The 54430-nt window shown below is 66.4% G+C and carries 56 protein-coding genes, 1 tRNA gene and 1 riboswitch (1 of these 58 cut by a window edge); of the genes, 37 read left to right on the forward strand and 20 right to left on the reverse strand.

Translation table 11 applies throughout. The features are described from left to right. Nucleotides 1-46 precede the first annotated feature (46 nt). From NUU27_RS04580 to NUU27_RS04590, 3 genes are all read right to left on the reverse strand, one after another. A complete protein-coding gene (locus NUU27_RS04580; RefSeq protein ID WP_257760886.1) occupies nucleotides 47-1390 on the reverse strand; it encodes a TRAP transporter large permease subunit in 1344 nt (447 codons plus the stop codon). Next, nucleotides 1387-1956, reverse strand: a complete 570-nt coding sequence (locus tag NUU27_RS04585; protein WP_257760887.1) for a TRAP transporter small permease subunit — start codon at nucleotides 1954-1956, stop codon at nucleotides 1387-1389. Before NUU27_RS04585 ends, NUU27_RS04580 begins: the two co-directional genes overlap by 4 nt. 114 nt (nucleotides 1957-2070) lie before the next feature. Next, nucleotides 2071-3105 (reverse strand): TRAP transporter substrate-binding protein, encoded by a 1035-nt coding sequence (locus NUU27_RS04590; protein ID WP_257760888.1) that lies wholly within the window; start codon nucleotides 3103-3105, stop codon nucleotides 2071-2073. A gap of 165 nt (nucleotides 3106-3270) precedes the next feature. Between NUU27_RS04590 and NUU27_RS04595 the strand changes: the two genes are divergently transcribed. Continuing rightward, nucleotides 3271-4023, forward strand: a complete 753-nt coding sequence (locus NUU27_RS04595) for an SDR family NAD(P)-dependent oxidoreductase (RefSeq protein ID WP_257760889.1) — start codon at nucleotides 3271-3273, stop codon at nucleotides 4021-4023. Between the two features lie 32 nt (nucleotides 4024-4055). After that, complete coding sequence (locus tag NUU27_RS04600; protein WP_257760890.1) at nucleotides 4056-5756, forward strand: FAD-dependent oxidoreductase; 1701 nt, start codon at nucleotides 4056-4058, stop codon at nucleotides 5754-5756. Between the two features lie 23 nt (nucleotides 5757-5779). Here the strand turns inward: NUU27_RS04600 and NUU27_RS04605 are convergent, their stop codons facing one another. Both NUU27_RS04605 and NUU27_RS04610 read right to left on the reverse strand, forming a co-directional pair. Continuing rightward, entirely contained in the window at nucleotides 5780-6583 is an 804-nt protein-coding gene (locus NUU27_RS04605) for an IclR family transcriptional regulator (protein WP_257760891.1), read from the reverse strand. A 90-nt stretch (nucleotides 6584-6673) separates the two neighbouring features. Then, nucleotides 6674-7012: a ribbon-helix-helix domain-containing protein gene (locus NUU27_RS04610; protein WP_257760892.1), complete on the reverse strand. Its 339-nt coding sequence runs from the start codon at nucleotides 7010-7012 to the stop codon at nucleotides 6674-6676. 198 nt (nucleotides 7013-7210) lie between these two features. On the opposite strand from NUU27_RS04610, the gene NUU27_RS04615 reads away from it, so the two are divergent. From NUU27_RS04615 to NUU27_RS04625, 3 genes are all read left to right on the forward strand, one after another. Continuing rightward, a complete protein-coding gene (locus NUU27_RS04615) occupies nucleotides 7211-7606 on the forward strand; it encodes a VOC family protein (RefSeq protein WP_257760893.1) in 396 nt (131 codons plus the stop codon). 97 nt (nucleotides 7607-7703) lie between these two features. Then, the gene (locus NUU27_RS04620; RefSeq protein ID WP_257760894.1) at nucleotides 7704-8246 is read left to right on the forward strand and encodes a gluconate 2-dehydrogenase subunit 3 family protein; all 543 of its coding nucleotides are present in this window, start codon (nucleotides 7704-7706) and stop codon (nucleotides 8244-8246) included. Nucleotides 8247-8264: 18 nt separating this feature from the next. Then, the gene (locus NUU27_RS04625; RefSeq protein ID WP_257760895.1) at nucleotides 8265-9836 is read left to right on the forward strand and encodes a GMC family oxidoreductase; all 1572 of its coding nucleotides are present in this window, start codon (nucleotides 8265-8267) and stop codon (nucleotides 9834-9836) included. A 59-nt stretch (nucleotides 9837-9895) separates the two neighbouring features. Here NUU27_RS04625 and NUU27_RS04630 read toward each other — a convergent pair whose 3' ends face one another. Then, nucleotides 9896-10603 (reverse strand): GntR family transcriptional regulator, encoded by a 708-nt coding sequence (locus NUU27_RS04630; RefSeq protein WP_257760896.1) that lies wholly within the window; start codon nucleotides 10601-10603, stop codon nucleotides 9896-9898. Between the two features lie 216 nt (nucleotides 10604-10819). Between NUU27_RS04630 and NUU27_RS04635 the strand changes: the two genes are divergently transcribed. The 7 genes from NUU27_RS04635 to NUU27_RS04665 all read left to right on the forward strand — a co-directional run bounded on the left by NUU27_RS04635 (nucleotide 10820) and on the right by NUU27_RS04665 (nucleotide 17433). After that, nucleotides 10820-11107, forward strand: coding sequence for a UxaA family hydrolase (locus tag NUU27_RS04635; RefSeq protein WP_257760897.1), 288 nt, complete (start codon nucleotides 10820-10822; stop codon nucleotides 11105-11107). 16 nt (nucleotides 11108-11123) lie between these two features. Continuing rightward, complete coding sequence (locus NUU27_RS04640) at nucleotides 11124-12305, forward strand: UxaA family hydrolase (RefSeq protein ID WP_257760898.1); 1182 nt, start codon at nucleotides 11124-11126, stop codon at nucleotides 12303-12305. Between the two features lie 124 nt (nucleotides 12306-12429). Beyond that, nucleotides 12430-13377, forward strand: a complete 948-nt coding sequence (locus NUU27_RS04645; RefSeq protein WP_257760899.1) for a tripartite tricarboxylate transporter substrate binding protein — start codon at nucleotides 12430-12432, stop codon at nucleotides 13375-13377. 72 nt (nucleotides 13378-13449) lie between these two features. Further along, nucleotides 13450-14970, forward strand: a complete 1521-nt coding sequence (locus NUU27_RS04650) for a tripartite tricarboxylate transporter permease (RefSeq protein WP_257760900.1) — start codon at nucleotides 13450-13452, stop codon at nucleotides 14968-14970. Further along, nucleotides 14967-15485, forward strand: coding sequence for a tripartite tricarboxylate transporter TctB family protein (locus NUU27_RS04655; protein WP_257760901.1), 519 nt, complete (start codon nucleotides 14967-14969; stop codon nucleotides 15483-15485). The genes NUU27_RS04650 and NUU27_RS04655 overlap by 4 nt, the downstream gene beginning before the upstream one ends. Before the next feature lie 20 nt (nucleotides 15486-15505). Continuing rightward, complete coding sequence (locus tag NUU27_RS04660; protein ID WP_257760902.1) at nucleotides 15506-16438, forward strand: hydroxyacid dehydrogenase; 933 nt, start codon at nucleotides 15506-15508, stop codon at nucleotides 16436-16438. Further along, the gene (locus tag NUU27_RS04665) at nucleotides 16435-17433 is read left to right on the forward strand and encodes an Ldh family oxidoreductase (protein WP_257760903.1); all 999 of its coding nucleotides are present in this window, start codon (nucleotides 16435-16437) and stop codon (nucleotides 17431-17433) included. Before NUU27_RS04660 ends, NUU27_RS04665 begins: the two co-directional genes overlap by 4 nt. A gap of 131 nt (nucleotides 17434-17564) precedes the next feature. On the opposite strand, the gene NUU27_RS04670 is transcribed toward NUU27_RS04665, so the two are convergent. From NUU27_RS04670 to NUU27_RS04685, 4 genes are all read right to left on the reverse strand, one after another. Beyond that, nucleotides 17565-19550, reverse strand: coding sequence for a tyramine oxidase (locus NUU27_RS04670; protein WP_257760904.1), 1986 nt, complete (start codon nucleotides 19548-19550; stop codon nucleotides 17565-17567). A 78-nt stretch (nucleotides 19551-19628) separates the two neighbouring features. Further along, complete coding sequence (locus NUU27_RS04675; protein ID WP_257760905.1) at nucleotides 19629-20594, reverse strand: helix-turn-helix domain-containing protein; 966 nt, start codon at nucleotides 20592-20594, stop codon at nucleotides 19629-19631. A 156-nt stretch (nucleotides 20595-20750) separates the two neighbouring features. Beyond that, complete coding sequence (locus NUU27_RS04680) at nucleotides 20751-20963, reverse strand: 4-oxalocrotonate tautomerase family protein (protein WP_257760906.1); 213 nt, start codon at nucleotides 20961-20963, stop codon at nucleotides 20751-20753. 29 nt (nucleotides 20964-20992) lie between these two features. After that, on the reverse strand, nucleotides 20993-21730 hold the full coding sequence (locus NUU27_RS04685; protein WP_257760907.1) for a glucose 1-dehydrogenase: 738 nt from the start codon (nucleotides 21728-21730) through the stop codon (nucleotides 20993-20995). Between the two features lie 94 nt (nucleotides 21731-21824). On the opposite strand from NUU27_RS04685, the gene NUU27_RS04690 reads away from it, so the two are divergent. Beyond that, entirely contained in the window at nucleotides 21825-22718 is an 894-nt protein-coding gene (locus NUU27_RS04690; RefSeq protein ID WP_257760908.1) for a LysR family transcriptional regulator, read from the forward strand. 136 nt (nucleotides 22719-22854) lie between these two features. Here NUU27_RS04690 and NUU27_RS04695 read toward each other — a convergent pair. After that, a tRNA-Gly gene (locus NUU27_RS04695) sits at nucleotides 22855-22929 on the reverse strand. 222 nt (nucleotides 22930-23151) lie between these two features. Here NUU27_RS04695 and NUU27_RS04700 point away from each other — a divergent pair. From NUU27_RS04700 to NUU27_RS04720, 5 genes are all read left to right on the forward strand, one after another. Beyond that, nucleotides 23152-23649, forward strand: a complete 498-nt coding sequence (locus NUU27_RS04700) for a prolyl-tRNA synthetase associated domain-containing protein (protein WP_257760909.1) — start codon at nucleotides 23152-23154, stop codon at nucleotides 23647-23649. 86 nt (nucleotides 23650-23735) lie between these two features. Continuing rightward, nucleotides 23736-24752: a thioredoxin gene (gene trxA, locus NUU27_RS04705; protein WP_257760975.1), complete on the forward strand. Its 1017-nt coding sequence runs from the start codon at nucleotides 23736-23738 to the stop codon at nucleotides 24750-24752. Between the two features lie 86 nt (nucleotides 24753-24838). Beyond that, nucleotides 24839-25423 carry a putative glycolipid-binding domain-containing protein gene (locus tag NUU27_RS04710; RefSeq protein ID WP_257760910.1) on the forward strand — a complete coding sequence of 195 codons (585 nt, stop codon included), beginning with the start codon at nucleotides 24839-24841 and terminating at the stop codon, nucleotides 25421-25423. A 304-nt stretch (nucleotides 25424-25727) separates the two neighbouring features. After that, complete coding sequence (locus tag NUU27_RS04715) at nucleotides 25728-26399, forward strand: LON peptidase substrate-binding domain-containing protein (RefSeq protein ID WP_257760911.1); 672 nt, start codon at nucleotides 25728-25730, stop codon at nucleotides 26397-26399. A gap of 20 nt (nucleotides 26400-26419) precedes the next feature. Further along, nucleotides 26420-26620 (forward strand): Trm112 family protein, encoded by a 201-nt coding sequence (locus tag NUU27_RS04720; RefSeq protein WP_257760912.1) that lies wholly within the window; start codon nucleotides 26420-26422, stop codon nucleotides 26618-26620. 58 nt (nucleotides 26621-26678) lie between these two features. On the opposite strand, the gene NUU27_RS04725 is transcribed toward NUU27_RS04720, so the two are convergent. From NUU27_RS04725 to NUU27_RS04735, 3 genes are all read right to left on the reverse strand, one after another. Beyond that, nucleotides 26679-27602, reverse strand: coding sequence for an ABC transporter permease (locus NUU27_RS04725; protein ID WP_257760913.1), 924 nt, complete (start codon nucleotides 27600-27602; stop codon nucleotides 26679-26681). Between the two features lie 5 nt (nucleotides 27603-27607). Further along, complete coding sequence (locus NUU27_RS04730) at nucleotides 27608-28387, reverse strand: ABC transporter ATP-binding protein (RefSeq protein ID WP_257760914.1); 780 nt, start codon at nucleotides 28385-28387, stop codon at nucleotides 27608-27610. A 66-nt stretch (nucleotides 28388-28453) separates the two neighbouring features. Continuing rightward, complete coding sequence (locus tag NUU27_RS04735; RefSeq protein ID WP_257760915.1) at nucleotides 28454-29440, reverse strand: ABC transporter substrate-binding protein; 987 nt, start codon at nucleotides 29438-29440, stop codon at nucleotides 28454-28456. Between the two features lie 259 nt (nucleotides 29441-29699). Here NUU27_RS04735 and NUU27_RS04740 point away from each other — a divergent pair, with 259 nt between their 5' ends. From NUU27_RS04740 to NUU27_RS04770, 7 genes are all read left to right on the forward strand, one after another. Then, nucleotides 29700-30473: a GntR family transcriptional regulator gene (locus NUU27_RS04740; RefSeq protein WP_257760916.1), complete on the forward strand. Its 774-nt coding sequence runs from the start codon at nucleotides 29700-29702 to the stop codon at nucleotides 30471-30473. Between the two features lie 47 nt (nucleotides 30474-30520). Further along, a complete protein-coding gene (locus NUU27_RS04745) occupies nucleotides 30521-31897 on the forward strand; it encodes a hypothetical protein (protein WP_257760976.1) in 1377 nt (458 codons plus the stop codon). Nucleotides 31898-32047: 150 nt separating this feature from the next. Then, on the forward strand, nucleotides 32048-33352 hold the full coding sequence (locus NUU27_RS04750; RefSeq protein WP_257760917.1) for an ABC transporter substrate-binding protein: 1305 nt from the start codon (nucleotides 32048-32050) through the stop codon (nucleotides 33350-33352). 191 nt (nucleotides 33353-33543) lie between these two features. Continuing rightward, a complete protein-coding gene (locus tag NUU27_RS04755) occupies nucleotides 33544-34425 on the forward strand; it encodes a branched-chain amino acid ABC transporter permease (protein ID WP_257760918.1) in 882 nt (293 codons plus the stop codon). Then, a complete protein-coding gene (locus NUU27_RS04760; RefSeq protein ID WP_257760919.1) occupies nucleotides 34422-35387 on the forward strand; it encodes a branched-chain amino acid ABC transporter permease in 966 nt (321 codons plus the stop codon). The genes NUU27_RS04755 and NUU27_RS04760 overlap by 4 nt, the downstream gene beginning before the upstream one ends. Then, complete coding sequence (locus NUU27_RS04765) at nucleotides 35375-36115, forward strand: ABC transporter ATP-binding protein (RefSeq protein WP_257760920.1); 741 nt, start codon at nucleotides 35375-35377, stop codon at nucleotides 36113-36115. Before NUU27_RS04760 ends, NUU27_RS04765 begins: the two co-directional genes overlap by 13 nt. A 1-nt stretch (nucleotide 36116) precedes the next feature. Next, nucleotides 36117-36839 carry an ABC transporter ATP-binding protein gene (locus tag NUU27_RS04770; RefSeq protein ID WP_257760921.1) on the forward strand — a complete coding sequence of 241 codons (723 nt, stop codon included), beginning with the start codon at nucleotides 36117-36119 and terminating at the stop codon, nucleotides 36837-36839. A gap of 121 nt (nucleotides 36840-36960) precedes the next feature. Here the strand turns inward: NUU27_RS04770 and NUU27_RS04775 are convergent, their stop codons facing one another. Both NUU27_RS04775 and pncA read right to left on the reverse strand, forming a co-directional pair. Then, on the reverse strand, nucleotides 36961-37290 hold the full coding sequence (locus NUU27_RS04775) for a GIY-YIG nuclease family protein (RefSeq protein WP_257760922.1): 330 nt from the start codon (nucleotides 37288-37290) through the stop codon (nucleotides 36961-36963). A gap of 268 nt (nucleotides 37291-37558) precedes the next feature. Then, complete coding sequence (gene pncA / locus NUU27_RS04780) at nucleotides 37559-38158, reverse strand: bifunctional nicotinamidase/pyrazinamidase (protein ID WP_257760923.1); 600 nt, start codon at nucleotides 38156-38158, stop codon at nucleotides 37559-37561. Nucleotides 38159-38328: 170 nt separating this feature from the next. Between pncA and NUU27_RS04785 the strand changes: the two genes are divergently transcribed. From NUU27_RS04785 to NUU27_RS04810, 6 genes are read left to right on the forward strand one after another with little or no spacing between them, the layout of a single operon-like run. After that, a complete protein-coding gene (locus NUU27_RS04785) occupies nucleotides 38329-39183 on the forward strand; it encodes a xanthine dehydrogenase family protein subunit M (RefSeq protein ID WP_257760924.1) in 855 nt (284 codons plus the stop codon). Continuing rightward, nucleotides 39180-41930 carry a molybdopterin-dependent oxidoreductase gene (locus NUU27_RS04790; RefSeq protein WP_257760925.1) on the forward strand — a complete coding sequence of 917 codons (2751 nt, stop codon included), beginning with the start codon at nucleotides 39180-39182 and terminating at the stop codon, nucleotides 41928-41930. Before NUU27_RS04785 ends, NUU27_RS04790 begins: the two co-directional genes overlap by 4 nt. After that, nucleotides 41927-43468 carry a 6-hydroxynicotinate reductase gene (locus NUU27_RS04795; RefSeq protein WP_257760926.1) on the forward strand — a complete coding sequence of 514 codons (1542 nt, stop codon included), beginning with the start codon at nucleotides 41927-41929 and terminating at the stop codon, nucleotides 43466-43468. The genes NUU27_RS04790 and NUU27_RS04795 overlap by 4 nt, the downstream gene beginning before the upstream one ends. Then, nucleotides 43465-44400, forward strand: coding sequence for a UPF0280 family protein (locus NUU27_RS04800; protein WP_257760927.1), 936 nt, complete (start codon nucleotides 43465-43467; stop codon nucleotides 44398-44400). Before NUU27_RS04795 ends, NUU27_RS04800 begins: the two co-directional genes overlap by 4 nt. Continuing rightward, on the forward strand, nucleotides 44393-44977 hold the full coding sequence (locus NUU27_RS04805; RefSeq protein WP_257760928.1) for an amino acid synthesis family protein: 585 nt from the start codon (nucleotides 44393-44395) through the stop codon (nucleotides 44975-44977). Before NUU27_RS04800 ends, NUU27_RS04805 begins: the two co-directional genes overlap by 8 nt. Continuing rightward, the gene (locus tag NUU27_RS04810) at nucleotides 44974-45438 is read left to right on the forward strand and encodes a MarR family winged helix-turn-helix transcriptional regulator (RefSeq protein WP_257760929.1); all 465 of its coding nucleotides are present in this window, start codon (nucleotides 44974-44976) and stop codon (nucleotides 45436-45438) included. Before NUU27_RS04805 ends, NUU27_RS04810 begins: the two co-directional genes overlap by 4 nt. Here the strand turns inward: NUU27_RS04810 and NUU27_RS04815 are convergent. Both NUU27_RS04815 and rpmB read right to left on the reverse strand, forming a co-directional pair. Further along, nucleotides 45380-46039, reverse strand: coding sequence for a queuosine precursor transporter (locus NUU27_RS04815; RefSeq protein WP_257760930.1), 660 nt, complete (start codon nucleotides 46037-46039; stop codon nucleotides 45380-45382). The two genes, NUU27_RS04810 and NUU27_RS04815, sit on opposite strands and share 59 nt — an antisense overlap. Before the next feature lie 102 nt (nucleotides 46040-46141). Then, complete coding sequence (gene rpmB, locus NUU27_RS04820; protein WP_257760931.1) at nucleotides 46142-46438, reverse strand: 50S ribosomal protein L28; 297 nt, start codon at nucleotides 46436-46438, stop codon at nucleotides 46142-46144. Between the two features lie 244 nt (nucleotides 46439-46682). Between rpmB and NUU27_RS04825 the strand changes: the two genes are divergently transcribed. Together NUU27_RS04825 and NUU27_RS04830 are read left to right on the forward strand one after the other, a co-directional pair. Continuing rightward, nucleotides 46683-47441, forward strand: coding sequence for a DUF3108 domain-containing protein (locus tag NUU27_RS04825; protein ID WP_257760932.1), 759 nt, complete (start codon nucleotides 46683-46685; stop codon nucleotides 47439-47441). A gap of 138 nt (nucleotides 47442-47579) precedes the next feature. Continuing rightward, nucleotides 47580-48470 (forward strand): DMT family transporter, encoded by an 891-nt coding sequence (locus NUU27_RS04830; RefSeq protein ID WP_257760933.1) that lies wholly within the window; start codon nucleotides 47580-47582, stop codon nucleotides 48468-48470. 129 nt (nucleotides 48471-48599) lie between these two features. Here NUU27_RS04830 and gloB read toward each other — a convergent pair whose 3' ends face one another. Beyond that, on the reverse strand, nucleotides 48600-49367 hold the full coding sequence (gene gloB / locus NUU27_RS04835) for a hydroxyacylglutathione hydrolase (protein ID WP_257760934.1): 768 nt from the start codon (nucleotides 49365-49367) through the stop codon (nucleotides 48600-48602). Between the two features lie 111 nt (nucleotides 49368-49478). On the opposite strand from gloB, the gene NUU27_RS04840 reads away from it, so the two are divergent. Continuing rightward, a complete protein-coding gene (locus tag NUU27_RS04840; RefSeq protein ID WP_257760935.1) occupies nucleotides 49479-50246 on the forward strand; it encodes a class I SAM-dependent methyltransferase in 768 nt (255 codons plus the stop codon). Then, on the forward strand, nucleotides 50243-51310 hold the full coding sequence (locus NUU27_RS04845) for a nitronate monooxygenase family protein (RefSeq protein ID WP_257760936.1): 1068 nt from the start codon (nucleotides 50243-50245) through the stop codon (nucleotides 51308-51310). Before NUU27_RS04840 ends, NUU27_RS04845 begins: the two co-directional genes overlap by 4 nt. Before the next feature lie 57 nt (nucleotides 51311-51367). On the opposite strand, the gene metA is transcribed toward NUU27_RS04845, so the two are convergent. After that, the gene (gene metA, locus NUU27_RS04850) at nucleotides 51368-52339 is read right to left on the reverse strand and encodes a homoserine O-succinyltransferase (protein WP_257760937.1); all 972 of its coding nucleotides are present in this window, start codon (nucleotides 52337-52339) and stop codon (nucleotides 51368-51370) included. Nucleotides 52340-52396: 57 nt separating this feature from the next. Then, a riboswitch (SAM riboswitch) is annotated at nucleotides 52397-52474 on the reverse strand. A gap of 135 nt (nucleotides 52475-52609) precedes the next feature. Between metA and hisC the strand changes: the two genes are divergently transcribed. Both hisC and NUU27_RS04860 read left to right on the forward strand, forming a co-directional pair. After that, entirely contained in the window at nucleotides 52610-53710 is a 1101-nt protein-coding gene (hisC, locus tag NUU27_RS04855) for a histidinol-phosphate transaminase (RefSeq protein ID WP_257760938.1), read from the forward strand. 3 nt (nucleotides 53711-53713) lie between these two features. After that, on the forward strand, nucleotides 53714-54430 hold the 5' portion of the coding sequence (locus tag NUU27_RS04860; RefSeq protein WP_257760939.1) for a prephenate/arogenate dehydrogenase family protein. It continues 219 nt past the right edge of the window; 717 of the gene's 936 nt are visible here — the first part of the coding sequence; its start codon is at nucleotides 53714-53716; the stop codon falls past the right edge of the window.

A 54430-nucleotide genomic window follows, 5' to 3' on the forward strand; every position in this document is an offset into this window, starting at 1 on the left:
CGATCCCAACAGATGGGTACCATCTGTTGGGATCGCACCACTAGCGTCACTTTGCCAGATAGGCCGGCAGCCACAGCGTGATCTGCGGCCACAGGATGACCATGGTCAGCGCGGCAAGCTGCAGGACGACGAAGGGGATGATGCCGCGATAGATGGTCGAGATCGACACGCCTTCCGGTGCGATGCCGCGCAGATAGAACAGCGCGTAGCCGAAGGGCGGCGTCAGGAACGACGTCTGCAGGTTGACCGACAGCGCGATGGCGAACCAGATCAGGGTCTGCTCCGAGGACAGGCCGAAATCCAGGCCGGCGACGATGGGGGCGACGATCGGCACCACCACGAGCGTGATCTCGACCCATTCGAGGAAGAAGCCGAGCACGAACACCAGGAGCATGATGGTCAACAGCACGGCATGGGGATTGTCGCCATGCAGCGCGAAGGCGTCGACGATCATCTGGTCGCCGCCGAGCTTGCGGAAGATGACGCTGAAGATGGTCGCGCCGATCATCACGAAGATGATCATGGCGGTCGTCTTGGTGGCGTCGCGCAGCGCGTCGGCCAGGACCGGGAGGTTGAGATTGCCGGACATCAGCGCCAGCAGCGTGGCGCCGGCGGCGCCGATCGCCGCCGATTCCGTCGGCGTGGCGATGCCGGTGACGATGGTGCCGAGCACGGCCGCGATCAGCGCCACCGGCGCCAGGAGATCGCGGGTCAGCTCCAGAACGACGTGCCATGAGGGGGCGCTGCCGTTCTCGAGCCTGGCCGCCGGCATCCGGTGCGGCTGGACCACGGCGATGACGATCAGATAGGCAAGGTACAGCCCGCCGAGCAGCAGGCCGGGGCCGACCGCGCCCATGAACAGGTCGCCGACCGAAACGCGCATCTGGTCGCCGAGCACGATCAGCATCACGCTCGGCGGAATGAGGATGCCGAGCGTGCCGCTGGAGGCGATCAGGCCGGTGGAGATCTTTGCGTCGTAGCCGTTCTTCAGCATGGTGGGCAGCGCCATCATGCCCATCAGCACCACCGAGGCGCCGATGATGCCGGTCGAGGCGGCCATCACCACGCCGATGATGGCGACGGCGAAGGCATAGCCGCCCGGCAGCCCGCGGAAGACGGAGGCGAGCGAGCGCAGCAGGCGCTGGGCGACGCCCGAGCGCTCCAGCATCAGGCCCATGAAGACGAAGAGCGGGATGGCGATCAGGAGCCAGTTGGTGAGAATGCCCGAATAGATGCGCGAGACGCCGAGCGACAGGAACAGCATCGGCACATCGGCGAAAAAGGCGAAGATCAGGCCGATGCCGGCCAGCACGAAGGCCACGGGATAGCCGGTGAAGATGCCGGCCATCAGGCCGACCAGCATCAGGATGGGCCAGAAATAGTCGGTCATCGAGATGTGCCGTCGGTCTTGGAAGTGGGGCTTGCGAGACGGAGCGCCGTCGCGACGGCGCGCAGGAGGGCGCAGAGCCCGAGAAGGGAGAAGGCCGCGGGGATCGCCGCCTTGATGACCCAGCGGTCGATCATGCCGCCATAGGTCGAGGCCTCGCCCGAGGTGAGGGCTTTTTGCGCAAACCCGTAGCCGTACCAGGCGATGATCGCGCAGAAGGGCAGGAGGAAGACGAGATCGCCGAAGATGCGGATGACGAGCCGCGCCCGCTCCGGCAGGCCGGAGGAAAAGACGTCGACGGCGACATGGCTGTTGTCGCGGAAGGCGTAGACGCCGCCGAACAGGACGATCAGGGCGAAGATGTGCCACTGCAGGTCGAGCAGGGTGTTGACGGTGAGCGCCTTGCCGAACAGCGGCACCGCGGTTTCCCATCCGGCGAGCCGGTTGATGCCCAGCTGCGCCGCCAGCACCGTCAGGCAGACGCTGAGGATGAGCGGCACGATCAGCCAGCCGACGATCCGCCCGGGCCATGTGCACAAGGATTGCAGCCGATCGAGGAAACGGGTCATGAGCGCACTTTCATGGATGGTCTTCCGCACCGTTTGTCAAAGGGCGAAAGCGCGCCCCGGCCTTATCGGCCGGGACGCGCCGCGTAAACCCCCGAGCCCCTGGGGGTATCGCTGCTACTCGTGCGGGATGGCCTGCAGGCGCTCCCATTCGCCGACGCGGTCCATGTAGGCGGTCAGTGATTCATAGGCTTCCTTGAAGATCGGGTCCTTCTCGGCCTCTTCCGTGAGCACGGCGTCGGCCTGCTCGCGGATCGCCATCAGCACCTCGTCGGGGAAGCGGCGCACGGTCACGCCCGCCTCGCGGATCGTCGCGATGGCCTCGGCCTGGGCGTTGAGCTGGTCGCCGAGATTGTAGGCGATGTTGGCCTTGCAGGCCTCGACCATGATGGTCTGTGTGGCCTCGTCGAAGCCGTTCCACACATCCATGTTGATGATGATGGAGTCCCAGCTCGAGGGCTGATGCCAGCCGGGGAAGTAGTAGTTCTTCACCACCTTCTGGAAGCCGAAACCGAGGTCGAGCTGCGGGGCGGAGAACTCGGTCGCGTCGATGCGGCCCGTCTCCAGCGAGACGAAGATCTCGCCGGCCGGCACGAGCTGCGTGTTGGCGCCGAGCTTGGCCAGCGCTTTGCCGCCGAGGCCGGCGATGCGCATGTTGAGGCCCTTGAAATCCTCGACCGTGTTGATCTCCTTGTTGAACCAGCCGCCGGCCTCCGGCACCACCAGGTGGCAGGGAATCACCTTCACGCCGTGCGGGTCGTAGGCCTTCTGGATGATCTCCAGGCCGCCGCCCTCGAACATCCAGGCGAGGGCCACGTCGGGGCTTGGGCCGAACGGCATGGAGCCGATCAGATTGGCGACGGGAATGGTCTCGGCCCAATAGCCGATCCAGTCGAAGCCCATCGGGATGGCGCCCGAGGAGACGGCGCCGAACACCTCGAAGGGCGGCACGAAGTCGCCTGCGCCATGGACATTGATCTCGACCTTGCCACCGGTCATCAGCTTGACGCGCTCGGCCCATTTGGAGGGGCTCGGCCCGATCGACGGCACCTGCAGGCCGAAGACGCTCTGCAGGTCGAAGCTCTCGGCCAAAGCCGGAGCGCTGGAAAGCATGGTCGCCGCAAGGGCTGCGGCAACGAGCCGTTTCTTCATGAGATCCTCCCTGATGTGCCCGTCAACGGGCGCAATTCTTCCTCCCGACGCGCTGCCGCGCCAGCCCGTGCAAGCCTGGCAGAAATATCGATTGCCCGCTTGCTCATCGCGAACATTAATTATAATCAAACGAATTAGCAATAACCTAATTTTTTGGAGCGGAGGATGATCGACATCGAAGGATGTGTCGCCGTGGTGACCGGCGCCGGGCAGGGCAACGGCCGCGCCCTCGCGCTCGGTCTGGCACGGGCGGGCGCCCTCGTGGCGCTGTGCGACGTTAACGGCGAGAAGGCCGGGGAAACGGCGGCGACGATCCAGGCAGAAGGCGGCAGGGCGCTGGCTGCGATGGTCGACGTTGCCGATCCCGCGGCCTGCCGAAACTTCGCGGCCAGGGTTCGGCTGGAGCTGGGCGACGCCGCCATCCTCGTCAACAATGCCGGCATCATTCGCCGCCACGGCCTCGACGATCCGGATTTCGACAGCCATTGGGACGCCACCTTCCAGGTCAACGTCCATGGCACGAAGAACATGGTGCGGGCCTTCGTACCGCAGCTCGAGAAGACGGGCGGGCGCATCGTCAACCTCGCCTCCATCATGTCGCATGTCGCCGGCCCCGGCATTCCCGCCTATGTCGCCAGCAAGGGGGCGGTGGCCCAGTTCACCAAGGCGCTGGCGCATGAGCTTGCTCCACGCGGCATCCGCGTCAACGCGATCGCGCCAGGCGTCATCGACACACCGATGACCGAAGCGACGCGCGGCAACGAGGCGGCCATCAGCCGCTTCATGGCGCACACGCCGCTGGGCCGAACCGGCCGGCCGGAGGAGCTGGTCGGCCCGGTTCTTTTCCTCGTCTCGGGCATGTCGAGCTACGTCACCGGCGCCATCCTGCCGGTCGACGGCGGCTATCTGGCCGCCTGATCTTTCATGACGATTTTTTAGGATTTTCCGAAATGAAGAAGCATGTTTGCGACGTTTTGGTTGTCGGTTCGGGCGCCGGCGGCCTGTCGAGCGCCGTGGCGGCCGCGCACCGTGGCCTCGATGTTCTGGTGGTCGAGAAGGAGCCTGTCTTCGGTGGCACGTCGGCGCGTTCCGGCGGCTGGATGTGGATCCCCTGCAACGGTCCGGCGCGCCGCGCCGGCGTCGAGGACAGCCCGGAAAAGGCCCGCCTCTATCTGCAGCACGAGGCGGGCGCGCATTTCGACGCCGCACGCGTCGATGCCTTTCTCGAGGCCGGGCCGAAGGCCGTCGAGTTCTTCGAGAAGAACACGGCGCTGCAGTTCGACCTCGGTCCGACCTTTGCCGATTATCATCCCGACGCGCCGGGCGGCATGCCGGGCGGCCGCTCCATCGTTGCCCGCCCCTTCGACGGGCGCGAGCTGAAGGACGAGATCCGCCGCCTGCGCCCGCCGCTGTCGGAGATCACCTTCCTCGGCATGATGATCGGCTCCGGCAAGGAGCTGCTGCACTTCTTCAACGTCACCCGTTCGCCGATCTCGGCCTTCTATGTCGGCAAGCTGTTCCTCAAGTTCCTGCGCGACATGGCCTTTCACGGCCGACCGATGCGGCTGATGAACGGCAACGCGCTGGTGGCCCGTCTCGCGCGATCCTGCTTCGACAAGAACGTGCCGATCTGGACCAGCGCCCCCGTCCGCGAGTTGCTGCGCGATGCGCGCGGCCGGGTCACCGGCGCCATCGTCGACACCGCGGAGGGCGCCGTCCAGATCACCGCCAACAAGGGCGTCGTGCTCGCCGCCGGCGGCTTCCCCCAGGATCCGGTGCGGCGCAAGGCGCTCTTCCCGCACGCGCCGGCCGGTTATGAGCATGTCTCGCCGGCGCCGCCCGGCAACACCGGTGACGGCCTGCGCCTCGGCGAGGCGGTGGGCGCCGGCGTCGACGACACGCTGCCCAACAGCGCCGCCTGGGTGCCGGTATCGCGCCCGCCGCGCCGCGACGGCACGCTCGGCGTCTTCCCGCATTTCGTCGACCGGTCGAAGCCCGGCGTCATCGCCGTCACCCGCTCGGGCAAGCGCTTCGTCAACGAGGCGAACTCCTATCACGACTTCTGCCAGGCGATGGTCAAGGCTTGCCGCGAGAAAGGCGAGGAGATCTGTGCCTTCTTCATCGCCGACCACAGGACGCTGCGCAAATACGGGCTCGGCTACGTCAAGCCGGCGCCGGTGCCGTTCCGGCAGCACATCCGCTCCGGCTATCTGCTGGAGGGAGCGACGCTCGCCGAGCTCGCCGACCGGATCGGCGCCGATCCCGACGCGCTCGAACGCACCGTGACCCGCTTCAACGAGCATGCGCGCCGGGGCGAGGATCCGGAGTTCCACAAGGGTTCGACTGCCTACAACCGCTCGCTCGGCGATCCCGAGCACAAGCCGAACCCCTGCGTCGCGCCGGTCGAACACGGCCCGTTCTATGCGGTCAAGCTGGTGGTCGGCGACCTCGGCACCTTCGCGGGTCTCAAATGCGACGAGAACGCCCGCGTTCTCGACGAGGCCGGCAAGCCCATTCAGGGGCTTTATGCCGCCGGCAACGATGCCGCTTCCATCATGGGCGGCAATTATCCCGGCGGCGGCATCACGCTCGGGCCGGCGATCACCTTCGGCTACATCGCCGCGCGCCACATGTCCGGCGCCAATTCGTGAGAGCGCCGCTGCCGGTGAAGCCGTCAGGCGCCTTCGATATGGCCGAGATCGCGTGACAGCGCCTCGGTGAAGCCCATCAGTCGCGTCAGGCACGGGCCCCGCTCGGACAGGTCGATGAAGTTGGTCGGGCCGATCACGGTGACGACGAGCTGCACCGTTCCCGTATGGTCGAAGACCGGGGCGGCGATGGCGCTGACGCCGGGAATGGGGGCGTCCCGCGTGACGGAATAGCCCTGGCGCGCCACCGCCGAGACCTCGCGGCGGAACGTCTCCTCGCTGACGCCGGGAATGGCATAGAGCGAGGGTTCCTTGCCTTCGAGCTCGGTGCGGATCAGCGGCTCCGTCATCTTGCCCGGCAGGAAGGCGGCGAAGGCCTTGCCGGTGGCCGTCATCGTCACCATGAAGGTGCCGCCGACCGCGACGTTGGAATGGATGCGGGCCTCCGATTCCTGCAGGTAGACGATGGTCGGCCCGTGCAGGCCCCAGACGCTGATGGTCACCATCAGGCCCAGATCCTCGGCGAGCTCGGGCACGCGGCGGATGGTTTCGCGATAGGCGTTCTGGTTGCGCAGGCGCGTCAGGCCAAGATGCAGCGCGAAGGGGCCGAGCTGGTACTGGCCGGTCTCCGTCTGCTCGACCATGTTGATGTTGCGGAAGCTGACCAGATAGGGGTGGAGCTGCGCCGCCGCCATGCCGAGCGTCTCGGCGAGGTCGCGCAGTTTCAGCGGCCCGCCGGCGCGTGCCAGCGCCATGAGAATGGCCCCGCCCGTCTCGATGGATTGGACGCCACGCGGTGTGCGCGGTTTTGCCGGCGCGCTGTCGGTCACCTGCCCTCCTTCCCGAATCGATCCTTCAGACAAGGGAGAATCCATATCGTCCGGGACGGCATGTGTCTTCCCCGGCGGGCCGTGCAGGCGTCAGGCCGAAGCGGCCTGCAGGCCGACGGGCGGCAGCGAGGCCGTCCGCGCCGCCGCATCCGCGGCATCGGGCTCGGGCTGATGGCCGCGCAGATAGAGCGCACAGGTCGTGCGCAGCATGGAGGCGAAGTTGGGGATCACGCCGTTCGCCTCGAGCGCCTCGTCGTAAAGCGTCGAGATGAAGCGCGGCGTGGTCATGTTCTGCGAGGCGGCGATCTCGTCCAGAAGCTCCCAGAAGGCGGCCTCGAGCTGAATGCTGGTGGAGTGGCCGCCGATCCGCACCGAGCGGTTGATCTGCTTGTAGCCCTGTGGATCCTGTTCGGCGAACACCTTGCACATCTTTCGACCTCCTCTGCCGGACGGACACCGCAGGCGACACTGTGGCCCTGCGCAGCGTCAGGCCCGTTCGCTTCGATGCGTGGTAGCCCGTTGCCACCACAAGTCCGCATCAGCGGTCATAATCACCGACATCATCGAGAACGGCAAGCCGGCGCCGGGCCATAGGGCGGCACCGGTCGGAAACCATACGGAGGCGTTTTGGCCAAGTGCATTCACACCATGATCCGCGTTCTGGACGAGGAGAGGTCGGTTTCCTTCTATGAGCGGGCGTTCGGCCTGAAGGTCGCGGATCGCTTCGACTTCGACAGCTTCACGCTCGTCTATCTGCGCAATGCCGAAGCCGATTTCGAGGTCGAGCTGACGATCAACAAGGGCCGCACGGAGCCCTACGAGCTCGGCGACGGCTACGGCCATCTGGCGGTCGCCGTGGACGATCTCGAAGCCGAGCACGCCCGCTTCCGGGAGGCCGGGTTTCAGCCGCGCGACATCGTCGCCTTCGAGCGCGAGGGTGTGTTGCTTGCCCGGTTCTTCTTCGTCGCCGATCCCGACGGCTACAAGATCGAGGTTCTGCAAAAACACGGCCGCTACCGGTAGCGGGAGAGGGATCTGTCCGCGTCCTGCCCGGAGGAGGAGGACGCGGGCAGCCAGCAACGGGCGTCGCAAGACGCCTCAGCGAGCAAGGGAGGAAAGAATGACCACAGTTTACGAAGGCAAGCGGCGCGGCCTGTCGCGCCGCGACGTCCTGAGGCGCGGCGGCAAGGTGGGCATCGGGGCCATGCTGGTGATCAGCGGCAGCGCCGTCATCAGCCCGCAATTCGCCTGGGGGCTCGAAACCAGCGGGCTCGCGCCGGAAGCCGTCGCGACGCTCATCCAGATGGCGCGCGACATCTACCCACACGATCATATCGAAGACCGCTTCTATGCCATCGCCGTCAAGTCCTACGACGAGCGGGCCGGCAAGGAGGCTGCCTTCAAGGAGATGATCGAGGCGGGCGTGGCCGATCTCGACCGGCGCGCCGGCGCGGGCGGCTATCGCGGTCTTGGCTGGGAAGACGAGCGGGTCGACATCCTGCGGCAGGTGGAGACGACATCCTTCTTCCAGACGGTGCGCGGCGGCCTCGTCACCGGCCTCTATAACCAGAAGGAGCTCTGGCCGCTGTTCGGCTACGAGGGCGAATCCTACTCGAAGGGCGGCTACATCAATCGCGGCTTCGACGACATCGAGTGGCTGTGAGCGAACCGGGAGGATATTATGGCTGCACCTTACGACCTTAACGACGACGGCGTCGTCGTCATCATCGGTTCCGGCGCGGGCGGCGGGACGCTGGGCAACGAGCTGGCGCAGAAGGGCGTCGACGTGGTGATCCTCGAGGCCGGCGCGCGCATCGAGTACGAGGATTTCATCAACGACGAATGGGAGAGTTTCGGCCAGCTCGCCTGGGGCGACAAGCGCACCACGTCGGGCGACTGGCGGGTGGCGCGGGATTTCCCGAACCTGCCGGCCTGGATCGTCAAGGCGGTGGGTGGCACGACCACCCATTGGGCGGGCGCCTCGCTGCGCTTCCAGGAGCACGAGTTCCGCACGCTCAGTCACTACGGCAAGGTGGACGGGGCCAATCTTCTCGATTGGCCGCTCACGCTGGCCGAGCTCGAGCCCTATTATGCGAAGGCCGAGGACAAGATGGGCGTCACCCGCACCAACGGCATTGCGGGCCTGCCGGGCAACAACAATTTCAAGGTGCTGAAGGCCGGTGCCGACAAGCTCGGCTACAAGGAGTGCCACACCGGCAACATGGCCATCAATTCGGATTTCCGCGACGATCGGATGGCTTGCCAGCAGACCGGCTTCTGCTTCCAGGGCTGCAAATGGGGCGCCAAATGGTCGACGCTCTACACGGAAATCCCCAAGGGCGAGGCAACCGGCAAGCTGGAGGTGCGGCCGCAATCCATGGCGCTGAAGATCGAGCATGACGCCAGCGGCAAGGTGACGGGCGTGCTCTACGCCGACAAGGACGGCAACCGGCATTTGCAAAAGGCGCGGCTCGTCTGCGTGGCCTGCAACTCCATCGAAAGCCCGCGCCTGCTCCTCAACTCGGCATCGGCCATGTTCCCGGACGGGCTTGCCAATTCGTCGGGCCAGGTGGGGCGCAACTACATGCGCCACACGACCGGCTCGGTCTATGCGGTGTTCGACAAGCCGGTGCACATGTATCGCGGCACCACCATGGCCGGCATCATCCGCGACGAGGCGCGGCACGATCCCTCGCGCGGCTTCGTCGGCGGCTATGAGCTCGAGACCCTGTCGCTGGGCCTGCCCTTCATGGCGGCCTTCCTCGATCCGGGCGGCTGGGGGCGCTCCTTCACCTCGGCGCTCGACAATTATGCCAGCATGGCGGGACTGTGGATCGTCGGCGAAGACATGCCGCAGGAGCAGAACCGCATCACGCTTCATGCCGAGATGAAGGACGAGCACGGCCTGCCCATCCCGGACGTCCACTTCGACGACCATCCGAACGACGCCGCCATGCGCAACCACGCCTATGCGCAGGGCAGGGCCCTTTACGAGGCCGTCGGGGCGATCCGCACCTTCCCGACGCCGCCCTATCCGTCGACGCACAATCTGGGCACCAACCGGATGAGCGAGAAGGCGTCGGACGGCGTCGTCAACAAGCACGGCCAGACGCATGACATCAAGAACCTGTTCGTGTCGGACGGCAGCCAGTTCACCACGGGCGGCGCGGAAAACCCGACCCTGACGATCGTCTCGCTGGCGATCCGCCAGGCCGACTACATCGCGCAGGAGATGGCGACCGGAGCGATCTGACAAAGAGCGCCGCCCCGCGTCCGGCCGGCGCGGGGCGGTTTTCCGACGGGCCGGAGCGATCAGCGCAGATTCACTGCGTAGTGGATGCTCTCCGTCAGGCAATGCGACACGCGCAGTTCCACGGCCTTGCCCTCCAGGTCGCGCGCGATCCGGTGGATGCGCAGCAGCGGTGTGCCGACGGGGCAGGACAAGAGCCGCGCGTCCTCTTCTCCGGCGGGGATCGCTTTCAGCCGTTCCTCGGCCTGGGCGATGGTGATGCCCCAGCGGGTCGAAAAGAGCTGGTAGATGTTGTTGGGGATCTGGTCGTGAGCGGGAAAATCGCAAAAACGTCCTGCCGGCAGGCATAGCGTTTCCGACAGCACGCACCGCTCTGCCAGCCGGCGGATGCGCAGGATGCGCCTGACCGGGTCTCCCGCCGTCAGTTCCAGAGCGGAGGCTTCTTCGGCGCTCGCCGCTCCCGTCTCGCTGTCGATCACGGTCGATTGCGGGAACACCGACGGTCCGTCGTCCGGCACCAGCCGGAAGAACTGGAAGAGGATGCGCGAATCCTCCGGCTCGGCGACGAAGGTTCCCTTGCCCTGCTTGCGCACCAGAAGATTGTCCGCCGTCATGGTGTCGAGCGCCTTGCGCACGGTTCCCTGGCTGACCTTCATCCGCCGCGCAAGCTCCATCTCGCTGGGAATGAGCATGCCCGGCGCCCAGCTTCCATCGACCAGATGACGAACCAGTTCGTCGCGGATATGCGCGTAAAGTGGCTTGTATTCCATGACCTTGTTCTCGTCCGTCACCGTTCCGGCCGCCTTTCCGTTGCGCGCAACCGCAGAATCCTTCGATCGCGATGCGGGCGGAAAACCGCTTCACACTTTTCCTCATCCCGCTCTAGCGCACGCCTGTTGACAAATCCACTCTCTTGTATCTTATATCTTATATAAGACTTGGGGCGAGGAAATTCGCCGCGCCCACCGCTCAAGAGGAGGACATCCGTGACCATCCCCCAGCTGCTCGTCCATGAAAGAAAGGACAATGTCGGCGTCGTCGTCGTCGAGAACCTGAAGGCAGGGACCAACATGCTGTGCGTGGTGACGCACGACAATTCGAGCTTCGAAATGCAGGTGCACGACGATGTGCCCATCGGCCACAAGGTGGCGCTGACGGATCTGAAGGCCGGCGACACAGCCCTGAAATACGGCGAGGACATCGGCAAGTTCGTGGCCGACGTGAAGAAGGGCGGCCACGTTCACGTGCACAATCTCAAGACCAAGCGCTGGTAGGCCGGGGAGAGCATCAATGGCGTCGAAATACGCGAATCTGACATTCAAGGGCTACCGCCGCGACAATGGACGCGTCGGCGTCCGCAACCACGTGGTCATCCTGCCCGTGGACGACATCTCCAATGCCGCCTGCGAGGCGGTCGCCAACAACATCAAGGGCGCGCTCGCCCTGCCGCACGCCTATGGCCGCCTGCAGTTCGGCGAGGATCTCGACCTGCATTTCCGCACCATGATCGGCACGGGCGCCAATCCCAATGTCGCAGCCGTCGTGGTCATCGGCATCGAGCCGGGCTGGACCAAGCGCATCGTCGACGGCATCGCCGAGACCGGCAAGCCGGTCGCCGGCTTCTCGATCGAGCAGAACGGCGACCTGAAGACCATCATGGACGCATCCCGCAAGGCCAAGGAGTTCGTGCATTACGCCTCCGAGCTGCAGCGCGAGGAGTGCTCGATTTCCGAACTCTGGGTGTCCACCAAATGCGGCGAGAGCGACACCACCACCGGCCTGGGCTCCTGCCCGACGGTGGGCAACATGTACGACAAGCTGCTTCCCGAGGGGATTTACGGCTGCTTCGGCGAGACGTCGGAGATCACAGGCGCGGAGCATATCTGCAAGGCGCGCGCCATCGATCCCGAGGTCGGCGAGCGCTGGTACAGGATGTGGAAGGCCTATCAGGACGACGTCATCTTCGCCCACCAGACGGACGACCTGTCGGAAAGCCAGCCGACCAAGGGCAACATCGAGGGCGGCCTGACCACCATCGAGGAGAAGGCGCTGGGCAATCTGGAGAAGATCGGCCGCACGTCGCGCTACATCGACATTCTCGAGCCGGCCGAGGCGCCGAAGTCGGGCAGGGGCCTGTACTTCATGGACTCCTCGTCGGCGGCGGCGGAGTGCGTGACTCTGATGGCTGCCGGGGGCTATGTGGTACACACCTTCCCCACCGGTCAGGGCAACGTCATCGGCAACCCGATCGTGCCGGTCATCAAGATCACGGCAAACCCGCGCACGGTGCGCACGATGGGAGAGCACGTCGACCTCGACGTGTCCGGCATCCTGCGCCGGGAGATGACCATCGACGAGGCGGGCGATGCGCTGATCGACATGATCGTGCGCACGTCCAACGGCCGCAACACGGCCGCCGAGGCGCTCGGCCATCGCGAGTTCGTGATGACCAAGCTTTACCGAAGCGCCTGATATTGATTTCCAGGCCCCGCCCTGGTGCGGGGCCTGGCGCATGAGATGGATCCGGTGAAGGCCGGGTCCATGCAGGTGTCGTTCTGAGGAGACAGGCATCACCCATTACCAGGGAGGAATGCAAATGCTGAAGAAACTCGGCCTTTTCGCCGCCATGATCGCCTTTACCGCAGTCACCGGTGCGGCGATGGCCTTTCCCGACAAGCCCATCAACTACATCATCCCTTTCAATGCCGGCGGCGAAAGCGACATCTCCGCCCGTCTGCAGCAGCCCTATTTCAAGAAGCTCACCGGGCAGGATCTCATCATCCAGTATCAGGCGGGCGCCGGCGGCGCGCAGGCCTGGTCCGTGCTGAACGACCAGCCCGGCGACGGATACACGATGATGGGCACCAACCTGCCGCACATCATCATGCAGCCGATGCTGCAGGATCCCGGCTACAAGACCGAGGACCTGGTCAACATCTACATGTTCCATTTCACGCCGGACGCGCTGATCGTGCGGGCGGACAGCGAATATGAGACGCTGCAGCAGGTGATCGACGCGGCCAAGGCGGCGCCGGGCGCCCTGACGGTCGGCGGCACGGCGACCAACACCGCCAATCACCTCGCCAACCAGCGCCTTGCCGATCTGACCGGCGCCGAGATGACCTACATCCCCTACACGGGCACGGGCGCCACCATTCCGGCGCTGCTCGGCGGGGAGGTCGAGCTGCTCTGGGGCTATACGACGGTCGCCGCCGGCCAGGGCGACAAGGTGCGCATGCTGGCCGTCGCACAGGACAAGCGGCATCCGCTCTTCCCCGACGTTCCCACGTTCAAGGAACTGGGCATCGACATGGTGGGCGGCGCCTATCGGGGCATCGCCGTTCCGAGCTCGACGCCGGAAGAGGTGCGCAAGGAATTGTCGGGCATCATTGGCAAGATCAACGCCGATCCCGATTTCATCGCGCAGATGGAGCAGGCGGGCTTCGCCATGCTCGACATTCCCTATGAGGAAATGGACGCGTTCATGGCGGAGCGCAAAAAGCTCTACGAAGAGATCGCGCGCCAGCTCGGCTCGCTGAAATAGCCTCACCGGTCGGTGCCCACCCCTGGGGCGGGCGCCAACCGATCGATCCCTGACGCATTCGAGGAGCTTGCCATGGCCGTCGACTTCGGGTTCGTCCTGGCCCAGGCCTTCAGCCCCTTCAACCTGCTTCTGGCCGTCATCGGTGTCGTGCTCGGCACGGTCATCGGCGCGCTGCCCGGACTTTCGGCTACGATGGCGATCGCGGTGCTCGTCCCCTTCACCTTCGCCATGGATCCCGCCTCGGGCCTGATCATGCTCGGCGCCATCTACACGGGGGCGATCTACGGCGGCGCCTATGCGGCGATCCTCGTCAACACGCCGGGCACGCCCTCGGCGATCGCCACCACCTTCGACGGCTATCCGATGGCGAAGCGCGGCGATGGCGATCTGGCCATGACGCTGGCGACGCTCGCCAGCGTGGTCGGCGGTGTCGTCGGCGCTCTCTCTCTGATCACGCTGTCGCCGCTGCTCGCCAACATCGCGCTCGCCTTCCAGTCGAGCGAATATTTCTGGCTGGCGATCCTCGGGCTCACGCTGATCGCCAGCCTTTCTTCCGGCAACGTTCTGAAGGGGTTGATCGGCGGCGCCTTCGGCCTGATCCTGTCGATGATCGGCGTCGCCGTCATCGGCGGCGACACGCGCTTCACCTTCGGGTCCTCGGCCCTGCTCGGCGGCATCGACATCGTCTCGGCGCTGATAGGCCTCTACTGCATCCCCGTTCTGATCGATCTCGTCGCCCGCCCCGACAGGCATCTGGAGCCGGCGCCGCTGGGGCGCGGCTTCCGTCTGTTCGAGGCCGTCGGCCTTTGCGTCGGCAACGGCGTCAATCTTCTGCGCTCCTCCGTCATCGGAACGCTGGTCGGCATTCTGCCGGGCGCCGGCGGCTCCATCGCATCGCTGGTATCCTATTCGGAGGCACGCCGGGCGAGCCGCAACCCGGAGCGCTTCGGCAGGGGTGAGCCGGGCGGCCTTCTTGCCACCGAGAGCGCCAACAATGCGACTGTCGGTGGCGGTTTCATCCCGACGCTGGTGCTCGGCATCCCAGGAACGCCGCCCGATGCCGTCATCCTCGGCGCACTGCTCGTGCAGGGCATCCGCACGGGGCCCGAGCTCTTCACCCAGCAGAACGGCATTGCCTACATCTTCATGTTCGGCCTCCTGATCGCCACGCTGATGATGCTGCCGATCGGCCTGTTCATCGGGCGCTATGCCTATCGGTTCATCGTCAACACGCCGAAGGCGCTGCTCGTGCCGCTGATCGCCTTCATGACCGTGGTCGGCAGCTTCGCCATCCACTCCAATCCGCATGACGTGGTGGTGATGGTGGCGATGGGCGTGCTCGGCTGGCTTCTCGGCCTGGCCGGCTTCGGCCCTTCGCCCATCGTGCTTGGCCTGGTCCTCGGCCAGATCGCCGAGCAGGGCTTCATGCGGGCCTATATGATCGGCGGTGCGCGCGGCAATTTCGGCGGACAGCTTCTGTTCGACCGGCCGATAAGCTGGGCCATCGTGGCGCTTATCCTCGTCACGCTCGCTTTCCCGGTCCTGCGCCGGTTGCGCAGGTCCCGCGAAGCCGGCAGCGAGGTCCGGTCATGAACGGCCGCACAGACATTGCCGGGATCCTCGGCTCGCTGTTCTTCGCCTCCGCCGGCGCCTATGTCTTCGTGGCGAGCCTCGGCATGTCGCCGATGGCGGCGATGTTTCCCCGCACGGTGGGAGCGGCCCTCGCGCTGCTCGCCCTGGTGCAGATCGTCACCGCGCTGGCGCCCCGGCTTCGCAATCGGGAACGCATGGTCCCTCGGCAGGACGCGGCGGGAGAAGGCAGCGGCGCCGCCGTGGAGGCCGATGCCGATGGGCAGGCCGAAAGCCGGGGCCGCCGCCTGGTCCTGCTCGCCACCATGGTCGCCTGGGCGCTTCTCTTCCCGGTCGTGGGGATTTTCGTCACCAGCCTTGCGGCATGCATCGTCCTGATGTTCACCGGGCTTTTCGGGCGCATCTCGCCCCGCCGGCTGGCGCTCTATCTGGCTGTGGTGCTGGCGATGGTGATCTTTTTCCATCTGCTCATGGGCACCGTGCTCAACATTCCGCTGCCGCGCGGCCTGCTCTTCTGATCCAAAACCAACGGGGCATCATGCACGACATCATCATCACCGAGTTCATGGACGAGGCGGCGGTCGCCCGGATCGAGCGGGAGTTCGCGACGTTCCACGATCCGGCGCTCGTCGATCGGCCGGAGGAGTTACGCATGCGTGCCGCCTCGGCGCGGGCGTTGATCGTCCGCAACCGGACCCAGGTGCGCGCTGCGCTTCTGGAGGCGGCTGCGAAGCTGGAATGTGTCGGCCGGCTCGGCGTCGGCCTGGACAATATCGATCTGGAAGCCTGCAAGGCCCGCGGCATCACCGTCTACCCGGCGACCGGCGCCAACGACCTCCCGGTTGCCGAATACGTCATCACCACCGCGATGATGCTGTTGCGCGGGGCGTATCTGGCTACGGGCACGGTGGCCGCCGGCGGCTGGCCGCGCGGCGCGCTGATCGGCCGCGAGATGTCGGGCAGGATGATGGGGCTCGTCGGCTTCGGGGCGATCGCCCGCGAGGTGGCGCGGCGTGCCGCGGCGCTCGGCATGCGCGTCGCGGCCTTCGATCCCTTCCTGCCGGCCGATCATCCGGCCTGGGCGGGCGTCGACAATCTGACGCTCGACGGGCTGCTCGCCAGCGCCGATGTCGTCAGCCTCCATACGCCGCTCACCGAAGAGACCCGTCACATGATCGACGGTGCGGCTCTGGCGCGGATGAAGCCGGATGCGGTCTTGATCAACGCCGCACGCGGCGGCGTGGTGAACGAGGCGGCCTTGTGCGACGCCCTGAAATCGGGAAAGCTCGGCGGAGCCGCCCTCGACGTGTTCGAGCAGGAGCCGCTCGACGCCGCGAGCGGCGCCCGGTTTGCCGGCATCGCCAACCTCGTTCTCACGCCGCATATTGCCGGCGTCACGGAAGAGTCCAATATTCGCGTCAGCGGTGTGACGGCGGAAGCGGTTCTGACGCATCTGAGAGGAATCCGATGAGCAGGCGCCTGACCGTCGATGAAGCCCTGATCCTCGTCGGCGAGACGCTCAAGCGCTGCCGCACCGAGGCGGAAAACGCAGCCTCCGTCGCCAGGGCGCTCGTCGGCGCCGAGCTCGCGGGGCAGGCGGGGCATGGACTGCGCAGGATGCCCTCCTATTGTGCGCAGGCTCTCTCGGGCAAGGTCGACGGCATGGCGCGGCCGCGCTCTCACGCCCACCGGCCCGGCGCGTTGACGGTCGACGCGGCCCATGGTTTCGCCTATCCGGCCATCGATCTCGCGCTCGACTGGCTTCCCGACGCGGCGCGCAGCCAGGGCATCGCCATGGCCGGCATTCATCGCTCCCATCACTGCGGCGTGGCGGGGCTCGTCGTCGAGCGCCTTGCCGAAAGCGGCCTCGTCGCCGTCCTGATGGCCAACACACCTGCCGCCATGGCGCCATGGGGCGGCCGGCGGGCCGTGTTCGGCACCGATCCGATCGCCTTTGCCGCTCCGCTCGACGGGGCCGATCCGGTGGTCGTCGACATCTCTCTCTCGAAGGTCGCGCGGGGCAAGATCATGGCGGCGCAACAGCAGGGACAGCCTATCCCCGAAGGCTGGGCCCTCGATGCCGACGGAAACCCGACCACCGATCCCGATCGCGCGCTGGCCGGCACGATGGTTCCCATGGGGGATGCGAAGGGCACGGCGCTCGCCCTGATGGTCGAAATGCTCAGCGCCGGCCTCACCGGTGCCAGCTACGCCTATGACGCGACCTCGTTCTTCGACGCAGAGGGCGCCGCACCCGGCACGGGGCAGCTCATCGTCGCGATGGATCCGGAAGCCTTCGGGCCCGGCGCCCTGCAGCGCTTCGCGGTGCTCGCCGGCGAGATCGACACCATGCAGGGCGCGCGACTGCCCGGCCGCCGACGGCAGCAGCTGAAGGCCGAGCTGATGCGCGACGGGATCGCCGTCGACGATGCCCTTCTGGCGCAGATCGAAGCCCTCGGCCGTTGAGCGATCACGTGGTTCGGCCCGGCAGCGTCGGCGCGCGGTCTTTTTGTCTTCCGCGTTTATACGGACGTCAGGTCGTTCCACCTGACTGCAAAATGCAATGCGGCGCCGACGCTTCAAGGAGTTGAAAACCTCTATTTCGGCAACCTCACCGTTAGCGCCGGATTGTGCGGGAAGAAGTTATAGGGCTTCAGGGTGATGCCCTTCCACATGGTCGACATCACCGGCCAATCCTCCATCTGCGGCACGTGGTGAAAGCCCATCGTGTACCAGGTCACGATGTCGGTGTTGTCGATGCTGCGGTCCTGCTTCACCCATTCGGCCAGCGTGTCCGAGCCGTCGCTCTGGAAGGCATATTCACCGCCGGCGTAGCGTTCGGCGGCCTTGTAGGGCGTGTTCCAGAACGTGTATTCGATGTAGGCGTTGCGCCTGGCCGGAGGGTCGTTCTCCGTGTCCAGCGGGCTGTAGGCGACGCTGTTCTGCGGCAGGATCATGTAACCCGGGGCGTGCCCCACGCCCACTTTCCGGCTCATGTTCATCACATGGTACATGGCGGGCGTGGCCGGGTTGACGCGGTAGCGCGCCGCAAGTTCCGTCTTCGGCATCTCGGCCTTTGTCACCCACAGCGAGCGGCGCGGCAGGTCTTCGGCCACCTCGCCCTTCACCAGGCCGGTCCGCATGAAGACGTTGTCCTGGCCATCGATGTCGAAGTCGAGCCGGAAGTTGAAGAAATGGTCGTGGTTGGGGGCCACGAGATTGGGCACGATCAGCGTGCCGTAGCGCGTTTCCTGCGCCGCCGTCGCATCGTCCATCGAGGTCGAGGCGGCACCTTTCACCGCATCGAGCCCGGTGGCGCCGACCATCACCCGGATGCGGCCGTTCTGTTCGAACACGTAGTCGATCAGATAGTCGTAATTGCCGACCTGGGAAGCGGAGCGCACGACGAGCTCGCTTGCCGGGCGTCCCTCGGCCGGCACCGACTGATCCTCGCTCTGGGCGAAGATCTCGTAGTGCCGCCAGACCGGATCGCCGATGTTGCGCTCGAAGATGCAAAGAGCGTTCGGAATGTCGACCGGCTCGCCGCGGTCGTCGTGCACGGTGGCCGGCAGGAAACGGGCGTAGGACGGGCAGTCGACGCCGGCGCGCAGCGGGCTCAGGAAGATGCCGAACCCGTATTCGCCGCTGTCCATATAGGTGCGCCAGTACCAGCCCTCGTCCGGGTCCATATAGGGCACGAACACTTCCGAAAGATGGGCCTGGTAGAGAACCGAGCGCCAGTCGTTGCCGTCGTTCACCTCGATGTTGGAGAGCACGACGCCCGGCCGCTTGTCGACGCGCCAGCGGAAGCGCCACATGTCCCAGTTGACCACGCTGCCGTCGATGGTGACGTTCGCTTCCCCCTCCTGGACAAGATGGGCGGGATCGCTCTGCGGGCGCAGCTCCCCGGTCCGCTCCCGGACCTCGTCCTCCATGTAGCCCCAAGCATCCTGCGGCACCGGCAGGACGCCCGTGTCGATGACCTCGACAACCTTCCTGCCGGTGAGATCGACGACCGCATAGAGGCCTTCGATGGGCTTGGCGTAGAAGTTGGAACCGGTCGGATTGACGTAGCAGGGCACCTTCATCAGCCGCTGGTCGGCCTCGGCCTGTGCATCGAAGGAGCCGGCCGTCAGGGGGAGGCAGAAGACGTCGTCGGGGCCGAGGTCGCGCTTCCTCAGCGCCGTCACGAAAGCCTCGTCGGAAAGGGCAAGGTCCATCGCGCCGATGAACTCTTCCAGAAGCACCATCGACTGGCCGCCGATGTCGCCGATCTCGCTGATCTCACCCGAGACCAGGTCGACCTCGGCCTTGTATCCACGGTCACCGGAAATCGCATGGACCGTGGCGACGCGCGGCCCTTCCTCGCCCTCCTTCCAGGCCAGCACGTCGGCCTTTTCGGGCTCCTTCAGCTCGATCAGCGGAAAGCGTGCGTCGTCGGTGATCCGATCGTCTGCTTTCATGATGGTGACGACCCGAGCGATTTCTTCCTGTGACAGGCCGTCCAGCGGGTGTGCGGTCGCGCCGTTGCATAAGACTGTCAGGGCCATGGCGGCGCAGGTTGTGGTCAAGTGTCTTTTCATCGCTTCTCCTCCGGTGGCGCCGCCTTGCGGGCAGCCTTGACGATCATAGTGGAGGGAAGGACGGCGCTGCGTCTTGGACTATTGCGTCAGGCTCTTGGGCGAAGGCGACACCGTGCGCAGCCGGTATTCTCCGGGGGATGCCTGAAACCGGGCGCGGAACCGCCGGTTGAAATAAGACAGGTCGTTGAAGCCCGAATCGAACGCGATGGTGGAGATGCGCTCGCCGCCGGAAGCGTCCTGACACAGGAGCCTCTGGCGCGCATAGTCGAGCCGGGCACGGATCAGGCATTCCGAAAGCGAGGACCCCTCCGCCTGGAAGCGGCGCTGCAGCGCCCTGAGGCTCACGCCCATGGCCTCGGCCACGGCGGCGGGCGTGCAGTCGGGATCGCGAAAGCGGTGTTTGATATAGGCCCGGGTGCGGGCGAGGAGCAGGTCGCCGCTGGTTGCCGCCGACGGTAGTTCGCCCTCTTCGAGGCTGCACAGATAGGAGCCCATCAGGTCGAAGAAGGCTTCGCTGACGACGCGCTGCCGCGGCGCGATACCCTCGGCCGCCAGGATGCGGTCGATCGTGGCGCGCATGGCTCTGCCGATGGCCGAGGCGCCGGGGATTGAGCAGCCGCCGAGCGCACAGGTGCCGAAGCGGTGGGCGAAGTCGGCGCGGTTCAGATGCACCGAATATTGCCGGCTGCCGCCGTCGCCATAGACGAAATGCGACGGATAGGCCGAATCGATCATCATGAAGTCGCCGGGCTTAAGGCGCACCTCGGCATCGCCCTGACGCATCACCGCATGTCCCGTCTTCTGCAGCACGAGAAAGAGATGCTCCGCCGAATCCTGCCGGATGCAGCGCCAGTCACGATCGATCTCGGCGGCACTGTTGTCGACGACCGCGACCGACAGGGCGTGCCGTCGGTTCAGCGTGATGCGGCCGCGCATGTCCCTGCCGCCCGCCGGCGGCAGGACCAGAAAGTTTCCGCAAACATCGCGCACGCCGGCCTGAAACGCGTCCAGCGACACAAGACCGTGGGTCTCGTGAAACGGCATCGCCATTCCTCCCCTGCCGTGTCGCCCCTTACGACACCTTGCGAATGGGTAGACGGGCAAGCGTATTCAGCTTTTGGGGTTCGGGCAAGAAGCGGTGCTGAAGGGGGCGCGATCCCGAAGGCGTTGCGGATCGTGCCGGCACGGCTCCCCGCGGGATCAATCCTTTGCCCGGTACTCTTCCGGCATGACGAAGACCTCGTCCGCGCGTCCGTATCCGCCGTCGGGCACCTCCTCGATCAAAACCATCGTGGTCGGACGCACGACCTCGCCGAAGCAGCTCACCATGAGCTCCGTCGTCTTGTGGATCAGGTCTTCCTTCTGTGCCCTCGAGAGCGATGCCTGGGGCAGTTTGTAATTTGCGAAAGGCATGGTTTTTTCCTCAGGTTCCGGGGTTTCGGTTACACCGCGCCGCCGTTGGCGCGGATGGTCTGCCCGTTTATCCAGCCGCTCTGCGGCCCGGCCAGGAAAGCCACCGCATCGGCGATGTCGTCGGGAGTGCCGAGGCGGCCGAGCGGGATCATCCGCGTGATGCCGGCGACCAGTTCCTCGGACTTGCCGCGCATGAAGAATTCGGTCTCGACCGGGCCGGGCGCGATCGCGTTCACCGTGATCCGGCGCGGCCCCAGCTCCTTGGCGAGCACATGTGTGAGCGCTTCGATGGCGGCTTTCGTGGCGGCATACAGTCCGTATCCGGGCTGGTAGAAGCCGACGACGCTCGAGGACAGGCTGATGATCCGTCCGCCGTCGCGCAGCCGCCTGGCACCTTCGCGCATGCCGCGGAAGGTGCCGCCAAGATTGACGGCACAGTGGTCGTCGAAATCCGCGTCGGCTGCTTCCGCCACCGGCGACAGCCGCATCATGCCGGCATTGTTGACCAGAATGTCGACCGCACCGAAGGCGGCGGCCGCCGCATCGAACAATGCAGGCATGGCGGCGGGGTCTGCGACATCGGCCTGCACCGCAACCGCCCGGCCACCCGACCGCTCGATCTCTTGCACGACCCGATCGGCGGCCGTCTTGTCGCGCGCGTAGTTCACGACAACGGCACAGCCCTCGCGAGCCAGCTTGCGCGCAATCGCGGCTCCGATGCCTTTGCCGGCGCCGGTCACGATCGCGGTTTTGTTTTCCAGTGTCATTTTGACCTCCATTGCACGGCAAGGAGATAGAGGATTGTGCCGTCCGGATAATCATCCTTTATGAGGCAATAATATTCGGGTATACCGAACAATCATGGATCGTCTCGACGCAATGCGCCTTCTTGTCCGGGTCATCGAGCGTCGCAGCTTCACGGCTGCTGCGGCCGATCTGGGCATGCCACGTTCGACGGCGACCGAGGCGATCAGGCGGCTCGAGCGTGATCTTGGCTGCCGGCTGCTGGAGCGCACCACGCGGCACGTGGCGCCGACCCTCGATGGAGAGGCCTATTACCGGCGGTGCCTGTCGATCCTTGCCGATATCGACGAGGCGGAAGGTGCCGTGCGTGGCGGAGAACCGGCCGGCGTCTTGCGGTTTGACGCCCATGGGGCCCTGACGCGGGCCTTCCTGCTGCCGCGCCTGCCGGAGTTCCTGGAGGCCTATCCGCAGATCAGGTTGCAGATCGGCCAGGGAGACAGGCTGGTCGACCTGGTGCGCGAAGGGGTGGATTGCGTGATCCGGGCGGGCGAGCCGGATGACAGCGGCATGATCATGCGCAGGCTTCCCGACATTCCTGAGCAAACCTGCGCCAGCCCCGATTATCTGAGCTGCCACGGGATGCCGACGTCACCCGACGGCCTCGACGGACACCGGATGATCGGCTTTGTCTCGTCGCGCACCGGCCGGATGATGCCGCTGGAATTCCAGACCGCCGAAGGGACGAGAGAGATAACGCTTCCGTGCCTTGTGACCGCCAACGAGGCGGAGACGGCGCATCATCTCGCGCGGATGGGTTACGGGCTGATTCAGGCGCCTCGCTACCGGTTCCGGGAAGACCTGGCGCGCGGTGCCCTTGTCGAGGTTTTGCCGGATCATCCGCCGCCGCCCTTGCCGCTCGCGGCCTACTATCCGCAGAACCGCCAATTGTCGCCGCGCGTGCGGGTTTTCCTCGATTGGGTCGCCACGGTCTTCGACGGGGCGGACCTGTAGCGCGACGCGTTTCTTGCAGCCGGGGCAGTGTCGAACCGCAAGCCGGCCCGGTGGTATCTCGACGGCATCCTGCGGCAAAAACAAAGGCGGCGACCCGAAGGTCGCCGTATCAAGCCTTTGATAATCCGAAGAAAACTGGAGCGGGCGATGAGATTCGAACTCACGACCCCAACCTTGGCAAGGTTGTGCTCTACCCCTGAGCTACGCCCGCTCGCTGTGTCGCTTCCGACGGCGCGCTTATAGTCTGATCTCGCCGGCAATTGCAACAGGAAATCGACTGCGACAAATACGCTTTTTTCAAAAGCATCGAGGTCTGTGGGAAACCCAAGGCGGCGGCCCGGTTTGCGGCGTTTGCGCCGGGGGGCTTGCATCTTGTGGCGCCGGTTCGCTACAGCCTTCCGGGACAAGCCGCAAACGGAACCGGACCGAGTTCATGCCGAAAACACCCGAAGAGCTTCTGGACCATCTCAACGCCCTCGGCATCGAGACGGTGACGCATCGTCACGCGCCGCTCTTCACCGTTTCCGATTCGCAGTCCCTGCGCGGGACGATCGAGGGCGGGCACACCAAGAACCTGTTCCTCAAGGACAAGAAGGGCGCGTTCTTCCTCGTCACGGTGGAAGAGGACGCGGTGGTGGACCTGAAATCGATCCACAGCAAGATCGGCGCCTCGGGACGCGTCTCGTTCGGCAAGCCGGGCGCCCTGCTGGAGCTGCTCGGCGTGGCGCCCGGATCGGTCACGGTGTTCGGCGTGCTCAATGACGCCGAGGGGCGGGTGAAGGTCGTGCTCGATGCGGGGTTGATGGAGCACGAGACCATCAACGCGCATCCGCTGACCAACGAGGCGACCACATCCATCGGGCGCGACGATCTCCTGCGCTTTCTCGAGGCGACCAAGCACGAGCCCCTCGTCTTGAAAGTGGCCGAGTGATCGCCACATTGTGAGCGAAATATGCGATGAACGCGCCGGGCGGTCAGCCGCAGCACGGCGCAGCCGAGAGCGAGGAAGGGGCAACCATGTCGAGCAATGACAATCCATACGAGAAGGGTGCCTACGGCGCTGCCGGCTCGTACACCACCAGTGTCGGCTCGGGCGAGGCGCGCGAAGGCGCGTCCTCGGCGGCCCCGGTCTTCACCCTCGGCGATGCGCCGCCCGCGGCAGGCGAATTGATCAAGGACACCACGACCGCCGGATTTGCCGCCGACGTCATCGAGGAATCGCGCCGCCAGCCGGTCCTGGTCGACTTCTGGGCCCCCTGGTGCGGCCCGTGCCGCCAGCTGACGCCGGTTCTCGAGAAGGTCGTGCGCGCGGCACGCGGCAAGGTGAAGCTCGTCAAGATGAACATCGACGAGCACCCGGCGATCGCCGGCCAGCTCGGCGTCCAGTCGATCCCGGCGGTCTTCGCCTTCAAGGACGGCCGTCCCTTCGACGGGTTCATGGGCGCGTTGCCGGAAAGCCAGGTCAAGGCCTTCATCGACAAGCTCGCCGCCGGGACCGGTCCCGGTGCCGAGATCGAGGAGGCGCTGGCTGCGGCCGGCGAGGCCCGCGCGGCGGGCGATCAGCAGATGGCCGCGCAGATCTACTCGGCCGTGCTGCAGCGCGAGCCGGACAATGTGGAGGCGGTCGCCGGCCTTGCCGACCTTCTGTTCGAGGCGGGCCAGAGCGCGCAGGCCGAGGAGCTGCTCGGCCAGCTTCCCGACGACAAGGCGGGCGCTGCGCCCATCGCCGCCGTGAAGGCGAAGATGGCGCTTGCCGAGCAGGTGGCCGGCCTCGGCGATGCGGCCGCGCTGGAGAGGCGGCTCCAGGCGGATCCGGCCGATCACGAGGCGCGCTTCGATCTGGCGCTCCTGCAAAACGCGATGGGCGACCGGGCGGCGGCGGCCGACAGTCTGCTCGCCATCGTGCGTGCCGACCGCGACTGGCGCGAGGACGGGGCGCGTGCGCAGCTCCTCAAGTTCTTCGAGGCCTGGGGGCCGACGGATCCGGCGACGCTGGCGGCTCGGCGCAAGCTCTCCTCGCTGCTGTTTTCCTAGGAGTGCGATCCTGGCAGATGAACACCATCTGTTTCGGTCAGACCACCAGCTTTAACGAAACTGAACCAGCACTTGGATGACTGCAGATGGAGAAGAACCACTTCGCCGGAAATGCGGGAGAACACGTCGCCTGGGCGATGTGGCGGCGACTGGACACGCCGGGACACGACGCGGCGCTCCTTGTGCGATCCGGTACAGGACATCTCCTGACAGGAACCGCAATATTCCTGCATGCCGATGGGCCGGCGCGTATCGACTACCGGGTCCGCGTCGACTGCGACTGGAACACGACCGACGGGCATATCGCAGGTTTCGTGGCCGGGCGCACAGTCCGGCACGAAATCGTGCGCGACAGTGACGGTTGGCGGCTGGACGGCCTGAAGATGCCCGATGTGGCATCGCTGCGAGATCTCGATCTCGGCTTCACGCCCGCCACCAACCTGCTTCAACTGCGGCGCGCCGGGCCGGAACCTGGGCGCAGCGCGGAATTGACCGTGGCCTGGTTCGACATCGGCGAAACCCGGATCACGGCACTGCCGCAGTTCTATGACCGCAAAAGCGAGACGACCTACGAATATTCGGCGCCGTCCGTTCCCTATGAGGCGGTGCTGGAAATGGCGCCGAACGGATTCGTCCAAAGCTATCCCGGCCTATGGATGATGGAAGTCTAGACCGGTTCATCGTTTCATGGAAACGTTGTCCCGTTCTATCTCTTTGTTTTTCCGCATTTATGCGGTCGGCAGGTGATTCCACCTGACTGCAAAATGCTCTAGTGGTGCGCTCCCAACAGATGGGTACCATCTGTTTCGGTCAGACCACTGGCGCATCGGCCGTCCCGCTCCGACTGATTGCAAGCGATCGCGTTTATGATTTTGGCTTGATTCAATCCAAAATCGTCGCGATCTGGCGGTGCGATCGTTATTTGCCTATTGGTGAAAGCGCTCCAGATAAGGGGGAAACACCGGGAGAAATCGAGTGAAGGCAGGAAACCTCTCCTACCGCCATGCGCGTGACATCGATAGTGTGATTCCCGTGTTCCCGCTGTCCGCGGCCCTTCTTCTGCCCGGCGGGCACCTGCCTCTCAACATTTTCGAGCCCCGCTATCTGGCGATGACGGATCATGCCCTGTCGGGACCGCGGCTGATCGGCATGATCCAGCCGCGCCTGGACGGCGCCATGCGTGCCGACGGCGAGCCGGAACTGTGCCGGGTGGGCTGCGTCGGGCGCCTCGCCTCCGTCGCCGAAACGGGCGACGGCCGCTACCTGATCACGCTGAACGGCATCTGCCGGTTCCGCGTCGCCGAGGAGCTGCGGGTGAGGACGCCGTTCCGGCAGTGCCGCATCGTGCCCTTCGAGAGCGACCTGCACGAGGATGTGGACGAGGAGCAGGTCGACCGTCAGGGGCTGCTGCGCGCCTTCCGCGCCTATCTCGACGCCAACAATCTGGAAGCCGACTGGGACAGCGTCAACCAGGCAGAGAATGCCAGCCTGGTCAATGCGCTGTCGATGATGGTGCCCTATGGAGCGGCCGAGAAGCAGGCGCTGCTGGAGGCGCCGGACCTCAAGACGCGGGCCGAAACACTGATCGCCATCACCGAGATCGTCCTGGCGCAGGAACGCCAGGAGTCCGGCCGGCATCTGCAGTGACGAAAGGGAGCGGGCAGGGCATGGCTGGAGACGACGAACCGCGGATCGACCGCAAGCTGCTCGAGCTTCTGGTCTGCCCGCTGACCAAGGGGCCGCTCATCTGGCACGCCGAGACGAGGGAGCTGATCTCCAAGAAGGCGCGCCTTGCCTATCCGGTGCGGGACGGCGTGCCGATCATGCTGCCGTCCGAGGCCAGGCCGCTCGATCCCGATCATATCTAGACCGGCTCCTGTTTTGACGGTTGTGTCTTGGCTCGGTGGCGCCGCTGCGCCGGCAGCCCTATTCGCGAAAGCTTTCCTTGGCCGCCGCCGCCTGCCGTCCGCCGCGCAGGCTGGGCAGTGCCAGCATGAGCAGCACGAAAGCGCCGGTGGCGAGCTTCAGGTCGGGGGGTGGCATGCCGGCCGCCAGGCACAGCGAGACGAGTTGGTAATAGACGATCGCGCCGGCGAAGGGTGCCAGGAGCTGGCGCCAGACCTTGTCCTTGCCGACGATCGCCTCGCCGATCATCAGCGCCGCCAGGCCGTTGATCAGGATGCCGAGACCCATGTTGACGTCGGCAAAGCCCTGCGACTGCACCATCAGGGCACCGCTCAAGGCGGAGAAGGAGCCGGCGAGCCCGATGCCGCCGATGGTCGCCGCCCAGACGTTGATGCCCTGCGCCTCGGCCATCACCGGATTGGCGCCCACGGCGCGCACCGCGGTGCCCTTCTCGGTCGTGAAGAAGAAGTTCAGGAGGGCGAAGATGGCGATGGAGATGATGCCGACGGCGATGATCTTGGCGATCGGGAAGCCGGGCTGGGCGAAGGGCACCCAGTCGAAGATCGTCTCGGAACCGAACACGGAGAGGTTGGAACGGCCCATGATGCGCAGGTTGACGCTGTAGAGCATGGTCATCACCAGGATGCCGGCAAGCAGCGTGTGGATGCGGAATCGCAGGTGAATGAAGGCCGTCGAGCAGCCGGCGATGAAGCCCGTCACCAGTGCCATGCCGATCGCCGCCAGCGGCGAGAAGCCGGCCGCCAGCGCCACGCCGCACACGCAGCCGCCGAGCGGGAAGGCGCCCTCGCTGGTCAGGTCGGGAAAGCTCAGCATGCGGAAGGGGATCATGATGCCGGCGACGACGAAGCCGAGGATCAGGCTTTGCGCCAGCGTCACGGGGATCAGCGAGACGAAGCTCGAAAGAGTGATCTGCAGGAAATCCATGGTCGTCAGCTCGCCAGCATCATGCGGTCGGTCTTGGTGGCGAAATGTCCGATCAGGTCGGCCACCGTCACATTGGCTTTGTCCTCGCCGCCGATTTCGAGGCGGATGCGGCCCGCGTCCAGCATGATGACGCGGTTTCCGAAATCGACCGCGTGCTGCATGTTGTGCGTCACCATCAGCGTGGTGAGCTTCAGGGCCTCCACGGCGCGCACCGTGGCGTTCATCACGATGTCGGCCGTGCGCGGGTCGAGCGCCGCGGTGTGCTCGTCGAGCAGGAGCAGGTCGGGCGAGCCGCCGACGGCCATGATCAGCGACAGCGACTGGCGCTGGCCGCCGGACAAGAGCTCGACGCGCGTGTCGAGCCGGTCCTCGAGCCCGAGGCCGAGGATCGACAGCCGCTCGCGATAATCGGCGAGGCGCTTCGCGTTGAGGCCGTGGCGCAGCGAGCGCCTCCTGCCGCGCAGCTCGGCCAGAAGCATGTTCTCCGCCACTGTCATGCTGGCGGCGGTGCCGAGCATCGGGTCCTGGAAGACGCGGGCGATGTGTGCGGCGCGCTTGTGCACGGGCCGGGCCGTGATGTCGTCGCCGTTGATGACGATGCTGCCGGAATCGAGCCTCAGCGCGCCCGAGATAGCATTGAGCATGCTGCTCTTGCCGGCGCCGTTGGAGCCGATCACCACGGCGAAGTCGCCATTGGCGAGCGTCAGGTCCAGTCCGTTCAGGGCAACCTTCTCGTCGGGTTGTCCCTTATAGAAAACTTTACGCGCGGCACGGATTTGCAGCACCGGCACCTCCCTCAAATGCTTGCGGCGCCCCGCCCTTGGGCAGGCGCCGCACAGTATTGCGCCGGACTATTCGACGATGCAGCCGCAATCGGCGAACTCTTCCGGAATCTCCAGGCCGAATGCCGCCATACCCTTTTTCGAGATGCGCGGCGCGTGATCCTCGTATGCCGGCCTGAAAGGCGGAATGCTCTTCGGGTCCGCGCCCTTCAGGATCTCGACGGCGATCTTACCGGCATTGATGCCGACCTGCTGGTAGTTCACCGCGAAGCTGGCGGGCACGACGCCGTCGGACACCGCGCCGTCATCGGAATTGATGATCGGGATGCCGGCCTGGCGGGCGGCGGCGGAGACCGCGGCGATCGCCGGCTGCAGCAGGTTGGAGGCGGGCGTGTAGATCACGTCGGCCTTGCCGGCGAGCGAAGCGATGCGCTGCTGGATGTCGTTGACGTTGTCGACGCCCACCTCGACGACCTCGAACCCGGCGCCGGGAGCGGCTTCCTTGACCTTGTCGAGAAGCGCCACATCGTTGGCTTCGCCCGGGTTGTAGGGCTGGCCCCAGCGCTTGGCGCCGGGCACCAGCTTTCCGGCGAACTCCATGACGGCGGCGACGTCCTGCAGATCTGTGGCGCCGGTCATGCCCTCATCGCCCGCTTCCCAGGAGGGAACGAGCTTGGCGGCCACCGGGTCGGTGACGGCGGAGAAGACGATCGGGATGCCGGAGCCGGCGAGTGCCTTCTTGGCGATCTGCGAGACCGGCGTCGTCACCGTGTAGACCAGCGCGGGTCGCTCGGCCTGCAGCTTGGCGATCATCTGCGGGACCAGCGAGGCGTCGAAATTGGTGTGGCTTTCCGAATAGACGACGTCCTTGCCTTCCACGTAGCCGCCCTCGGCCAGCGCCTGCTTGAAACCGGCAATGGCCGTGTTGAGCTGCGGGTGCTCGCCGAAATTGGCGATGCCGATGCGGATCGGGTCGGCCGCAGCCGCGCCGAGGCCAATCGCCAGCGCGCCGGCGGCAGCCACGCCACGCAGCCATAAGCTGATTTTTCCTGTCATGACATTCCTCCCGTCGGGTCGAGGACATGATGAGCGGCCGGAACACTTGGCAACGCGCGTCACGTCTGGCAACAGATCGAAGGATTTCGGGGCCCGCCCTTTCCTCCGCCGGGCGGATATGGCAAGCGCCATCGCATTCGCCCTCTCCGTCCCAAGCGGAGGCCATCATATCGTCAGGGGAGGGGCTGTCAAATACTATATATAATTGTTGTCTGACGCCTGGATTATATATACTTTTGTTTCGAGGAGGAGCGTTGTTGTGCAGCATGGCGTCATCGACGAGCAGGAGCCGCTGACCAAGACGGAGGCGGCCTATCACGCGTTGCGGCGGGACATTCTGGCAACGCGCCTGATGCCCGGCGCACCGTTGCGCATCGGCGCGCTGCGCGAGGCCTATGGGCTGGGCTGGACCCCGCTGCGCGAGGCGCTGTCGCGGCTCGAGGCCGAGCGTCTGGTCACCGCCGTCAGCAACCGCGGCTTCGCGGTCGCGCCGGTTTCGCGCAGCGAGCTCGAGGACCTGTCGAAGGCGCGGCTGGCGGTCGAGACCACGCTGCTCGAGGAATCGATCCGCAAGGGCGGCAGCGACTGGGAAGCGGGGGTCGTGACCGCCCATTACCGCCTGGCCCGCTGCGGCGTTCCGGCAGCCGATCTGTCCGAGGCGGCGCTGCAGGACTGGGTGCAGAAGCACCAGGAATTCCATGAGGCGCTTCTTGCCGCCGCCGATGCGGACTGGCTCAAGCATTTCTACAAGCAGATCTGGGGCCAGCTTTGCCGGCATCACATCTTCCTGACCGTCACGCCCGCCTTGCGGGCCGCCGCCGGTGCCGAGGCCGGGCATGAGGCGGCGGTTGCCGCGCTTCGCGACGCGATGTCCCTTGACCAGCACACGAGCCTCATGGAACGTGCGCTCGATCGCGATATCGAGGGAGCCCTGGCGCTGATGAGGAAACATGTCGGACTGACCGTCGACGTTTTCACCCTGGCCGATGCGGGCAGCGGCATGCCCGTGACTGGCGGCGGATCATCGGTGTGACCGCCGGCCGGCGCCGCGCGGCCGTCATCTGCGCCGCGGCGGCATCGATGGTTCCGATCTCCTGCGGTGCAGCCTTCGCCCATGCCGCCGACCGTGCGCATGTGCTCCTTCTGCCCACGCATTACTACCTGTTCGGCGGCGTGCTCGCCGTTGCCCTGAGCTTCCTGGTGCTCGCCTTCCTGCCGGCGAGCGGCATCGATCGTCTGGCAGCGCGGCGCCTGCGCCTCTTGACGCTGCCCTTCGAGGGGCGCGCGGCCGTCAGCCTCGTGTCGTTTGTGTTCCTGGCCGGACTGGTCGTCGCCGGCGCCCTCGGCAGCCGCGATCCCCTGTCCAATCCGCTGCCGCTTACCGTCTGGACGCTGCTATGGGTGGGGCTCACCCTCGTCCAGGGGGTGCTCGGCAATCTTTGGGCATGGCTCAACCCGTGGTACGGCCCCTGGCGGCTGGCGGTGCGCGCCGGCGTTCCGCCGGCTGGCTACCTGCGCCTGCCGGCTGCGCTGGGGCTGATGCCGGCCTTTCTCCTCCTGTTTGCCTTCGCCTGGTTCGAGCTCGTCTATCCGGCGCCCGACGATCCGGCGCGCCTGGCGCTCGCCGTCTCGGCCTATTGGTGCTTCGCGATGGCGGGTGCGGTGCTGTTCGGCTACCGTCACTGGGTCCGGCGGGCCGAGTTCCTGTCGGTGTTCTTCGCCATGATCGCGCGCCTGTCGCTGTTCTCGCTCCGGCGCGGCTCGCGGGGCAGGCCGGCGCTCTTTCTCGGCGTGCCGGGGCACAGGCTGCGCGAAGCCGCTCCGCTGCCGCCGTCCGGCCTCGCCTTCCTGCTCCTGGCGCTCAGCTCCGTGTCGTTCGACGGTTTCATGCGCACCTTCTTCTGGTTCGGTCTGATCGGCGTGAACCCGCTCGAATATCCGGGCCGTTCGGCCCTTCTGGTGCCGAACACGCTGGGCCTGGCGGCGATGTTCCTTCTCCTGTGCGCGGCGTTTCTGCTGGCGGTCCGTTTCGGATCGAGGCTTGCCGGCGACGCGCCGCCGGCCCATGCGGGCGGCTTCCTCGTCTGGTCGATCATTCCCATCGCGCTCGCCTATCATTTCTCGCACTACCTCGTCGCCTTCGCCATCAACGGGCAGTATGCGCTGTCGGCCCTGTCCGATCCGCTGGTCCGCGGCTGGGACCTTTTCGGAACGGCGGGTCTTTACGTGCAGGCGGGGGTGACGCTCGGCGCGCAATCGGCATGGATCATCTGGAACGCGCAGGCGCTGGCAATCATCGGCGGCCACGTGCTCGCCGTGGTGATCGCCCACCTGATGGCCCACCGGCTCTTCGGGACCACGCGGCGGGCGAGCCTCAGCCAGCTTCCGCTGGTGGTGCTGATGATCGGCTACACCGTCTTCGGCCTGTGGCTTCTCTCGGCGCCGACGGCGGGCTAAAAAAATCTCTGCGTTTCCCTCGGGGCAGTTCCTGTTGCCAAGGGGGTGGATTGGTGATTTAGTTTGTACACAAGTGATTTTTCCAATGCTGGAAAAAGCTCCAGACGTTGGAAACGCTCGGTCAAACGATCACAACAATGGGGAACCGGCATGAGTGAAAATCGCAAATCTCTGATCAGTTCAACGAGCGGCCTGAGCCGCCGAACGGCGCTGAAAGGTCTTGGCGCGGCCGCCAGCCTCGTCGCCGCGCCGGGTTTCGTGCGCTATGGCCAGGCGCAATCTTCGGCACCCATCCGGATCGGCTTCCAGTGTCACCGAACAGGCATCGGCGCTGCCTATGGCCGCTGGTACGAGCGCGTGACGACGGCTGCCGTAAAGCGCATCAACGATGCGGGCGGCATCAACGGACGGCCGCTCGAGATCGTCATCGAGGACGACGGCACCGACCCGAAGCGCGGCGCCGAAGTGGTCGAGAAGTTCGCCAACCAGCACAAGGTGGACCTCGTCTACGGCACGCTGTTCAGCCATGTGGTGGTCGGGTCCGCACCGGCCGCCGGCGAGCTGAAGATTCCCTATTACGTCGTCAGCGAGGGCTATCACGTCGCTTCCGGCAAATTAAACCGCTACTGCGTGCAGCCCGGCATCACCGACGTGAAGGCGCAGGTGCGCTCGGTGGCGCCGTGGATCGCCAGCAACCTTGGCAAGAAGGTCACGCTGGTCTATCCGGACTATGCCTTCGGCCACGACCACCGCGATTTCTTCGAGCCGGCCATCAAGGCGCAGGGCGGCGAGGTGGTCGCGAAGGTGCCGATCCCGCCGACGGAATCCTCCTTCACCCGCTATTTCCCGCAGATCCCCTCCGATACCGACGTGATCTACCACGTGATGGTCGGGCCGGCGGTGCTCACCTTCGTCAAGGAGATGGGCGAGTTTTTCGGCTCCGGCGGGCCACAGCTTTTCGGCTTCATCGATTCGCTGGAGGCGGTCGACATCGCGAGCCCGGGACTCGGGTTCCTCGAGGGCAGCCATTTCTGGGAAGGCATGCCGCGCTACGCACAGCCCGATCAACCCGATTACGTCACCGCCTATCGCGAGGCCGTCGGCATCGATGACAATGGCGCCAGCGCAAAGGACGCGAAGGACATCTCGACGGCGGCCCACATGTTCGGCTGCTGGGAAACCCTCAACGTCATCAAGGCCGCCATGGAAGCCTGCGACTACAAGGGCGTGGACGACCGCGCCGCGATGATCGAGGCGACCGAGGCGATGACCGACATGGAGGCCGGCCCCGACCACCCGCAGGGCAAGAAGCTGTTCAACGGCAAGATCCACCAGGTCTTCGGCGAGCAGAACATCAGCCAGGTGGCCGAAGGCAAGCTCAAGGTGGTGCACCGCACCTCCATCGAGGACGGCGCCTACGAGCCGGAGGCCGACTACACCACGATGTCGTTCTGAGGCCGTCGGGTTTGCCGCCCCTCACCTTTATCCTCTCCCCGCAAGTGGGGAGAGGGGCCATCAACGTCGCGGCCATCCTCGTCCTCCCCGTTGAGAGAGAAAATGCCGGGCGGATGAGGGGCGGACGCCGGCAGATGATCAGGACAATCCACCGCATCTCCTCCGCCTCGTTCATGAAAGTACATTCCTGAATGGCCTTCGGACCCTATTTCCTCCTCGCCACGCTCGAAGGGCTGGTGACGGCGGCCGTCCTGTCGCTGATGGCGCTCGGCCTGTCGCTCGTCTTCGGCGTCATGCGGGTCGTCAATGTCGCCCATGGCGAGTTCTACATGCTGGGCGCGGTGCTGGCCTGGTGGTTTTCCTCGCTCGTCGGCGGGCATCCGGCCGTCGGCTTTCTCCTGGCGCTGGTGCTCAGCCCGCTGGTGGTGGCGGCGATCGCCTTCGTCGCCGAGCGGCTGGTGCTGAGCCGGCTCAATTACGAGCCGGAGGCGACCATCGTCGCCACCATCGGCCTGCTCTACATCATCCAGCAGCTCGCGCTCACCTTCTACGGCCCCGAGGCGCGGCCGGTCGAGGCGCCCTTCAACCACCGCATCAGCCTGCCCTGGTTCGGCTACTCCGCCTACAAGCTGTCCGTCATCGGCTTCTCCATCCTGATGATGCTCGCCACGTGGGTTCTCCTGACGCGCACGAAGATCGGCCTTGTCATGCGCGCCACCCAGTTCGACCGCGAGACGGCGCAGGCCTTCGGCATTCCCGTCGGCCGCGTCTATGCCGGCGTGTTCGCGCTGGGAGCGGGGCTGGCGGCGGTCGCCGCCGTGCTCATCGTGCCGATCCAGCAGGCGCACTACCTGATGGGTCTCGACCCGCTTCTGCTGTCCTTCATCGTCGTCATCATCGGCGGCCTCGGCTCGCTGCGCGGCACCGTCGTCGCAGCGGTGCTGATCGGGCTATCCGATGGCATCATCTCGATGTTCTTCTCGCCGACGCTCGCCAAGATGCTGGCGACGCTGATCGTCGCCATGGTGCTGGTGTTCCGCCCGCAGGGCCTGTTCGGAGCGCCGGCGCGATGACGAGGCTGTCTCCTTCCGCAAAGAGCATCGCGCTGCATGTCGGCGTCGTCCTCCTGCTCCTGGCGCTCAACGTCCTGCTGCCGGAGTATCATCGCGGCGTCCTCGCCCGCGTGCTGGTGCTCGCCGTCTTCGCCATGGGCTACAACCTGGCCTTCGGCTATACGGGGCTGCTCAGCCTCGGCCACGCCATGTTCTTCGCCGCCGGCCTCTATGGCGCGGGCCTCACCGTCTATCACCTGGAATGGAGCGTCTGGCCGGCCTTCGCGACGGGGCTCGTCGCCGGCACGGCGCTGGCGCTCGTCGTCGGCTTCCTGGCGCTCAGGACCACCGGCGTCGCCTTCATGATCGTCACGCTGATGTTCGCGCAGGTCTTCTATCTGACGACGCTCTATTTCACGACCTACACGCGCGGCGAGGAAGGGCTGGTGCTGCCGCAGGCCGCGCGCGTGCTCGCCTTTCCGGGCGGCGTGCTCAACCTGTCCGATCCGTCGACCCGCTACCTCGTCGCGCTGGCGCTGTTCGCGCTGGTGCTGGCGGTGACCCTGTTCCTGGCGCGGGCGCCCTTCGGCCGTTCCCTCGTCGCCATCCGCGAGAACGAGGAGCGCATGCGCATGCTGGGCTACGACGTGTTTGCCAACAAGCTGGCCTCGGTGGTCCTGTCGGGGCTCGTCTGCGCCGCGGCCGGCGCTGCCTATGCGGTGCTCTTCGGCTATGTCGGATCGGGCTTCGCGGCGATTCAGTATTCGATCCTGCCGCTCCTGTGGGTGCTGGTCGGCGGCGCGGCAACCACGCTCGGACCTCTCATCGGCACGCTGTTCATGTTCTATGTCATCGACACCGCGTCGAGCTATACCACGGCGCACCTCCTGGTGGTCGGCCTGGTGCTGATCGGCGTCATCCTGTTCTTCCCGAAAGGCATCGCCGGCACGGTGCGCGAAAGGTGGTTGCCATGGCTGCCGTGAGCCCGCTCCTCGTTACCCGCGACCTCTGCCGCGCCTTCGGCGGCCTGCGCGCCGTCGACGGCGTCGATTTTTCCCTGCCGGAGGGGGAGACGCATGCCATCATCGGGCCCAACGGGGCCGGCAAGACCACCTTCGTCAGCCTCATTTGCGGCCGCATCACCCCCACCTCCGGCAGCGTCGTCTTCGACGGGCGCGAGGTGTCGCGGATGCCGGCCCACAGGCGGGTGCGCGCCGGCATCGCCTACACGTTCCAGATCACAAGCGTCTTCGCCAATCTGACGGCCTTCGACAATGTCGCACTGGCCGTCCAGCGGCAGCTGATCGACGCGCGGGCGGGCGGCCGCACCGCCCATGCTCTCGCCGAGCATGGCATGGAGGCGCTCGACAAGGTCGGCCTCGCCGGCCATGCCGACAAGATCGCCGGCAACCTCTCCTATGGCCACCAGCGCCTTCTGGAAGTGGCGATGGGCCTTGCCCTCAAGCCGCGCCTGCTGATCCTCGACGAGCCGACACAGGGGCTCTCCGACGGCGAGATCGACAATTTCATCGGGCTTGTCCGGCAGATCGGCGAGGAGGCGACGGTGCTGCTGATCGAGCACAACATGGATGTGGTCATGGCGCTCGCCGAGCGCATCACGGTGATGGAGCAGGGCCGCATCCTGGCGCAGGGGGCGCCGGCCGAGATCCGCGCCAACGAGGCCGTCCAGCAAGCCTATCTCGGAGGGTGAGATGACAGCCGCATCGGGAATGGCCGCATTGAGAATGGAAGGCGTCGACAGCTTCTACGGGCATGTGCAGGTGCTGCGCGGCTTCGATCTGGAGCTGAAGTCAGGCGAGGTGCTGTGCCTGCTCGGCCGCAACGGTGCCGGCAAGACGACGGCGCTGAAAACCATCATGGGCCTGGTGCCGGCGACGGCCGGCCGCATCCTGCTCGGCGATGCGGACCTGACGAAGCTGCCGCCGCACGAGGTGCCGAAGGCCGGCGTCGCCTACGTGCCGCAGGGCCGCCGGCTGTTCTCGGAGCTGACGGTCGCCGAGAACATAGAGGTCGGCCTGATGACGCGCGGCAAGGGGGCGGCGACCCGCGAGGCCGTGCTCGATCTCTTCCCGGTCCTGCGCGAGCGGCTGAAGCAGCGCTCGGGCACGCTGTCGGGCGGCGAGCAGCAGATGCTCGCCATGGCCCGCGCGCTGTGTCTGGAGCCGCAGGTTCTGCTGCTCGACGAGCCGACCGAGGGGCTGATGCCATCGATGATCGCCCGCATCCGCGAGACGGTGGCCGGTTTGCGCGAGCGCGGCGTCTCGACCATCCTGGTCGAACAGCGCGTCGATGCGGTGCTGCCGGTGGCCGACCGCGTCGCCTTCATCGAGAACGGCCGCAACCGCGAAACCGTCCCCGTCGAGCGCCTGCGCGCCGACCCGGACATGGTGCACCGCTATGTGGGCGTGGGGTGAGCAGGTTCGGCCTGTCGCTGGAGATTGGCGCCGGGCGCCCTCGTGGTTCGACAAGCTCACCATGAGGGCTGTTGAGAAGCCTGCGCCGAATAGCAGTCAAGCGCTCTCTAAGCAGTAGCCCTCATGGTGAGCTTGTCGAACCACGAGGGCGCTTGGCATCGGCCTTTTCTTGCCTGTTGCGTGCCAATCCGGGCAGTGCCTCGTAATCGAGTGCGATCAGAGCCTCCTTCTTCGCACGCGACCAGCCCTTGATCTGCCTTTCGCGGGCGATCGCATCGAGAATGCGGTCATAGGTTTCCGTGAACACAAGTTCGACCGGCCGGCGGCGCTTGGTGAAGCCGTCACAGATGCCTTCATTGTGTTCCCAGAGGCGGCTCTCCACGGTCTGTTTCGTCAGGCCGGTGTAATAGGAGCCGTCCGAGCAGCGCAGGATGTAGACGGTGACCTCCATGCTCTTCTCCAATACTGGTAGAAACCATGCAGAATAGAACACGCTTCGGTTGTTTTGAAGTCTTGTGGTGCCAAGCACCCTCGTGGTTCGACAAGCTCACCATGAGGGTTACTGAGAGGCCCTCGCCACGATACCGGCCTCAGCGCGGAGCAGTTCGAATTGCTGATGTTTCCCGGCATGCATCGTCGACGATTCAATAACCCTCATGGTGAGCTTGTCGAACCACGAGGGTGCTCGGCGCCAACTGTCCCAACCTCGCCCCGCCACCTCACAGCAGCTCCACCCCGGCGTCCTTCATCCTGGCCGTCATCGCGGCCAGTGAGCCGCCGAGGTCGATCGCCCGGCAGCCTTCCAGCACCACGCTTGCCGCAAAGCCCTGACGGCGGGCGTCGAGGGCCGAGTAGGCGACGCAGAAATCCGTCGCCAGCCCGGCCAGGGTGACCCTCGAAATGCCCCGCTCGCGCAGGTAGCCGGCAAGCCCGGTCGGCGTTTCGCGGTCGTTCTCGAAAAAGGCCGAATAGCTGTCGATGGTCGACCGGAAGCCCTTGCGGATCACCAGCTCCGCCCGGGTCCAGTCGAGCCCGGGGTGAAAATCCGCTCCCCTGGTCCCCTGCACGCAATGGTCGGGCCACAGCGTCTGCTCGCCATAGGGCATGTCGACCGTCTCGAACGGCGCCTTGCCGGGATGCGAGGAGGCGAAGCTCGAATGGCCGGCCGGATGCCAGTCCTGCGTCAGCACCACATGCTCGAAGCGCCGGATCAGGCCGTTCACCACCGGCACCACCTCGTCGCCCTCCGCAACGGCCAGCGCGCCGCCGGGGCAAAAGTCGTTCTGCACATCGATGACGATCAGCGCTTCGTCCGCCATGCCTGCTCCTCGCCTTGCTGAAAGCTCGCGGCGAAGGTGGACCGAATGTTCCCCTTTGACAAGCGGCGCAAGCGGCGTATCATTTGTACACGAATGAATTTGGGCCTCGACGAACAAGCACAAGAAGGGCCCAGGGAACGATACGGCTATCAAGGGCAGGCAGGCGCAGCATGGACTATGCCAGACCGACCGAACTGGAGGAGGCGTTAGGGCTCTTATGCTCGAAACGCTGGACGATACTTGCCGGCGGCACGGATTTTTATCCGGCGCTCGGCGCGGGACCGCTGAAGGACGACGTGCTGGACATCAACGGGCTTTCGATGCTGGAGGGAATCGCCGAGACCGACGCGCATATCCTCATTGGTGCGCGAACGAGCTGGAGCACCGTCATCCGCACGCCGCTGCCACCCGCCTTCGACATGCTGAAGGAGGCTGCGCGTGAGGTCGGCTCCGTGCAGATCCAGAACACCGGCACCGTGGCCGGCAATCTGTGCAACGCTTCGCCTGCCGCCGACGGCGTGCCGCCGCTCCTGGCGCTCGATGCCGAGGTCGAGCTCGCTTCGTCCGACGGCCGCCGCCACCTGCCGCTGGCATCCTTCGTTCTCGGCAACCGCAAGACGGCGCGCGAGCCCCATGAGATGGTCACCGCGATCCGTGTGCCGAAGACCTCTGCCGCGGGCCGCTCGGGCTTCGTCAAGCTCGGTGCCCGGCGCTATCTGGTGATCTCCATCGCCATGGCGGCAGCGCGTCTGGTGCTCGAGGGCGGGCGGGTCGCCGAGGCCGCCATCGCCGTCGGTTCCTGCTCCGCCGTGGCACAGCGCCTCTCGGCGCTCGAAGACCGGCTGCGGGGCGGCGATGCGGCTGCGCTCATGCCGCTGATCGATGCCTACGGGTTTCCCGAACTCACCCCCATCGACGACGTGCGCGGCAGCGCTGCCTATCGGCGCGAGGCGGCGCGCGAGATCGTCAAACGGGCCGTCGCCGGTCTGCTCGGCGAAGCGGAACGGGGAGGGCTTGCGGCATGAGCGGCGCGCGCCTCAAACTGTCCTTCGAGGTCAACGGCAATCCGGTCGAGGCGGAGGTCGCGCCCCTGCAGCGGCTTTCTTCCGTGCTGCGCGACGAGCTGGGCTTCAAGGGCACCAAGGTCGGGTGCGATGCGGGCGATTGCGGTGCCTGTTCCGTGCTCGTCGACGGTGAGGTGGTCTGCGCCTGCCTGGTGCCGGCGGCAAACCTTTCGGGCCGCCGGGTGCGCACGGTGGAGGGGCTTTCGAAGGGCAGCCTGTCCGCCCTGCAGGAATCGTTCCTGCGTCACGGCGCGGCCCAGTGCGGCATCTGCACGCCGGGTCTCCTGATCAGCGCGACGGCCCTTCTTGAACGCAATCCCGCTCCGTCCGAGCAGGAGGTGCGCGATGCGCTGGGCGGCGTGCTCTGCCGCTGCACCGGCTACCGCAAGATCATCGACGCGGTGATGAACGCCAACCGCTCGGTCGCCGTCGATGCGGCGCTGGTCGGGCAGGGGGCGGCGGTCGGTGCATCGCCGATCCGGCTCGACGGGCGTCGCAAGGTGACGGGCAGCGAGGTCTTCGGTGCCGACGAGCGACCGGCCGAGGCCCTTTCTGTGGCCGTGGTCCGCTCGCCGCACTGGCACGCGACGTTCGAGATCGGCGATACGCAGACCTTTGTCGCCGCTCATCCCGGCATCGTCGCCGTCTTCACGGCGGCCGATATTCCGGGCGAAAACCGCTTCGGCGTCATTCCACCCTTCGCCGACCAGCCGGCGCTGGCCGAGGAAAGGGTGCGCTTCCGCGGCGAGGCGGTGGCGCTCGTCGCCGGAGAACGCACGGCGATCGAGGCGCTGGACCTTGCCGAATTCCCCATCGCCTGGCACGAGCTGCCCCATGCCCTTACACCGGCGGAGGCGCGGCGGGACGGTTTCCCCGACCTGCATGAAGGGCGGGCGAACAATCAGCTCACCCGGGGCTTCGTCGAGTGCGGCGACCCGGAGGCGGCCATCCGGGACGCCCATGTCACAGTCGCGGGCGACATCGAGACCTCCTATGTGGAGCACGCCTATATCGAGCCCGAGGCGGGTTTTGCCGCCATGGAGGGCGATACGCTGGTCATCAAGGCATGCACCCAGGCACCCTATATGGACCGCGACGACACGGCCAAGGTTCTCGGCCTGCCGCCCGACAAGGTGCGCATCGTTCCGCTGGCGACAGGCGGCGGCTTCGGCTCCAAGCTCGACGTCTCGCTGCAGCCGCTGGTCGGCCTCGTGGCGCTCAAGACCGGGCGTCCGGCGGCGATCGTCTACACGCGCGGCGACTCCATGCGCTCCACCACCAAGCGCCATCCGGCCGCCATGCGGGCGACGATCGGCGCGGACGCAGACGGCCGTGTCACCGGCATGGTGTTCGAGGGCGATTTCAACACCGGCGCTTACGCCAGCTGGGGCCCCACGGTGGCGAACCGCGTGCCGGTGCACGCCTCCGGGCCGTATCGCACGCCGCATTACCGCGCCACGGGCCGGGCGATCCACACCAACGGGCCGGTTTCGGGCGCCTTCCGCGGCTTCGGCGTGCCGCAGGCGACCATCATGCAGGAGGTGCTCTACGACCGGCTGGCCGAAAAGCTCGGCCGCGACCGGCTCGCGTTCCGCATCGACAACGCGCTCGTCGACGGCGACCGCACCACGTGCGGCCAGGTGCTCTCCGGTGTCGGCATCCGTCAGTGCCTCGAGGCCCTCAGGCCCCACTGGGCGCGCGCCGGGGCCGAAGCCGAGGCGTTCAACGCGCGTGACGGCAAGATCCGGCGCGGCATCGGCATCGCCTCCTGCTGGTATGGCTGCGGCAACACCGCGCTGCCCAATCCCTCCACCATCCGTGTCGGCATCAGGGCATCGGGCAAGGTGATGCTGCATCAGGGGGCGGTGGATATCGGCCAGGGCTCCAACACGGTGATCGCGCAGATTTGCGCCGATGCGGCGGGCCTGCCGCTGTCCGTCTTCACCCTCATCGGCGGCGACACGACCCTGACGCCGGACGCGGGAAAGACCTCGGCCTCGCGCCAGACCTTCATTTCCGGCAAGGCGGCGCAAAAGGCGGGCAGGAGCTTGCGCGAGAGCATCCTGCGCTTCGCCAATGTCTCGGCCACGGCCGACATCAGTGTCGAAAGCGGCGCTCTCATCGTTCGTGAGGGCGAGGTGCGGCGTCGCATCGTCCTTGCCGAGCTCGAGCCCGATGCGCGCGGCTATGTCTTCTCGGCCGAGGAGACCTATGATCCGCCGACCACGGCGCTGGACGAAAAGGGGCAGGGCACGCCCTATGCCGTCTATGGCTACGGTGCGCAGCTTGTCGAACTGGAGGTCGACACGACACTCGGCACCGTGCGCCTCCTCCGGATCACCGCCGCGCACGATGTGGGCCGCGCCATCAACCCGCTTCTGGTCGAAGGGCAGATCGAGGGCGGCATCGCCCAGGGCATCGGCCTGGCGCTGATGGAGGAATATGTGCCGGGGCGGACCGAGAACCTGCACGACTATCTGATCCCGACGATCGGCGACGTGCCGCCCATCGAGACCATCCTGATCGAGGTGCCGGATGCCGAAGGGCCGTTCGGCGCCAAGGGGCTCGGCGAGCATGTCCTGATCCCCACGGCGCCGGCGATCCTCAATGCCATACGCCATGCCTCCGGCGCCGAGATCACGCGCGTGCCGGCAACCCCGAGCCGCATTCTCGAGGCAATCCGGGCGAGGGAGGAGCGACGGGCATGAACGAACTGACCGAACGTTTCGAGGTGGCGCCGCCCGAAAAGCCGGCCGGCAAGGGGGAAACGGGCGAAAAGCTGCGCTGCGACGCCTGCCCGGTGATGTGCTACATCGCCGAGGGCCGCACCGGCGCCTGCGACCGCTACGGCAATTTCGGCGGCAGGATCACGCGCTGCGACCCGGTGACGGTGCTCGAGCACGCGGCGGATGAGGGCGGGACCCTGGTGCCGTTCGAGGGCGAGGAGCCGTGGGACGGCGAACTCGTCAACACGAAGCGCCGCTTCGTCAGCGCCGTCGGCGCCGGCACCACCTATCCGGACTACAAGCCCGCCCCCTTCATCGTCTCGCAGGAGGTGGAGGGCGTCGATCTCGTCACCGTGGTCACCGAGGGCATCTTCTCCTATTGCGGCGTCAAGGTGAAGATCGACACCGACCGCTTCCTCGGGCCGGAGGCGGCGGCGGTTCGTGCCGGCGGCGAGGCGATCGGCCATGTCACGACTGCCGAATACGGCAGCCAGATGCTGTCGCTCGGCGGCGTGCACCACCTCACCGGCGGCTCCAAGGCCGAGGGGCGGCTCACCTGCCAGGCGCTGATGGACCTGTGCAACAAGAAGCCGGTGGAACTCACGATCGACGGCGGCGCGACCGTCATCGTGGAGGCCGGCCGGCCGCCGGTCATCGACGGCAAGCGCGAGGAGCGCATGCGGGTCGGCTGCGGCTCGGCGACCATCGGCATGTTCGCCACCCAATGGAAGGGGCTGGTGGACGAGGTGGTGGTGGTCGACGACCACATCACCGGCGTCGTCTCCGAGCATCAGGCCGGCAAGGTCATCGGCTGGGCCGATACCGGCATCAAGATCGTCGGCCGGCGCTCCACGCCGGGGCGCTACTTCAAGGTTTCCGAGCCGGGCCTCGGCTGGGGCGGCACGACGATCGACGATCCGCTGCAGATCCTCGGCGAGTTCAACGAGAAGAAGGGTGCGCGGCCCGGCCTGTCGCTGCTGATGGTCTCCACCACCGGCGAGCAGTTCGCCTATTACGAGCTCGACGCGGCGCTGAAGCCGGTCAAGAAGCCCTTCCCCGAGCGCCTGCGCAAATCGGTCGAGCTGATCGAGGAGAATTGCGAGCCGGCGCTGTGCACCGTCCTGTTCATGGGCGGGGCAGGCGGCTCCCTGCGGGCCGGCGTGACGGAGAACCCGGTCAATCTGACGCGCTCGGTGCAAGGCCTCAGGACCTATGTCACCGTCGGTGGCGCTCCGGTCTATGTGTGGCCCGGCGGCGGCATCACCATCATGGTCGATGTCACGCGGACGCCCGACAACGCCTTCGGCTACGTGCCGACGCCGGCGCTGGTCGCGCCGATCGAATTCACCCTGCGCCGCGACGACTACATCCGCCTCGGCGGCTATGCCGACGAGATCCGCAGCGTTGCGGACGTGCTGGAAAAGGGCGGAGACTATTTCAACGCGCGTCAGATGCGAAAGGCGGCTCCCGCCAATCCTTGGCCGCCGTTGCAGCAATTGCGCCGCGAGCCCGGCCGATGACAGGCCCTGTCGCCTCCTGGCTCCCCGATGGGCGCCGCCTGCATCTCAATCACGGGCCGATCGACCTGATCGTCGAGGCCTATGGTCCGGACGACGAGCGCCGCGCCGCCTATCGGCAGGCCGTCGCGCGCTTCCGGACGATCCTCGAGGAGCTGGTGGCGGAGCTTCCCGCCTTGCGCAGTCCCGTCGACACACGGCCGCACGCGTTCCGTGGTTCCACCGCCCGGCGCATGGAGCGGGCGGTGCGGCCGCATTTTCCCCTGTTTGTCACGCCCATGGCGGCGGTGGCCGGCAGCGTCGCCGACGAAGTGCTCGCCGCCATGGTCGAGGGGCGGGCGCTCGACCGGGCCTATGTCAACAATGGCGGCGACATCGCGCTTCACCTGGCTCCCGGCCAGACGATTGCGGCTGCCGTCGCCGGTACGGGCAACGGTTTTGCCGACCGGCTGACCTTCGGCGCCGCCCATCCCGTGCGCGGCATCGCCACCAGCGGCTGGCGCGGGCGCAGCCACTCGCTCGGCATCGCCGATGCGGTGACCGTGCTTGCCGCGAGCGCCGCCGCCGCGGATGCCGCCGCGACGCTGATCGCCAACGCCGTCGATCTGCCCGGCCATGCGGCCATCGACCGGGTTCCGGCGCGCCAGCTCGCGCCCGACAGCGATCTCGGCGACCGCCTCGTCACGCGCGGCGTCGGCGCGCTTTCGGCGGTGGAGGTCGCAGCGGCTCTCGACAACGGCCTCTGCGCCGCCGAAGCCATGCGGCAACGCGGCCTCATCGAGGCCGCCGCGCTCTTCCTGCAGGGCGAAAGCCGCCTGTGCGGCGGCGCCGGGTTCGTCACCGAGAGGGATTGCGGGATGGATGCGAACACCGCCATAACCGGCCGGCCGCGATCACCACAGAGCTTCATCGATAGGATTGGACATCATGCCTGACTTCGCCTTGCGCAAGATCGCTCTTCTCACCGAGGAAATCCGCCACGAGGGCGGACCGGCGCCGGCCGTGCCGCGCCGCCGGGCGGCCGTCATGGCATTGGTGAGGAATCCTTTCGCCGGTCGCTATGTCGATGCGCTCGAAAGCGCCATGGACGATCTCAAGCCGCTCGGCCTCGAGATGACCGACCGCCTCATCGCAGCGCTCGGCGGCGATGCGTCCGTCATAGACGGTTTCGGCAAGGGCGCCATCGTCGGCACGGCGGGCGAGCTGGAGCACGGCGCGCTGTGGCACGTGCCGGGCGGCTATGCCATGCGCGAGCGGCTCGGCGATTCCAAGGCCATTGTGCCCTCGGCGAAGAAGGTCGGTGCCTTCGGCGCGCGCATCGACGTTCCGCTCGGCCACATCAACGCGGCCTATGTGCGCAGCCATTTCGACGCCATGGAGGTGGGCCTGTCGGACGGCCCGCGGCCCGACGAGATCCTGTTCGTCCTCGCCATGGCCTGCGGCCCCAGGGTGCATGCCCGCATGGGCGGCCTCAAGGCCGAAGACGTGAAGGGCGAGGACGGCCTCAGATGAGGGCGCCCGGCAAGACTTTTCAGGTGTTGCCGGGAGGGCGGGCCGCTGATGCCTACGACCTGCAGGAGCAGGTGGGCTTCATCCTGCGCAAGGCCAACCAGCGGCACCTGTCGATCTTCGCCGCCCGCATCAGCGATCTCACCCCGCCGCAATTCGCCGCGCTGGCCAAGCTGCACGAGGTGGGAGCCACCTCGCAGAACCAGCTCGGCCAGATGGTGGCAATGGACGCGGCCACCATCAAGGGCGTCATCGACCGGCTGAAGGCACGCGGGCTGGTCGAGCTCGAGCCGCACGGCAAGGACCGCCGGCGTCTGGTCGTCAGCCTGAGCGAGAAGGGCCGTGAACTGGTCGAGGCGCTGCTGCCGGAGGCGCTGGAGGTGACCGAAGAAACGCTGGCGCCGCTCACGCCGCGCGAGACGGCGACTTTCCTGCGGCTTTTGACGAAGCTTGCCGAGGGTTGAGCACGGAAAGCAGGGCGCCGTAGGGCGCTAGCATGAGGAGGCCAATCAGCACCTTCACGGCGAAATCGCCGAGCGCCAGCGATAGCCATAGCGGCGCCTCGATGCCGGTGCCGAACAGCGACACCGGGAAGGCGAGCGAGCCGTCCTCGCGCCCCAGCGCCGTATCGAGGAAGGCGAAGCGCGCCGCAAAGGCGATGGAGAAGAACAGCACCGTGTCGAGCACGGAGCCGATCAGGGTGGAGATCAGCGGAGCGCGCCACCAGGCGCTGCCGCGCAGCCGATCGAAGACCGCCACGTCGAGCAGCTGCGCGAAGAGGAAGGCGCTGCCGGAGGCGAGCGCGATGCGCGGGCTCGCCAGCCAGATCGACAGGATCACGGCCAGCACGAAGCCCGCCAGCACGACGCGCCGCGCCGCGGCCGGACCGAAGCGGCGGTTGCTGAGATCGTTGACCAGGAAGGCGACCGGATAGGTGAAGGCGCCCCAGGTGAGGAGCTCGCCGAGGCCGAGATACCGGAAGGGATACTGGACGAGGATGTTCGAAGCGACGACGATCGCCGCCATGGCGGCCATGAAAGGCCAGATCGCAGAGAAGCGCTTCATTTTTTTATCCTGGGTGATGGAACCAGAAGCCCGCCGGAAGGCGGGCTGATGTCGTACCGTGAAGTCGTTCCGGGCGGCCGCGCGGCCGCTGCCGAACCTTATTTATGCGGCAGGCTGCTCGGCCAGCTTCTTCTCGACCTGCTTCTTCAAAAGCCGGGCGCGCTGGGACAATTCGTTGGTCTTGGCCTTCACGAGGAAAGCGTCGAGGCCGCCGCGATGTTCCACCGAGCGCAGGGCGTTGGCGGAGACGCGCAGGCGCACGCTCTGGCCGAGGGCCTCGGACTGCAACGTCACGTGGCACAGATTCGGCAGGAAGCGACGCCGCGTCTTGTTGTTCGCGTGGCTGACATTGTTGCCGGTCAGAACGGCTTTGCCGGTCAATTCGCAAGCGCGGGACATGTCTTCAAACCTTCATCGTCTTGGCCCGTCCATAACCCGTTGCCGCACCTGAAACTGGCGGCGCGCGGTCGATCATTGGCGGCCTTATGGAAAAAGTTGCCGTTCCATAGAGATATTTGACACGATGGTCAAGCACCCGGGGGGAATCATCCCGCAGGATATTCCAAAGATTCGCCGCATTGCTGCAGCTAGACAGGGGCGAGGGACGGGGCCGGATTTGCGGCCATTGCTGGAGGTGCGATCGATGCGGCACGCGGGCCATCGCCTTTGTCTCGGTTTTCTTCTCTTGGTCTCGGCGGTGCCGGCCCACGCCGAAACCTATCGGCTGCGCTACCACGCTTCGCTGTTCGGCCTGCCGATCGGGCGGGCGGATTTCACGAGCATCCTCGACAAGAACCGTTTCGAGGTCACCGGGCGTTTTGCCAGCGCCGGCATCGCGCGCCTGTTCGAGCGCACCGACGGCACGGTCACCTCCAAGGGGCGGCTTGCCGGGAGCAAGGTCGTGCCGGCCGCCTATGCGCTCGATTACAGGAGCGGCGGCAAGCGAGAGACCACGGCGATCCGCTTCAGCGGCGGGCGCATCGCCGAGACCGTCGTCACGCCGAGGCCGAAGAAGCGCGGCGACGACTGGGTGGCCGTCACCAAGGCGGATCTGGCCGATGCGATGGACCCTCTGTCGGCGCTGCTGTCGCCGGTGGAGAGCGCCGCGGAGGTGTGCAACCGCCGCTTCAAGGTGTTCGACGGCGAGATGCGCGCCGACATCGTTTTCAGCCCCGCCGGGCAAAATGAGCAGATCCGCGGCGCCGCCGTCACCTGCAAGGTGCGCGTGCTGCCGGTCTCCGGTTATCGCGAGGGGCGCTCGACCATCACTTTCCTGCGCGAGAAGGCTCGTATATTGGTTGCCTTCACGCCGTTGGGCGCCAAGGGGCATCATACGCCGGTCGAGGCGCTGATCGGCACCAAGATCGGCACGGTGCATGTGAGCGGCCAGCCGGTGAACTAGCATTTTGCAGCCGGGTGGCTCACCCGGCCTCGCACAAATGCGGCAAAAACAGCATTTGCAGCCGGGTGGTTCACTCCGGCGTCGCACAAATGTTCGGAAGCAAACGGGTCGAGGCGCCATAGCGCCGGGAGGGGAAGCTTGGCGCGCGCCACCTTGATCGGATTTTCAGCCGTCGTGATGTGGGCGCTCTTGGCGCTCTTCACCTCCGCTTCCGGCGCCGTGCCGCCGTTCCAGCTTTCCGCGCTGGCCTTTTCCGTGGCGACGCTGATCGGGCTTGCCATGCGGCTGGTCGCCCCGCCGCGCGAGAAGGCCGGCCCGATCCCGCCGGTGGTCTGGCTCATCGGCATTGCCGGCCTGTTCGGCTATCACTTCTTCTATTTCACGGCGCTGCGCAACGCGCCGGCGGTGGAGGCGAGCCTGATCGCCTATCTGTGGCCGCTGCTGATCGTGCTGGGCTCCGCGTTGATGCCGGGCGAGCGGCTTGGCTGGCATCACATCGCCGGCGCGCTTCTGGGGCTCGCCGGCACGGCGCTGATCATCACCAAGGGCGGCGGCTTCACCTTCGAGAGCCGCTATGCGCTGGGTTACGCGATGGCCGGCGTCTGCGCGCTGTTCTGGTCGGGCTATTCGCTCCTGTCGCGCCGCTTCCAGGCGGTGCCCACCTCGACGGTGACCTGGTTCTGCCTGGCGACGGCGGTCCTGTCGGCGCTTTGCCATCTGGCGCTTGAGCAGACGGTCTGGCCGGCCGCGCCGGGCGAGTGGCTGGCCGTTCTCGGTCTCGGGCTGATGCCGGTGGGAGCGGCGTTCTATGCATGGGACTACGGCGTCAAGCGCGGCAACATCCAGGTGCTGGGCGCCTCGAGCTATGCCGCGCCGCTCCTGTCGACGCTGATCCTGATCGCCGCCGGTGCCGCGCAGCCCACCGCCACCATCATCGCCGCTTGCCTGCTCATCACCTTCGGTGCCGCGCTGGCCGCCAAGAACATGATCCTGAAGCCGAACCGCAAGCGGGCCGGCGAGGCCGCCTAGGACGTTTTCCGGTTCCGGCCCGCGCTCTAGAGCATTTTGCAGTCAGGTGGAATCACCTGACGACCGCATAAATGCGGAAAAACAAAGAAGATAGATCGGGACAGCGTTTCCATGAAACGATGAACCGATCTAGAAAATGTCCTTCCGCTTGCGGATTTCGGTGAAGACGGCCTCATCCGAGGCGTTCTCCATGCCGAGGTTGCGGCGGATGACGGGATCGTGCCAGCGCAGGAAGGGATTGGTCGCCATTTCGGCGGCCAGTGTGGTGGGCAGGGTCGGCTTGCCCTCGGCGCGCAGGCGGGAGACCTTGGCGGCCCGCTCCTTCAGCGCCGAGTTGGTCGGATCGATCGACAGGGCGAAGCGCGCATTGGCCTCGGTGTACTCATGGCCGCAATGGATCACGGTATCGAGCGGCAGGGCGGCGAGCTTCCGGAGCGAGGCGAGCATCACCGGCGGCTTGCATTCGAACAGCCGCCCGCAGCCGAGCGAGAACAGCGTGTCGGCGGTAAACGCCACGCCGGCATCGGCGAAATGGTAGCTGACATGGCCGGCCGTGTGGCCCGGCGTCTCGATCACCCGCGCCTCCTGCCGTCCGACGCGCACCGTGTCACCTTCCCGAACCTTTCTGTCGATGCCGGGGATGCGCGGCGCCTCGGCCGCCGGACCGACGATCGCCAGGCCGAAGCGTTCCTTCAGCGCCAGATTGGCCTCCACGTGATCGGGGTGGTGATGGGTGGTCAGGATCATGGTCGGCCGCCAGCCCGTCCGCTCGACGGCTTCGAGGATCGCCCGCTCCTCCGGAGCGTCGATGAGGGCGGTCTCGCCGGTCTCCGCATCGTGGATCAGGATGCCGAAATTGTCGCTTCGGCACATGAACTGCTCGATCTCAAGGGCCATTGGCACATCTCCATTGTCGGGCGCGACGATAGGGCGGCAGCGGCGGCTTGTCACGCATCGGCGGCGCGACAATTGTTGCGAGGCCGCCCGGCGGCGGGTACCGTCTGACGCATGATTTCGGACATCGTCGCGCTCAGGGCCTTCTATTCATCGCTGCTCGGACGGCTCGCCGAGCGGTCGATCGCGATGGCGCTGTCCTCCATCTGGTCGACGGGCACCAGCGAGCGGCTCGTCGGGCTTGGCTACACGCTGCCGTGGCTCGACCGTTTCGGCGCCGATGCCGAGCGCAGCTTCGCCTTCATGCCGGCGGCACAGGGGGCGGTCAGCTGGCCGGCGGCGGGGGCCTGCGCCACGGCGCTGGTGTTCGAGGAGGAACTGCCGCTGCCCGATTCTTCGGTCGACCGGGTTCTGATGGTCCATTCGCTCGAGCACGCGGAAAACCCGCAGCAGACGCTGCTCGAAGTGTGGCGCGTGCTGGCGCCCGGCGGGCGGCTGGTGATCGCCGTGCCCAACCGGCGCGGCATGTGGGCGCGCTTCGAGCACACGCCCTTCGGCACCGGTCGGCCCTTTTCGCGGGTACAGCTCGCCGAGGCGCTGCGCGAGGCCAACTTCACGGCGACCGCCTGGAGCGAGGCGCTTCACTTTCCACCCTCGGAGCGCCGTTTCATCCTGCGCCTGCATCAGCTCCTGGAGCAGGCGGGGCGGCGCTTCTGGCCGATTTTCGCCGGCGTCCTCGTGGTGGAAGCTGAGAAACGGCTCTACCAGGGCCTGCCGGTGGCCGCCCGTGCCTCGCGCCGCGTCTTCGTGCCGGTGCTGACGCCGCAGGGCGTCACGCGCGCCCGCGCCAGGCGGCACATCGATGGAGGACAACGAGCATGATCCCCGACAAGCGCATCACGACCCTCTTCGGCATCGACCTGCCCGTCCTGCTTGCGCCGATGGCGGGCTCGGGAGGCTCCGAGCTCGCCATCGCCGTCGGCGAGGCAGGCGGCCTCGGTTCGCTGCCATGCGCGATGCTTTCGCCGCAGGACATTCGCGCCGAGATGAACCTTATCCGCCAGCGCAGCGGCAGGCCCATCAACCTCAACTTCTTCTGCCATCTGCCTCCGATACCGGACGCCGAGCGCGAGGCGGCCTGGCGCACGCGACTGAGGCCCTACTATTCCGAGTTCGGACTGGATCCGGATGCGGCACCTCCCGGCGCCGGTCGCACGCCCTTCGGCGCGGAAAGCTGTGCGCTCGTGGAGGAGCTTCGCCCGGAGGTGGTCAGCTTCCATTTCGGCTTGCCGGAAGAGGCGCTGATGCAGCGCGTGCACGCTGCCGGCGCCAGGATCATCGCGTCGGCCACCACCGTCGCCGAAGCGCGCTATCTGGAGGAGCGCGGTTGCGATGCGATCATCGCACAGGGCGCCGAGGCCGGCGGACATCGCGGCGTGTTCCTGGAAGAGGGCATCGCCACGCAGCCCGGCACGCTGGCGCTGGTTCCGCAGGTGGCCGATGCGGTATCGGTGCCGGTGATCGCCGCCGGCGGCATCGCCGACGGGCGCGGCGTTGCCGCCTGCTTCATGCTCGGGGCCTCGGCGGTGCAGGTGGGCACGGCCTATCTGCAGACGCCGGAGGCGCTGACGAGCGCCGTCCACCGCGCGGCGCTGGCGAAGGCGCGCGACGATCGCACCGTGCTCACCAACGTCTTTACCGGCCGTCCGGCACGCGGGCTTCTCAACCGCCTTGTCGCGGAGGTCGGGCCGATGAGCGCTGCGGCGCCGGAATTTCCGCTCGCCACGGCGGCTGTCGGGCCTCTGCGCACGGCGGCCGAGACCGCCGGCCTCGGCGATTTCTCGCCGCTCTGGGCAGGCCAGGCCGCACCGCTCGCCGCACCGATGCCGGCGGCGGAACTGACGGCGAAGCTGATGCGCGACGCCGAGGCTCTGCTGCGCGGCTGAGGTCAGCGCATCGGCCCGAAAATCGCAATCGATTTTCGGAAAGCACGATGCGCAGATTCAAGGTCTTACAGCGTCTTTTGTGCGTCCAAATGGACGCACAGCGCTGTAGGCGTCCTCGCCGATCCGCTCCAGCTCGTAGGGCGTGGTCTGGTAGACCTGGTTGATCCAGTTGCCGAAGAGCAGATGGGCATGCGAACGCCAGCGGTTGAGCGGCGGGCGGCTCGGGTCATCCTTCGGATAATATTCGTGAGGCAGATCCATCGGCACGCCGGCGGCGATGTCGCGGTCGTACTCTTCCTTGAGCGAGGTGGAATCGTACTCGATGTGGTTGAACATGTAGAGCCGGTTGCCGGTCGCCTCGGTCAGCAGGCACAGCCCGACCTGATCGGACTCCATCAGCACGTCGAGACCGCTTTGGGGAGAAACATCGGCGGCCCGCACCTCGGTCCAGCGCGACACGGGAATGGCGAAATCGTCCGAGAAGCCGGCAAGATAGGGCGAAGCGGGATTGTTGTTGTGGTGCCGGTAGACGCCGAAGGCCTTCTTCTCCAACGTGTGCTTCGGAATCCGGTGAAAATGCCAGGCAGCCGCCATCGCTCCCCAGCAGATGAAGTGGGAGGAATGGACGTTGGTGGTGGTCCAGTCGAAGATCTGCTCGAGCTCCTTCCAGTAGGTGACGTCCTCGAACGACAGGAGCTCCACCGGCGCGCCGGTGATGATGAAGCCGTCGAACTTGCGCGACCTGACTTCATCCCAGGTCTGGTAGAAGGTGATCAGGTGCTCTTCAGGCGTGTTCTTGGGCTTGTGGTTGCCGATGCGCACCAGCGTCAGTTCCACCTGGAGGGGCGTGGCGCCGATCAGGCGGGCGAACTGCGTTTCCGTGCGGATCTTGTTCGGCATGAGGTTCAGAAGCCCGATCTGCAGGGGGCGGACGTCCTGGCGCAGCGCCGTGCGCTCGTCCATGACGGATACGCCCTCACGCGCGAGTATGTCGCGGGCGGGAAGCTGATCGGGAATCTTGATCGGCATCTGCGTGAACTCCAAAACAAAAAAGACCGGCGGCGAAATCGCGACCGGTCTCCGCAAACTTTGCTTCGCTCGGCCTTTTAGCGAGTTGTTTTACGTGGCTGCAAGCCGACCGGCCAAATCACCACGGATCAAGCTGCGTTTTTAGGACGGGGTTCTCTTTGCGTCAATCGCCGTCTTGGTCTAAAGCAACCGGCGGCCTTGCGAGTTGACTTTGGACTCCCGGCCAGATTTGAAATCCGTTCAGCGTTCTTCCCAACACAGGACATTTCGATGAGCACGTCCGTCCGTCCAGAACCGAAGCCCGGCGTCATGGATATCGCCGCCTATGTGCCCGGCCGCGAAAGCGCGCCCGGCGCGGTGAAAGTGTGGAAGCTCTCCTCCAACGAATCGCCCCTCGGCCCGTCGCCGAAGGCGCTCGAGGCGATCTCCCACGCAACGGACCATCTGGCGCTCTATCCGGACGGCTCGGCGACCAAGCTGCGCGGCGCCATCGCCGAGGCGCATGGCCTGAACCCGGCGAATATTCTCTGTTCCAACGGCTCCGACGAACTCCTCGGCCTTCTGGCGCAGACCTATGTCAGGCCGGGCGACGAGGGCATCTTCACCGAGCACGGCTTCCTGGTCTATCGCATCCAGATCCTTGCCGCCGGCGGCAAGCCTGTCGTGGTGAAGGAGACCGACGAGCGTGCCGATGTCGATGCCATCCTCGCCGCGGTCACCCCGAGGACGCGCATCGTCTTCCTCGCCAACCCCAACAATCCGACCGGCACCTATCTGCCGGTCGACGAGGTGCGGCGCCTGCAGGCCGGTTTGCCGAAGGACGTGCTCCTGGTGCTCGATGCGGCCTATGCCGAATATGTGCGGCGCAACGACTATGAGGCCGGCATCGAGCTGGTGTCCTCGAGCGACAACGTCGTGATGACGCGCACCTTCTCGAAGATCCATGGCCTTGCGGCGATGCGCATCGGCTGGATGTACGCCCCGGCCCATGTGATCGACGCGGTCAACCGCGTGCGCGGTCCGTTCAACGTCAACGCGCTCGCCATCGAGGCGGGTGCCGCGGCCATCCGCGACAAGGCGCATGTCCAGAAGGCCGTCGAGCACAATGAAAAATGGCTTTCGTGGCTGACCCATGAATTGTCGAAGCTGGGCCTCAGGGTGACGCCGAGCGTCGGCAATTTCCTGCTGATCCATTTCCCCGAGAACGGCGGCAAGTCGGCTGAGGATGCGGACGTGTTCCTGGGCGCGCGGGGCTATGTGCTGCGCCGCGTCGTGCCCTATGGCTATCCGAATGCCCTGCGCCTCAGTGTCGGCACCGAGGAGGCCAATCGCGGCGTCATCGCCGCTCTTGCGGAATTCATGGAAAGCTGAACCGTGTCCGAACCTCTTTTTGACAAGGTCGCGCTGGTCGGCATCGGCCTGATCGGCTCGTCGCTCGCACGGGTCATCCGCCGCGAGGGGCTGGCCGGCGAATTGGCGATCTCATCGCGCAGCAAGAAGACCCTCGATCGCGTGCGCGTGCTGGAACTGGGCGACCGCTATGCGGCGGACGCGGCGGAGGCCGTGCGCGATGCCGATCTGGTGATCGTCTCGGTGCCGGTCGGCGCCTCGGGCGCGGTGGCGGAAGCGATCGCGCCGGCACTGAAGCCGGGGGCCATCGTCACCGATGTCGGCTCGACCAAGGCGTCGGTGATCGCGCAGATGCAGCCGCACCTGCCGGACACCGTCCACTTCATTCCCGGCCACCCCATCGCCGGAACGGAAGATTCCGGCCCCGACGCAGGTTTCGCCGAACTCTTCGAGGGGCGCTGGTGCATCCTGACGCCGCCCGAAGGAACGGACGCCGAGGCGCTTGCGCGCCTCACGACGTTCTGGGAACGCTGCGGCGCGATGGTGGACAGGATGGATCCCGGCCATCACGACATGGTGCTCGCCATCGTCTCGCATCTGCCGCACATCATCGCCTACAACATCGTCGGCACGGCGGACGACCTGGAAGCCGTGACGAAGTCCGAGGTCATCAAATACTCGGCTTCCGGCTTCCGCGACTTCACGCGCCTGGCGGCGTCCGATCCGACCATGTGGCGCGAC

It is taken from the genome of Nitratireductor sp. ZSWI3 (genome assembly GCF_024655565.1).
In the GTDB taxonomy this organism is placed as follows: Bacteria; Pseudomonadota; Alphaproteobacteria; order Rhizobiales; family Rhizobiaceae; genus Nitratireductor.

What these genes read in the sequence shown, in the direction of transcription:
- NUU27_RS04655 (WP_257760901.1), top strand. Translation starts at nt 14,967, where the DNA reads ATGAACGGCCGCACAGACATTGCCGGGATCCTCGGCTCGCTGTTCTTC.
- NUU27_RS04710 (WP_257760910.1), top strand. Translation starts at nt 24,839, where the DNA reads ATGGAGAAGAACCACTTCGCCGGAAATGCGGGAGAACACGTCGCCTGG.
- metA (WP_257760937.1), bottom strand. Translation starts at nt 52,339, where the DNA reads ATGCCGATCAAGATTCCCGATCAGCTTCCCGCCCGCGACATACTCGCG.
- NUU27_RS04805 (WP_257760928.1), top strand. Translation starts at nt 44,393, where the DNA reads ATGCCTGACTTCGCCTTGCGCAAGATCGCTCTTCTCACCGAGGAAATC.
- NUU27_RS04590 (WP_257760888.1), bottom strand. Translation starts at nt 3,105, where the DNA reads ATGAAGAAACGGCTCGTTGCCGCAGCCCTTGCGGCGACCATGCTTTCC.
- NUU27_RS04580 (WP_257760886.1), bottom strand. Translation starts at nt 1,390, where the DNA reads ATGACCGACTATTTCTGGCCCATCCTGATGCTGGTCGGCCTGATGGCC.
- pncA (WP_257760923.1), bottom strand. Translation starts at nt 38,158, where the DNA reads ATGGCGGACGAAGCGCTGATCGTCATCGATGTGCAGAACGACTTTTGC.
- NUU27_RS04815 (WP_257760930.1), bottom strand. Translation starts at nt 46,039, where the DNA reads ATGAAGCGCTTCTCTGCGATCTGGCCTTTCATGGCCGCCATGGCGGCG.
- NUU27_RS04775 (WP_257760922.1), bottom strand. Translation starts at nt 37,290, where the DNA reads ATGGAGGTCACCGTCTACATCCTGCGCTGCTCGGACGGCTCCTATTAC.
- NUU27_RS04685 (WP_257760907.1), bottom strand. Translation starts at nt 21,730, where the DNA reads ATGACACTGGAAAACAAAACCGCGATCGTGACCGGCGCCGGCAAAGGC.
- NUU27_RS04620 (WP_257760894.1), top strand. Translation starts at nt 7,704, where the DNA reads ATGACCACAGTTTACGAAGGCAAGCGGCGCGGCCTGTCGCGCCGCGAC.
- NUU27_RS04795 (WP_257760926.1), top strand. Translation starts at nt 41,927, where the DNA reads ATGAACGAACTGACCGAACGTTTCGAGGTGGCGCCGCCCGAAAAGCCG.
- NUU27_RS04720 (WP_257760912.1), top strand. Translation starts at nt 26,420, where the DNA reads ATGGCTGGAGACGACGAACCGCGGATCGACCGCAAGCTGCTCGAGCTT.
- NUU27_RS04625 (WP_257760895.1), top strand. Translation starts at nt 8,265, where the DNA reads ATGGCTGCACCTTACGACCTTAACGACGACGGCGTCGTCGTCATCATC.
- NUU27_RS04755 (WP_257760918.1), top strand. Translation starts at nt 33,544, where the DNA reads ATGGCCTTCGGACCCTATTTCCTCCTCGCCACGCTCGAAGGGCTGGTG.
- NUU27_RS04630 (WP_257760896.1), bottom strand. Translation starts at nt 10,603, where the DNA reads ATGGAATACAAGCCACTTTACGCGCATATCCGCGACGAACTGGTTCGT.
- gloB (WP_257760934.1), bottom strand. Translation starts at nt 49,367, where the DNA reads ATGGCCCTTGAGATCGAGCAGTTCATGTGCCGAAGCGACAATTTCGGC.
- NUU27_RS04810 (WP_257760929.1), top strand. Translation starts at nt 44,974, where the DNA reads ATGAGGGCGCCCGGCAAGACTTTTCAGGTGTTGCCGGGAGGGCGGGCC.
- NUU27_RS04750 (WP_257760917.1), top strand. Translation starts at nt 32,048, where the DNA reads ATGAGTGAAAATCGCAAATCTCTGATCAGTTCAACGAGCGGCCTGAGC.
- trxA (WP_257760975.1), top strand. Translation starts at nt 23,736, where the DNA reads ATGTCGAGCAATGACAATCCATACGAGAAGGGTGCCTACGGCGCTGCC.
- NUU27_RS04645 (WP_257760899.1), top strand. Translation starts at nt 12,430, where the DNA reads ATGCTGAAGAAACTCGGCCTTTTCGCCGCCATGATCGCCTTTACCGCA.
- NUU27_RS04770 (WP_257760921.1), top strand. Translation starts at nt 36,117, where the DNA reads ATGACAGCCGCATCGGGAATGGCCGCATTGAGAATGGAAGGCGTCGAC.
- NUU27_RS04700 (WP_257760909.1), top strand. Translation starts at nt 23,152, where the DNA reads ATGCCGAAAACACCCGAAGAGCTTCTGGACCATCTCAACGCCCTCGGC.
- rpmB (WP_257760931.1), bottom strand. Translation starts at nt 46,438, where the DNA reads ATGTCCCGCGCTTGCGAATTGACCGGCAAAGCCGTTCTGACCGGCAAC.
- NUU27_RS04640 (WP_257760898.1), top strand. Translation starts at nt 11,124, where the DNA reads ATGGCGTCGAAATACGCGAATCTGACATTCAAGGGCTACCGCCGCGAC.
- NUU27_RS04760 (WP_257760919.1), top strand. Translation starts at nt 34,422, where the DNA reads ATGACGAGGCTGTCTCCTTCCGCAAAGAGCATCGCGCTGCATGTCGGC.
- NUU27_RS04790 (WP_257760925.1), top strand. Translation starts at nt 39,180, where the DNA reads ATGAGCGGCGCGCGCCTCAAACTGTCCTTCGAGGTCAACGGCAATCCG.
- NUU27_RS04765 (WP_257760920.1), top strand. Translation starts at nt 35,375, where the DNA reads ATGGCTGCCGTGAGCCCGCTCCTCGTTACCCGCGACCTCTGCCGCGCC.
- NUU27_RS04670 (WP_257760904.1), bottom strand. Translation starts at nt 19,550, where the DNA reads ATGAAAAGACACTTGACCACAACCTGCGCCGCCATGGCCCTGACAGTC.
- hisC (WP_257760938.1), top strand. Translation starts at nt 52,610, where the DNA reads ATGAGCACGTCCGTCCGTCCAGAACCGAAGCCCGGCGTCATGGATATC.
- NUU27_RS04650 (WP_257760900.1), top strand. Translation starts at nt 13,450, where the DNA reads ATGGCCGTCGACTTCGGGTTCGTCCTGGCCCAGGCCTTCAGCCCCTTC.
- NUU27_RS04675 (WP_257760905.1), bottom strand. Translation starts at nt 20,594, where the DNA reads ATGCCGTTTCACGAGACCCACGGTCTTGTGTCGCTGGACGCGTTTCAG.
- NUU27_RS04595 (WP_257760889.1), top strand. Translation starts at nt 3,271, where the DNA reads ATGATCGACATCGAAGGATGTGTCGCCGTGGTGACCGGCGCCGGGCAG.
- NUU27_RS04735 (WP_257760915.1), bottom strand. Translation starts at nt 29,440, where the DNA reads ATGACAGGAAAAATCAGCTTATGGCTGCGTGGCGTGGCTGCCGCCGGC.
- NUU27_RS04665 (WP_257760903.1), top strand. Translation starts at nt 16,435, where the DNA reads ATGAGCAGGCGCCTGACCGTCGATGAAGCCCTGATCCTCGTCGGCGAG.
- NUU27_RS04845 (WP_257760936.1), top strand. Translation starts at nt 50,243, where the DNA reads ATGATCCCCGACAAGCGCATCACGACCCTCTTCGGCATCGACCTGCCC.
- NUU27_RS04840 (WP_257760935.1), top strand. Translation starts at nt 49,479, where the DNA reads ATGATTTCGGACATCGTCGCGCTCAGGGCCTTCTATTCATCGCTGCTC.
- NUU27_RS04745 (WP_257760976.1), top strand. Translation starts at nt 30,521, where the DNA reads ATGGTTCCGATCTCCTGCGGTGCAGCCTTCGCCCATGCCGCCGACCGT.
- NUU27_RS04725 (WP_257760913.1), bottom strand. Translation starts at nt 27,602, where the DNA reads ATGGATTTCCTGCAGATCACTCTTTCGAGCTTCGTCTCGCTGATCCCC.
- NUU27_RS04785 (WP_257760924.1), top strand. Translation starts at nt 38,329, where the DNA reads ATGGACTATGCCAGACCGACCGAACTGGAGGAGGCGTTAGGGCTCTTA.
- NUU27_RS04800 (WP_257760927.1), top strand. Translation starts at nt 43,465, where the DNA reads ATGACAGGCCCTGTCGCCTCCTGGCTCCCCGATGGGCGCCGCCTGCAT.
- NUU27_RS04585 (WP_257760887.1), bottom strand. Translation starts at nt 1,956, where the DNA reads ATGACCCGTTTCCTCGATCGGCTGCAATCCTTGTGCACATGGCCCGGG.
- NUU27_RS04690 (WP_257760908.1), top strand. Translation starts at nt 21,825, where the DNA reads ATGGATCGTCTCGACGCAATGCGCCTTCTTGTCCGGGTCATCGAGCGT.
- NUU27_RS04825 (WP_257760932.1), top strand. Translation starts at nt 46,683, where the DNA reads ATGCGGCACGCGGGCCATCGCCTTTGTCTCGGTTTTCTTCTCTTGGTC.
- NUU27_RS04680 (WP_257760906.1), bottom strand. Translation starts at nt 20,963, where the DNA reads ATGCCTTTCGCAAATTACAAACTGCCCCAGGCATCGCTCTCGAGGGCA.
- NUU27_RS04660 (WP_257760902.1), top strand. Translation starts at nt 15,506, where the DNA reads ATGCACGACATCATCATCACCGAGTTCATGGACGAGGCGGCGGTCGCC.
- NUU27_RS04600 (WP_257760890.1), top strand. Translation starts at nt 4,056, where the DNA reads ATGAAGAAGCATGTTTGCGACGTTTTGGTTGTCGGTTCGGGCGCCGGC.
- NUU27_RS04610 (WP_257760892.1), bottom strand. Translation starts at nt 7,012, where the DNA reads ATGTGCAAGGTGTTCGCCGAACAGGATCCACAGGGCTACAAGCAGATC.